Here is a 41584-nt window from a genome sequence, read left to right as displayed (position 1 = left end):
AAAAGATTGCTCATTGATTGGTCTCCTTGCGGAGCGTGAATCACGCCGCAAGGCTGAAATCAATAGGTCCTGAGCCTAGACAGAAAAGTGCGACGATCCATGAGTTCCTCCGTGCAGTGTGTGCATTACAGGGTTGGTCTTGGCCGACCTCCAGAAACAGCCGACAGAGGTTCGGTAAGGCGATCGCGCCTGAATGCCACTGTTTGAGGCAAATGCTTGCGTCAGGGCGCAACTTTCAGAAGCTCCGCCCAATTCGTGTGCAATATTGTTGCGAGCTGCACATCATTTGGGCATCCCGAGATCGCCGGGCCTGGCCATCCATCAGATACCGTTCCACCCGGGCCAAAGGGCGCTGCATGATGCGCCCAGGACCGGCTGCGCCGAGACGCAGCCAGGCCCAAACCGAAGCGCCCAAGGCCCCTGCGCGCAGACCACGCCAGCACGACCGGACCAAAGGCATGAGGGAGGACCCCCTATCAGCGCGCGTGCCGGGGCCTTGGGGGGCTCATGACGGGGTGTGCCTTTTCGCAGCCACGCCTTGCGCATGTGCCAGACGCTCCAGAACCGCAGCGCGGCCAAAGCTGCGGCGGGTGCGGTCGCGGGCCTCAAGCCAGGCGGCCTGTTGCCGCGCCAGGGCCATGTTCAGTTCCGCGCGCTGGGCTTCGGCCCATAGCCGGTGCCGCTGCTGCACGCTCATCAACACCGGGTCCGCCGCCACCGGCGCATTGACCGAATTGCGCAACGCCTCAAGCCGTGTGCGGGTTTCGGTCCGGGCCGCAGCCAGCCGGGCCAGTTCGGCCAGGTCCATGTCCCGCTTTATCGCCGACAGCGCCATCAGCCGGTTCAATCGCTTCAGGCTCATGGCTGCCACCGCCCGCGCGCCTTGCTGCGCATGGCTTCGGCAAAGCGGATCGCTGCCGCGACGGGCTGGTAATGCTCGGGGGCGATCTCGGCCTCCAGGTCCACGGTGGCATGAAGCGCGCGGGCGGTGGGCGGGTCGGCATGGATCGGCACGCCGGCTTCCTCGGCGCGTTCGCGGATACGGGCTGCGATCTCATCAACCCCCTTGGCCACGCAGACCGGCGCCCCCGGCCCGCTGCGGTCCCATTTCAGCGCCACCGCGTAATGGGTGGGGTTGGTAATGACGACATCGGCCTCGGCCACGCGGGCCAGCATCTGGTTGCTGGCGATCTCGGCCCCGCGCTGGCGGCGCTGCTGCTTGGCGTGGGGATCGCCTTCGACCTGCTTGTGCTCATCGCGCATTTCCTTGTGGCTCATGCGGTTCTTGCGAAAATGTTCCGCCCGCTGCCAGAAGAAATCGATCCCGCCGATAACCAGCATGATGACAAAGACCAGGCCCAGAAACTCAATCACCAGCCACAGCAATTCCGTCACCGCCAGCCCCGGCGCCAGAAAGACCGTCGCCACGATCCGCTCCAGCCGCGACAGGACAAAGACCCATAGCAGCCCCGAGATGACCAGCAGCTTCACAAAGCTCTTTGCGAATTCGAACAGGCCGTTGCGGCCGTATTTGTTCTTGGCATTGCTGATCGGCGAAATCCGCGAGCCCTTCGGCTTGAGCTTCTCCGGCGCAAAGATCACCGCCCGCTGCGCGAAAAGCGAGGCCAGCACCAGCAGAAACGGCACCACGAACAGGGGCAGCAAGGGCACCGCCACCGCCACCAGCAACCCGCCCGAAAGGGTCTGGCCGCTTTGTGCAAAGAGCGGCGCCAGCGTTGGTGCCTGGTCGAACAGCACCATCATGCTGTCCCCAAGCGCCGTGAGGCTGATCCCCCCCAGGGCCAGGGCGCTCAGCGCCAGGCCGGCAAAGGCCGCCGCGGTGTTCAGGTCGGTCGAGCGCGGCACCTCGCCCTTGCGGCGCTGCTCGTCCAGCTTGCGCTGGGTCGGCTCGAACTCCTTTTCGCCGGACTGGTCCTCTTCGCTCATCGTGGCGCCACCGAGGGGTCTGCGATGAACGCATGAAAGGCGTTGAGCCATACCGGCAGCAGGATCGGCGCCGTGATCAGCAGCATGGCCAGCCCGGCAAAAGTGATCGCCGGGGCGCCGACAAAGGCCACCATCAGTTGCGGCATGGCCTTGTTGATCGCCCCCAGTGCCACGTTATAGACCAGCGAGATGACGACAAACGGCATGGCCAGTTGAAAGGCCAGCGCAAAGGCATGCGACACGCGCCCCACCCCCCATTCGGCCAGCATCCCCGGCTGGGCAAATTCCCCCGGCGGCATCATCGCATAGGACAGGATCATCAGCTCGGCCAGACGCACATGCAACCCGAAGATCATGGCCAGCGCCAGCCCGCCCATGACCAGAACCTGCGCGATGGCGGGCTGCGGATCCACATTCGCCCCGCCAAAGAACTGCGCCAGCGAGGTAGCCTGCGCCGCGATGGTCCCCGCCGTCTGCAGCGCCATCACGAACAACCGCAACCCGATCCCCAGCGCCAGCCCGGCCACGGCCTCGGTCGCCACCAGCCAGGCCAGCGCCATGGGAGTTTCCGGCGCAGGCGGCAGAACCCCTTGGGCGGCGGGGGTCACAACCATGGTGAAGGCGAACGCCACCGCCAGGCGCACCCGCGCCGGGACAATCTGTTCGCCAAAGCCCGGCAACAGCGCGACCATGGCACCGATGCGCAAAAACACCAGCGCCCCGTCCAGGGCCCAGGGGCGCAGCTCCGCGGCCAGGGCCTCCAGCGCAACCAGAAACTCAGGCGTCATGCGGGCACTGTGCCCAGCAGCGCCGGGCGGGCCTCGATGCCGATCTCCTCAAAGCTCAGCACCGGCGCGCTCAGCCCCCGGGCGGCCATAACGGTGCGCAGGAACCGCCGCCGCATGGCCGAGGTCACCACCGCCGGGGCTTCGCCACTGGCCCCTGCCTCGGACAGGCGTTCCGCCAGATTGTTGGCCAGGCGCGCAAACAGATCCGGCGGCAGGGCGACATCGCTCTGCCCCTTGTCGCCCTGGACCTGATAGGTGGCGAAACTGTCCTCCCACTCCGGGGCGAGTTGTATCAGCGGCAGCGTTCCGTCGGCGCGGCGCAGATTGGCGACCAGCTGGAAGCCCAACCGCTGGCGCACATAGTCGCAGACGGCCTCGGGGCCCTGGCGGGTGCTGCGGGTCTCGGCAATCGATTCCAGGATCAACGGCAGGTTGCGGATGGAGACCCGCTCCTCCAGCAGCAGACGCAATACGGCAAGCAGCAGGTCCATGGGCACCTTGTCGGGCACCAGATCATCCAGCAGCCGCTTGTTGGCCTGCGCCCGGTCCGCATCGCTCAGAGAGGTCAGTTCACGGAACATCCGGTCCAGGCCCTTGAGCGTCAGCAGCCGGGCCATGTTGGCTTTCAGCACTTCCAGCAGATGGGTGGCCAGAACCTCGGCCGGGGTGACAACAGTGGCCCCGGCGATGGCCGCATCCTCACGTGCGGTCGAGGCAACCCAGCGGGCCGGCGCGCCATAGACGGGCTCGGACACATCCACACCGGCCGGGGCATCGCCCGATTCCTCGGGCAACAGCGCCAGCACCCGGTCCGGATAGAGCCGGTCCGAAGCCTGTTCCACGCCATGGATCAGGACGCGATAGCTGCCTTCGGGCAGGGTCGGATCATCGGTCAGCCGGATTTCGGGCAGGATCAGCCCGAACTGGCGCACCATGTGGCTGCGCATGCTGGAAATCCGCGCATCCAGGCCGGTGGCCGGATCCAGCACCATGGGCACCAGGTCCGGGGCGAACTGGACATGAATCTCATCCAGCTCCAGCATGTCGCCCAGGCTGGGCTCGGATGGCGCGGGCGGCAGCTCGGGCGGGGTTTCCTCGGCCCGTGCGGCAGCCCGCTGCGCCAGGAATGCCAATGTCCCCAGCAACCCCGCGCCAATCACAAAGGGCACGAACGGCAACCCCGGCACCATGGCAAAGACCAGCATCAGCATCGCCACCGTGGCCAAAGCCGACGGGTAGCGGCCCAGTTGGGTAAACATGGTCAGATCGGTCGCGCCCGTCGCCCCACCCCGCGCCAGCAACAGTGCGGCGGCGATGGAGATGATCACGGCCGGGATCTGGTTGACCAGTCCGTCCCCGACCGTCAGGATCGCATAGGTTTCAAAGGCCATGCCGATTTCCATGCCATGGATCATGGTGCCGTTGATCAGCCCCACCACGATGTTGAGCAGCGTGATCAGAAGCCCCGCCACCGCATCGCCCTTGACGAATTTCGACGCACCATCCAGCGAGCCGAAGAAGGTGGTTTCCGCCTGCTCGGTCTCGCGCCGGGTCTTGGCCTCCTCATGGGTGATGGCCCCGGCGGACATGTCGGCATCGATGGCCAGCTGCTTGCCGGGCATTCCGTCCAGGGCAAAGCGGGCGCCAACCTCGGCCATGCGGCCCGCGCCCTTGGTGATGACGATGAAATTGACGATCAGCAGCACCAGAAAGATCACCACGCCCAGAAAGACGCTGCCGGACATGACGAAATTGGCAAACCCCTGGATCACCCCTCCGGCGGCATGGGTGCCGGTGTGCCCCTCGCCGATGATCAGCTTGGTGGAGGAGACGTTGAGCGACAGACGCAACATCAAGGACGCCAGCAAGACGGTTGGAAAGATGGAGAAATCCAGCGGGCGCTGAATGAACAGCGTGACCGTGAACATCAGGATCGCCAAGGCGAAGGACGCCGCCAAGCCAAGGTCCAGCACAAAGGCCGGCACCGGCAGGATCATCATGACGATCACCGCCATCAGCGCCAGCGCCAGAAGCACCGTGGGGCGAAACAGGGCCGAAACGGACAGCATCATCGCAGCATTCCCATCGAGATTGCGCCCGCGGACGCGGTTTCAGACGGCCGGGATCTGCCGGACTCGCCCCTTGGCAACACCGACCCCGGCCCCCAGCTGCCCGCGGCGACAAGCTGCGGCGCGGCCATGCGCATCGGTGCAGCAGGGTCACCCGCAGGCGCATCCTGCGGCGCGGCACCGATCCGCGACAGCGCCTGCTCAAAGCGGGCACGATAGACGGCCGCATGCACTTCCGTTTGCGAATGATAGGCGCCCGCGGCCAGCTGCCAGGACCCCAGGCGTTCATACTGCTGGCGAAGGAAGCGCGCCGCATAGGCCGCGTTGCGCGCCGGATCGATCATCGCCTCAAGCGAAGCGAACGCCTGCCCGTGCCAGCGATAATTGACCTGGAAGCAACCAAGATCGACACTTGTCTGCCCGCGCGCAATCGCTTCGCGGGCCCGCGCAACTGCGGCCTGGGCGGTCGGCAGCCAGACCCCCTGGCCCGCGATGTTGAGCGCCCAGGGCCAGGGCCGCAGCTGGCCTGCGGCATCTGCACGACCGGTTTCCACATGGGTCAGGGCCAGCATCACCGCCGGGGGAATGGCATGATCCTGCGCCGCCCTGTGCGCGGCGGCTTCACACAGTGCCGAAGGATCGCCCCGCTGATTGTCGGCATGCGCTGCAAAGGCAATCACACAGCCAGATGCCGCAAGTAGACAACGGCGCCCGATCCGCCGGAGCCCGCGCAAGAAGAAACGCGATTTCAGCCAGGTGCGTTGGGCACCTTCCTTCACGTCGCGGCCAGGCCCGGGGCCGGGCCTGGCGGAGGTGGCGCCACCCCTGTCGATACCGACGGGGCGCGCGGCTGGAATCGCATCGTCCATTCTGGGCATGCCGATCACACCTGATTCATGTGTCTGCGTGAACCTTAACCGCCAAGGTGTTTACAAAGCGTGACCTTTTGGGTTCTGCCAGTCGGCCCTGTCCCGGATATCGAAGGGCCCACACTCACCCAGGGGTGGGCGCAGGCGCGGTCAGGGTTGCTGCTCATTCAACAAAGCTGCGATTCCTGCACGCAGGTCCGAGGCACTGCTCAACGCGTCCTGCCCACGCTGTAAGAGGCCGGCAGAGTCGCCCTCGGCAGGTTGAGTGGCCGCAACCGAAGGCGCCGGGGCTGCCGAAAGGTCTGCCGCTTCGGCCAGAGGGGCAGTCGGGGCAGAGGGTTCCAGCATGGGGGCTACGGGCATCGCGGCAACCGGCATGTCGCCCATCATTGACAGCGCCTCTTGGCGAAGCCCCTGAGCCTCCTCATCGGACATGGCGCCAAGCGCATCCAGCGCGGCTTGCGGGGCGGCTTCGACAAGATGGCTGCGCGCGCGCAGCAAGGCGCTGGACGCGGCATCGAACGCAGGATCAACCCGGTCAAGCATGCGCCGCGCGTGGCTTGGAAAGCCCAGATCGACAAGCCGTTCCGCAAGCGACAGCGCGGTCGCAGGCGGCAGCGCCGCCTCTTCCCACGGGCGTTCGGCAAACGCATTGGCCACAAAGACTTCATCCGCATCTGCGCGCACGAGTTGCGCAAGCAGTTCGCGCCGCAGCTGCGCACCGGCAGGCGCATCCGTACGGCCAAGGGTGCGCGCCACTTCAAAGGCTTCGGAGAAGCGTCCATGCGCGGCAAGCGCCTCGGCCCTCAGGGCCTGAATCTGGTCGCCCATTTCAGTGCCACGGGTCTCGGCCGCGACGATTTCGGCCAGATCGACCAGGTCCTGCGCAGGGGCGCGCCCCTGTGAAAGTTGCTGCGACAGAAGCAGCGCCAGCGCACGGGGCGAGGCGCCGGGCTCAAGCGCGGCGGTGATTTCCGGATCATCGGCCCCGGGCGCTTCGTGCAGCAGAATGCTTGCATCCGTTTCCGCCAGTCCCGGCTTGACCCCCGCCCCGGTCCCGGTCGCACGGGCCATCGAGTCGCGGATGATGCGGGCGGTTTCGGTATCATCAAGCGCCAGCAGGCGATCCACCAGGACCGGCCCCAGATACTGGCGCAGATGCGCAGGCAGGCTGGCAAACCCGCGGCGCAGCGCTTCAGCATCCAGACCCGGGACCTCGACACCAGAAGGCTGGGCCAGCACCGCCCAGAGCGCGCCGATGGTCGGGCAGCCCTGCTGGCGGGCAAGCCGACCGGGGTATGGGGGCGTCTCACCATCGACAATATGGCTGAGCGCGCGCAACAGATCCGCATTGGAAAGTACCTCGGGGAAGGCGCGCATCAGGGCCCGGGCCTCGGCCCCGAAGCCAAAATAGAGGTAGCCGCGCACCTTCGCCGCAATGGCTTCCGGGTTGGGACGGTCGAATTCACTCAGCAGCGCGCTGCGATGCGCCGCCATCCGGGTGACGAAATCGGTATCATCCCCCCAGTCAGGCAGGGCGAAACCCTCTTCAGGCAGGCAACTGGAACTGGGCAGTGCCTCATCCTCGGGGCCGATGCGGATATGATCGCGCAGGGCAGCCACGGAAGCGACTGGCGCTGTACTGACGGTCTGGGAGGGCTCATCTTCGGGCAGGTCCGGTTGCGTCGGCGGAGCGGGAGCCAGCAGGCCGCTTTCGACAGCGCCGGAGAAGGCGGCGCTCAGGTCGGCACGCAGATCCTCCCGCAGTGTGTCGTCAGGCGGGGGATCGGTGTCCAGGCTCTGGCGCAGGCGGTCGAGGGCCATCGCGCCGGTTTCGGCAGGGCGCCGTGCCGCCGCGTCGGCATTGTCGCGCAGCGCTTCGGCCAGGCCGCGGCCCGCGTTCGCCGCCGGGTCGAGCGCCGTGTCGGGCGCCTCGGTCACGGTTTGAATGCTGTCCGGCGGGTTCAGGACATCGATCACCACCTGCCCCGGCAGATCCTCGAACACCCGCACAGGGCAATCACAGGCCAGCGAAATGCTGACCCCGGGCCCATCCACCCGCTGGACCGAGGCAATCCGCAGACGCGGGATGCGGGCGAAGGTCTCGGCCAGGTCAAAGCTGATCTGCGGCGCCTCTACCTGCAGCAGGACTGTGCGCGCATCCTGATCCACCCGCCAGGGCGTTCCCTCGGGCAGTTGCATGACAAGCCGGGTGAATGCCCCATGCTCACCACCGCGTACAGGGACCACGGTCTGCGCCTGGCCCGTCTGCGAAGCGCACAGGACCAGCAACACGGCGATGGCAAGCACAAGCACGCTGCGAGGGGATTGCATATCCGTGGGGCACATCGTCATGCCTCAGGCCGCAGTCTTCTTGACTTCGCGCATGGATTCCTCAAGCTCGGCGAAGCTGGGGCGGAAGTGATGCGGGGCGTTCTGGCGCCCGACCTCGATGCAGATATTGGCCGGGTGCGCATGCAGATTGGCCACCAGCACCTCACGGATCAGGGTCAGGAAATGGGCGTCTTCCTCGACGATGGTGCGCATGCGTTCGGCAATGGGGCCGACAAAACAGTAGGACAGGAACACGCCCAGGAAGGTCCCGGTCAACGCACCCCCGATATACACGCCCAGAACCGCAGGCGGCTGGTCGATCGAACCCATGGTCTTGATGATCCCCAGAACCGCAGCCACGATACCAATCGCAGGCAGCGCATCAGCCACGATCCGCACCGCATGGCTTGTGTGCAGGGCGTGTTGCAGATTGGCGTCCAGCCGCTTGTCCAGCACCTCTTCGACCTGCATGGGGTCATCATAGTTCATCGAGGCCGATCGCATGGTGTCGCTGATCAGTTCAACCGCCTCCTGATCCGCGCGGATCCGCGGAAACTTGGCAAAGACCGAGGAGTTTTCCGGATCTTCGATATGTTCCTCGATGGCGACCGGGTTCTGGCGGGCGATCCAGATCAGTTCGAACAGCAGGCACAGAAGATCATGGTAATCCGAAGCCTTCCAGCGCGGCCCCTTGAACACGCTGACCATATCGCGCCCGGTGCGCTTGATGGTGGCAAGATCATTGCCCAGCAGGAACCCGCCGATGGCCGCGCCGCCGATCATGATCATTTCATAGGGCAACGCCTTGAGGATGATTTCCATCGTCCCGCCCGCCGCAAGATAGCCGCCGAAGACCATCACCAGCACCACGACGATCCCGATGATTCCAATCATGTTCAAACCTCTTGCTGTTGGGGCGGGACTGCGCCGGGTTGCGCTGCCCGTTGCAGGGTGTCAGACGCGGGTTAAGAAACCGCTTCGAAAACGTCACTCACGGGGTACATTGGCATTGCGTCCCGCCAGGACGGCGGCCACCGCATAGGCTTTGCGCGGCGACAGGCCAGCCATCAGTTCCGCCGCGATTTCAGGGCGCAGACGCGCAATGAACCCGGCAGCGAAATCGATGTCCATCTCTTCGAACAAGGCGGCAGATTCGCGTGGCTTCATGTTTTCGAACACCGCCGTCAGCCGGGCCAGATCGCGCTCTGCCGCCTCGTCGGACAGGGCGAGGGTCTGCGAGAGGCGCGCTTCGATCTCGGTCAGTTCATCCAGTTTCCGCGCGATGTCAGCCTCGGCCTTTGCCAGTGCGGCGCGACGGGCCTCCAGCGCGGCCTCGGCCTCGGCCAGGCGCGCCTCGCGCGCGCGCAGGGCAGGAAACAACTCCAGCGGATCCTCGGCGCCGGTGGTGGCAGCCGGCTCCGCTTCGGTTGCATCCGTTGTGCCGATTTCCGCACTGGTGGCGGCATCCAGGGCCGCCGCCGCACCCGTACCCAGACGCGCCAAGCCGGCGCACAGGAACAACATCGCCAGCAACCCCATGACGCCGGGGCGCTGCAACCTGACGGGGCCCGTGACCGCCGGGCCATGACGCGCGCCGCGCCGGGGCGCCGGGGCCGCTGGCAGTTGCGCTGATCGGACCATCATGCGGCCCCCCTGGTCCTGCGATGACGCAGGATGCGCGGACGGCTGCGCGGCTTTGGCGCCGGGTCTGCCTGCTCGGGGGTATCGGTTGCCGGGGTCGGGTGGGTTGCGGTATCCCGCCAGAAGGCTCCGTTACCCTGGCGCGGCGCCACGGCCGAAGGGCCAAAGATGGACCCGCCGAGCGGTGCCGGGGAGGTCAGCGCCGCCTGCACCTGCGCGGTGTCGGCGGGGGTCACGGATGACGGGCCGGAGCGGGACTCGGGCGCGGCCTGCAGGCTGACCATCAGCAGTTCCAGCCGCCGCACGGCGGCTTCGGCACGCTCGGTCTGTTCGCTCAGGCCTTTCTGGGACTCGGAACTTGCACGGCGGGCGTGATCCAGAGCACGCGTCATGCTGTCCACCTGCGATGACAGGACCGCCACGGCGCCCCCCACAGTGCCGTCGATCCGGGTCAGCGCGCGCAACCTGCGCGACAGCACCAGACAATAGGCCGCTGCCGCCAAAGCGGAAAAACCGACAAGAATATCAACAAGGTAAAACATTACAGCCTCCTATCGCAGGACGAATTCGATGATCAGAAGATCGCGGACCATCCCCTCTCCGGCCACGATCTGCATGCGCCGCAGCATCTGCGCACGCAGGCGCACCAGCGCCGCGGGGTGTTCGATCTCTTCCGGTTCCAGCGCCCGCAGATAGCTGTTGAGCACATCGATAAAGCGTGGCGTCAGTGCCGCGACCGCACGTTCATTGGCGACATCAACTTCCAGATCGGCCGAGAACAGAAGCTGGCTGGTATTGCCACGCGCGCCGACGGTCACCACAAGCTCGCGCAGGGGCACATAGGCGACCGACACCTCCGGGGCAGGCTCCCCTCGCGACGCCCCGATTTCAGGCACGGCCAGCAGCCCCGACCAGGTGGCATAGAATCCCCCGCCCCCCAGCAGCAAAGCCAGCGGGAACGCGATCAGAATCCATCTGCGCGATGATTTCGGCGGTGGCTCGGCGGTGGCGGCAGCGTCGGTCATGGCGAACCCGTTTCTGGTCTTCGGACAAATCGGGAATCGCACAATCTCACTAACCGAATGTTAAGTCCGAAGCGCGAAAACAAATCGTGCACAGGGCAGGACGTCCAGCAGCAGGAGAATCAGCGTGCAACAGGTCAGCGAATTCTGGTCCGGGCTCGATACACGGCGGCAAGTCCTTGTCGTTGCAGCAACTGTGGGGATGTTCCTGGCGGTTCTGGGGCTGGCGCGATTCGCCTCGACCCCCGGGATGGCACTGCTTTACGCAGGGCTTGATCCCCTGGCCGCGGGCGAGGTGGTCCAGGCCCTTGAACAGCGCAACATCCGCTACAGCGTGCAGGGGGATGCGATCTATGTTCCGGCCCATCAGCGCGATGAGACGCGGATGCTGCTTGCCGCGCGCAGCCTGCCGGCCAATGGTGCGGCGGGGTATGAACTGCTGGACAACCTTTCGGGGTTCAGCACCACCTCGCAGATGTTCGATGCCGCCTACTGGCGCGCCAAGGAGGGTGAGCTGGCCCGCACCATCGCCGCCGGGCCCGGCATCCGCTCCGCCCGGGTGCATATTGCGCAGGGCAGTTCGTCGGCATTCCGGCGCGAGGCGGCGCCGCGGGCCTCGGTCACGGTCAGCTCTGCCGTGGGGCCCATTTCCGCCGAACAGGCGCGGGCGCTGCGATTCCTCGTATCCGCGGCCGTGGCCGGGATGGATCCCGGCAACGTTTCCATCATAGACGCCGATTCCGGCCTGGTCGCAGGCAGCGAGGACGAAAGCAGCACCCCCGGCCGCGACCGCAGCGACGAGCTGCGCAAGAATGTCGAACGCCTGCTTGAAGCCCATGTCGGCCCCGGCCGCGCCGTGGTCGAGATGAGCATCGACACCGTCACCGACCGCGAAACCATCATGGAGCGACGCTTTGACCCCGAGTCCCGCGTGGCCATCAGCACCGAATCCGAAGAACGCAATCGCACCGCCACCGACAGCCGCAACCCCGGCGTAACCGTGGCCAGCAACCTGCCCGATGGCGATGCCGCGGAAACCGATGGCTCCAGCGAAAGCCGTGAGGTCGAAACCCGGGAACGGGCGAATTTCGAGGTTTCGGAAACCCAGCGGGAGTTGCATCGCGCCCCCGGTGCGGTCCGCCGGTTGACCGTGGCCGTGCTGGTGGACGGCCACCACGGTCCCGAGGCCGGGGACTGGACCCCGCGCAGCGCCGAGGAGCTGGAAGCGCTGCATGATCTGGTCGCCTCGGCCGTGGGGTATGACGAAGCGCGCGGCGATGTGATCACCCTGCGGTCGCTGCGGTTTGAACCTGTGCCGCCTGAAGGGACGCTGGCCACGACGCCCCGCCTGGGCCTGCCCATGCCGGACCCGCTGGCGTTGGCCGGAATTGTCGCACTGCTGTTGCTGGGTCTGGTGCTGGCGCTGTTCGTCCTGCGTCCGATCCTGCGCGCCGCCCGGTCCGAGCAACCCGCCCTGCCCGCTGTCATGGCCCCGGCTGCGCTGCAGGTCACCGGCCCGCAGCAGGCCGAGCAAGTCGCCAGCGGGGTCGATGACACCGGTCTGGACGGCGATATCGGGGACCTGTTCGGCGAGGATTCGGTGGTGCCGATGGGGCTTGATTTTGACGGTGATGGCGGCGGTGGTGGTGGCGGTGGTGGTGGCGTCGGCAGAAGCAGCAGCATGGCGCGCGACGAGTCCGATCCGGTCGCCCGCCTGCGCGCCCTGATCGCCGAGCGCCAGGAAGAAAGCATCGAAATCCTGCGCCACTGGATGGAAGAAAACGGGACCCAAAGCAGATGAGTCATGCCCTGAAACTTGAAGTCTTTGACACCGGCCCGGGCCCGGATACGCAGACGGTCCTAGCGCCCGAGGAGCTCGATGCCCTGCGCAAGGCGGCCTATGAGGAAGGCTACAGCGCCGGCTGGGATGACGCTGTTGCAGATACGCAGGACGCAACCGCCCTGCGCCAGACCGCCGCCGAAGAGGCGCTGCAAGCGCTCAGCTTCACCCAGAACGAGGCGCGCGACCATGTCCTGACGGCATTGGCGCCCCTGCTGGAGGCCATGGTTGACACCATCCTGCCGGAGCTTTCCCGTGCAACGCTGGGCGCGCTGGTTGCCGAACAGGTCCAGGCCCTGACCCGCGACAGCCTGGGCGCACCGGTGGTGGTGCGCGGCAACGCCACCCTGGGTGAGGTTGTCGCCCGGTTATCGGAAAGCCACCCCGGGCTGGAGCTGGTATTCCGCGAAGAACCCAGCCTGGCCGATGGGCAGGCCCGGATCCAGCTGGATGCGGCCGAATGCCGGATCGATACCGATGCCGCCATCGTTGCGGTGCGCGCGGCGCTGGAGACCTTCCACAGCACTGTCACCGAAAGGAAAGCCCATGGATGACACATCCGCCCCGGCCAATGGTGCCCTGCAAAGGGTGCCGATCGAAATCACCATCTCCGTCGGTCGCGCCCGCCCGCAGGTGCGCGATCTGATGCGGTTGCGGCGCGATACCGTGCTGCCGCTGGACCGCCGCGTCAGCGACCCGGTTGAGTTGTTCGTGGGCGAACGCCTGATTGCCCGGGGTGAGCTGCAGGAGCTTGACGGCGACAAGGCCGGGTACCTGGGCGTCCGCCTCACCGAGGTCATCGACATGTCCGAAGGGATCTGAGCCCATGCGCCGCCATCGCGCAGTGTCGACCATCGGCCCGGACTGCATCGGCACCGCCGCGGCCACCCGGGCCCCGACATGCCCGCCCCTGCCCGCCCGGCCGGTTCTGTGGCTGCTCTGCGCTTTGGCTGCATTCTGCCTGGGCGCCCTGCCCGCCCAGGCGCAGGAGATCAGCCTCAACTTCGGCGAGGATGGCGCACTGGCGGTGCGTTCCATCCAGCTGATCGTGCTGATCACACTTCTGAGCATCGCGCCCGGGGTGTTGATCATGCTGACCTGCTTTCCCTTCATCGTCACTGTGCTGGCACTGCTGCGCCAGGCCATCGGCCTGCAGCAATCGCCCCCCAACATGCTGATCGTCAGCCTTTCCCTGTTCCTGACCTGGTTTGTCATGGAACCTGTCTTCCTTGCCGCCTGGGAGGCCGGTGTCGTCCCGCTGAACGATGGCACCCTTGCACTGGAGGAGGCGATCCCCCGCGCGCTGGAGCCGTTCCGCCTGTTCATGGTCGCGCGCATCGACCCGGCCACGTATGACGCCCTGGCCGCCCTGCGCCCGGACCCCGTGGGCGCGCTGGATGCCGAGGCACCGCTGTCGGTCCTGATCCCCGGTTTCATGCTGAGCGAGATCGCCCGCGCCTTTGAAATCGGCTTTCTGATCTTCCTGCCCTTCCTGATCATCGATCTGGTGGTGGCGGCGGTGCTGATGTCCATGGGGATGATGATGGTGCCGCCTGCCGTCGTGGCCCTGCCGTTCAAGCTGTCGTTCTTTGTCATCGCCGATGGCTGGACCCTGATCTCCGAGGCGCTGGTGCGCAGTTACTTCTGACGCCGCCACCCGCGCCATAGGCCGGAGGGAGCGGCGCGCATCCCGCGCAACTCGGCACTTGCCCAAAGCGGCGCGGGCTTCTAGGCAAGGGGGTTGAGGGGTAAGCCGCGCCGTTCACGCGCAACGGTCCGGCCGCCAGGCCCGCAACAGAGGAAAGGCGAGGATGAGCAAGAGCCTCAGACGGGTGCGCGCCGCGCTGGAGGGCGCCGGGGTGGCGATCCAGATCCAGGAACCCGGCGAAACCCGCACCGCCGAACAGGCGGCAGCAGCGGCAGGCTGCGCGCTGGACCAGATCGTGAAGTCGATCATCTTTCGTGGCGAAGCCTCGGGGCATGTGCGGCTGTTCCTGACGGCGGGTGGCAACCGTGTGTGCCCCGATCGCGCCTCGGCCCTGGCGGGTGAGGCGCTGGGCCGGGCCGATGCCGCACTGGTCCGCGCGGAGACCGGGTTTGCGATCGGCGGCGTCGCCCCCTTGGGTCTGCTGAGCCCCTGCCCCACCTGGGCGGACCCGCGGCTGCTGGCCTTCGATCAGGTCTGGGCGGCAGCGGGCACGCCGCGCCATATCTTCGCCATCGACCCGCAAACCCTGGTGTCGCTCTCCGGCGCCACCGTGGCGGAGTTCATCCAATGACCCTTCCTGATCCGCAGCTGCAGCCCGAATTCTATGCCAATGTGCCGCTGAAACGCGCGCTGGCCTGGCTGGTGGATACGGTGCTGATCCTGCTGCTGGCGCTCATCGCGGTGATCTTCACGCTGTTCGTGGGCGCCTTCATCTTTCCGGTCCTGTTCGCCGCGGTCTCGATCGGATATCGCACGGTGATGCTGGCACGCTTTGGCGCGACCTTCGGCATGATGCTGGGCGGTATCCGCCTCTTTCATCTGGATGGGCGCAACCCGGATCCGGCCACGGCGGCAATCTACAGTGTCCTGCATGCGGGGGTGATGTTCTTTGTCATTACGCAGATCGCCTCGATCGTGACGATCCTGGTCACACCCTATCGTCAGGGGCTGCATGATCTGGCGCTAGGCACGACCATGCTCAATCGCCCCGCCGACATCTGATTCCCGTCTTGGCGAAGCCGAAATTGCTTGCTACTTTGATCGGGTCTCCAAACGGAAGCGATCCGCGCCCATGCGCCACACTCTGCCCATTGCACCGCAGTTCTACGTGACGGCCCCGCAACCCTGCCCCTATCTGGAAGGGCAGATGGAGCGAAAGCTGTTCACCGCGCTGCAGGGCGATCACGCAGGCGCCATGAATGACAGCCTGTCCAAGCAGGGGTTCCGGCGCTCCCAGAATGTGCTGTACAGGCCGTCCTGTGCAGAGTGTTCGGCCTGCCTGTCGGCGCGCATACGGGTCGCGGATTTCAGCCCGCGCCGGTCCATGCGCCGGATCCTGAAGCGCAATGCCGCACTGCGCCGTGAAGCCACCAGCCCCTGGGCCACCGAAGCCCAGTTTGACCTGTTCCGCCGCTATCTGGACAGCCGCCACGCCGATGGCGGCATGGCCGATATGGATGTGTTCGAATTCGCCGCCATGGTCGAGGAAACGCCCGTCCGCTCGCGCGTGGTCGAATACACCGCGCCATCGGAGAGCGACCCTGGCCGGCGTGAGCTGGCGGCAGTCTGCCTGACCGATGTGCTGGATGACGGGTTGAGCCTGGTCTATTCCTTTTTCGAACCGACACGTGCCAGCGACAGCCTGGGCACCTATATGATCCTGGACCATATCGAACTGGCCCGCAGCGTGAACCTGCCATACGTCTATCTGGGCTACTGGGTGCCCGGAAGCCCGAAGATGGATTACAAGGCGCGCTTCAACGCGCTTGAGGTGTATTTCAAGGGCGAATGGCGCGATATGCGCAACCCCGACGATTTCACCGGCGCCACGCATCCGCTGGCGGTGCAGCCCATCGCCGAACAGGTCGCCCGCATCCGCTTTCCCGAAACGATGCCGAGCACTGTGCGCGTGCCCCCCGGGCGCAATCGCCCGTAGCACCCGCGCGAAACCACGCGCAGGGCACGACGCGACCGGCAGGCCTGCCCATCCGGAGGTCATTACCCCTAACCCTACCGTCTGACCCCGGGAAGCGCCCACGAGCCGCGCCCCACCCACCCACCCGCGCGCCTCGTGGGCGCTGCCCTCTGCCAGGGCAGAGGGCCTCGGGAATGCGGTCCCCGGACAATTCGGAAAGCGGATCGCGGTGGAGTGCCGCGCTCCCCGGCGCGCCGGGGTGGGCGGGTGGGCGGCGCGCCGGGGAGCGCGTTACAGCGACGGACCTCAGACCTCGTCCGAAGTGGCGCGCTGTCGGCTCCACATCGCCGCGTATTTTCCGCCCCGGGCCAGCAGGGCGGCATGGGTGCCTTCCTCGATGATGCGCCCGGCCTCCAGCACGACAATCCGGTCGGCATCTACAACGGTGGACAGCCGGTGCGCGATGGTCAGCACCGTGCGCCCCTCGCCGGCGGCCCGCAATTCATCCTGGATGCTCTGTTCGGTCTGGGTGTCCAGCGCGCTGGTGGCTTCGTCCAGCAGTAGGATCGGCGGGTTCTTCAACAGCGTCCGCGCGATCCCCACGCGCTGTTTCTCGCCCCCTGAAAGCTTCAGCCCGCGCTCGCCCACGGCGGTGTCATAGCCCTCGGGCAGGCTGAGGATGAAGTCATGGATGCGCGCCGCCCGCGCTGCCGCCTCCACCTCGGCGCGCGAGGCACCTTCGCGGCCATAGGCGATGTTATAGGCGATGGTGTCGTTGAACAGCACGGTATCCTGCGGCACCACGCCGATAGCGCCATGCAGGCTGGACAGCGTCACATCGCGCACGTCCTGGCCATCTATGCGCAAGGCGCCCCCGGTCACGTCATAGAAGCGGAACAGCAGCCGCCCGATGGTTGATTTCCCGGATCCCGAAGGTCCCACGATCGCCACGGTTTCCCCCGCGCCGATCCGCAGGCTGACATCGCGCAGGATCGGGCGCGCCGGGTCATAGCCGAAGCTCACGCGGTCCAGGTCCACCGTGCCGCCCTTGACCTGCAGCGCCGGCGCGCCGGGCGTGTCGCGCACATCGGGGGGCTGGTCCAGCAGGTCGAACATCTCGCCCATGTCCACCAGGGCCTGGCGGATTTCACGATACACGGTGCCCAGGAAGTTCAGCGGCATGGTGATCTGGATCATGTAGGCGTTCACCATGACGAAATCGCCCACGGTCAGATCGCCGTTCTGCACGCCGATGGCCGCCAGCACCATCACCACCACCAGCCCGGCGGTGATCAGGAACGCCTGGCCGAAGTTCAGGAAGGCCAGCGAGATATTGGTCTTGACGGCTGCGGTCTCATATTTCTCCATGGCGCTGTCATAGCGCCGCGCCTCCATGCCTTCGGCGTTGAAATACTTGACGGTTTCAAAGTTCAGCAGGCTGTCGATGGCCTTCTGGTTGGCGTCGGTGTCCTGGGCGTTCATCTCGCGCCGCTGGCGCACCCGCCATTCGGTGACGCGAAAGGTGAACCAGACATAGAGTGCGATGGTTACAACCACCGTGGCCAGATACCAGACATCGAACAGCACGAAGAAGATGATGGCGATCAGCCCCAGCTCCAGGATCAGCGGAAAGATCGAAAACAGCAGGAAGCGCAGCAGGAAATCGACGCCCTTCACCCCGCGTTCGATGATCCGGCTCAGCCCCCCGGTCTTGCGGGTGATGTGGTAGCGCATGCTCAGGCGGTGGATATGCTCGAAGGTTTCAAGCGCGATCATGCGCAGCGCGCGCTGGCCGACGCGGGTGAAGATCGCGTTGCGCAATTCCTGAAACCCCACGGACATCAGCCGCGCCATGCCATAGGCCACGGTCACCCCCACGGCGCCGACGGCCAGCATCCAGCCCGTGCCCTCGCCCGCCAGGGCATCGACGGCGCCCTTGTAAAGCATGGGCGTGCCGACCGAGACCAGCTTGGCCAGCACCAGAAACACCAGCGCCAGCACCACGCGGCGCTTGACCCAGGGCTGGTCCTCGGGCCAGAGCCAGGGCGCCACGCGGCGCACGGTGCGCCAGCCGCTGGCACGTTCGCGGGCATCGGTCCGGGCGGTCTGGGTCGCGTTGGGGTCGGCTGCGGGCGCGTCGGGCGCGGCGCTGGAATCGGCTGGCGGCATGGCGGGCTTTCGTTATTCGCCCCAGAACCTAGGCGCTGATGCCGGCAAAGACCAGTGCCCGTGCAGCGATTGCCCTTGCCCGCGCATCTGCGATACTGCGGGTCCGACCCCCTGCCCCGGAACACGGATCCCAATGCCCAAACAGGGATATCATCACGGCAATCTGCGCGCCGCCCTGGTGGAGGCCACGCTGGCGCTCATCGCCGAGAAGGGCCCGCAGGGTTTCACCATGGCCGAGGCCGCAAAACTGGCCGGCGTGTCGGCCGCGGCACCCTATCGCCATTTCGAAGGGCGCGAGGAACTCATCGCCGAGGTCGCGCGCCAGGGCTATACGCTTTTCGGCGATCTGCTGGAATACGCCTATGACGACGGGCAGCCCACGCCGCTGGCGGCTTTCCTTGCCGTGGGGCATGCCTATCTGGCCTTTGCACGCAAGCATCCGGGCCATTACATCGCCATGTTCGAAGCCGGCGTGGACCCGGGCGCGAACCGCGCGCTTGCGCAGGCCGCCGACCGTGCCCAGCAGGTGCTTTACCGCGCGGCCGAGGCGCTTTCGGCGCGCATTCCCGCCGATCGTCGCCCCCCGCCTGCGATGTTCGCGGCCCATATCTGGGCCATCAGCCACGGGATCGTCGAGCTTTATGCCCGGGGCAAGCCCGGTGCCCGCAGCCCTTTCACTGCCGAAGAACTGCTGGAAAGCGGGGTCGGCATCTATCTGCGCGGTCTGGGCGTGCTGGACATGGATTGCTGATGGCGCCCGGGCGCGACCCGGCAGGCCATTCGCGGCGGGGGACACCAATCGGACAGGTAAGCCGGACCTTGCGGGTCTTGCGCAGCCGGGTCTGCCGCAAGCGCCTTAACCGGATAGAGACACTCCGCCGTCATGATGTCCCTGCTCGAAGAGTCTAGGAGGTAACATGCACGTCGCTGAACCGCGCGGCGCGGAGCTGGATGGCCGCCCGGCGGGGGGCATGATCCAGCCGCCCTGACGGGCTGCCCTGCCTGCACAATCCACAGACCACCCCATGCAGATGGCCTGCCCGCGCAGCCAGGATGCATCGACTCCTGCCCGGGCTTCAGCACTCGGGTGATCCCGCGCGCATGGGCCGTTGCGCGGCAACAGCGCTGCCCGTCCCACCCCCAGCACAAACCGCCAAGAGCCACGGATGAGCACCGACCATACCCGCCCCCAGCTTGTCAGCCTCTCGATGCCCGAGGTGATCGACCTGGGCAATGGCATCGCCCCGGCGACATTCGCGGTCACGGCCACGGGCAGCGCCGGGATCGACCGGGCGGTGTTCTGGTTCGACAGCCCGCTGGGCTATGGCTTTTCCGGCGCGACCGCTGCCGGGAGCTGGCCGCTGATGGTCGTCAACGGCATATGGCAGGATGGCCAGTCCAGCGTCACCCGCCATTTCGCCCCGGATCATAGCGCCAATGCGGCGCGGACAGTCTCGCTCAGCCGGGTCGCGCTGGAGGATATCAACGGCAACTCAACCATCTACAACGCCCATACCCTGGCCGAGATGGGCCTGCCCACCAGCTTCCAGATTACTGGCGGTGCAACCGACACCACCCGTCCCCGGCTGATCAGCATCTCCCTGCCCGAGGTCATTGACCTGGACGCGGGCCCTGCCAGCGCAACCTTTGGGCTGACCGCCGAGGACGCCGCCGGAATCGACCGGGCTGTGTTCCACTTTGACAGCCCCCTGGGCTTTGCTTTCAGTGAAAGCGCCACGCCGGGCACACAATCGCTGATGGTCGTCAATGGCATCTGGCAGGACGGCCAGTCCACCGTCACCCGCCATTTTGCCGCCGGGCACAGTGCGAATGCGCCGCGCACGGTGTCCGTGGACCGGGTCATGCTGCAGGATATCAACGGCAACCAGACCGTTTACCTGCGTCAGCAACTCGAAGAGATGGGCCTGCGCACCGATTTCCAGATTTCGGGCGCGGCACCCGATACCACCGGCCCCCAACTGGTCGGCCTGTCGCTGCCGCAGATCATCGACCTCGGCGATGGCTCTGCCCCTGCCACATTCACGCTCTCCGCAACCGACACGGCCGGGATCGACCGTGCGGTGCTCTGGTTCGACAGTCCGCTGGGTTATGGCTTTTCCGAGACCGCCACCCCGAACAGCCTGCAAATGCTGGTTGTCAACGGCATATGGGAGAACGGCCAGTCCAGCCTCACCCGCCACTTCGCCGCCGGGCACAGCGCCAACACGCCGCGCACCGTCTCGCTTGACCGGATTGTGCTGGACGATATCAACGGAAATTCCAGCGTCTATCACGCGCCGGACCTGGCCGAGATGGGCCTGCCCACCAGCTTCAAGCTGTGGGAGGGCACCCCGCCCACGCCCGAACTGAGCTATACCACCGTGCTCAGCGCGGACACGCTGCTTGTCCGGATCATCGACCCGTCGAATGCCCGCGATGGCGCCCGGCTTTCGGGGCATATCACCCTTGAACTGGATGGTGCCAGCTATGTCGGAACCACCGCCCCGGGTGGCGGGTCCGTGACCCATGCCGAAATCGGACCTTCGGGCGGCCGGTTCCAGCTGGACCTGGAGGCCACGCTGGCCGCTTACAGGCCACGCGGCAGCCACCTGCTGGAGATCACATTTGACCTCGAACACAGCGGATCGATGCGGATCATCCGCGAGACGCTGTCAATCAACGACCGCGCCGCCGATGTCGAATGGATCGGCCGGGTGCAGTTCTCCGTTTTTCCACCGCTTGTTGCCCGTGATGATACCGCCGAAGCCATTCAGGACGGCGCCGAGATCAGCGGCAACGTGCTGGCCAATGACACGGGCGAGGGCCTGCGGGTGATCAGCGCCGCCGGGTCATCGGGCAGGGTCGGAGTGCCCGTTTCAGGCGATCTTGGGACCTTGACCCTCGAGGAAGACGGAAGTTTCACCTACCTCCCCAACCTGGCAGCGCATCTGCCAGCAGGGGTGACAGCAGTGGATGTCTTTCAATACCGTGTCCGGGATGGGGGAGGCCAACGAGAGTACGCGGAACTGGAGATCACCGTGACCGGGGTGAATGACCCCGCCAGCATCGACGGCGATACCGCGGGGCTGGTCACCGCGGGCGACCCGGATCGCCAGAGGATCGCGGGGCAGTTGACCGTCATCGACCCGGATCAGGGCGAGGACCGGCTGCAAATGCCCGAAGCCGCGGCACTGGCCGGCGAGTTCGGCACCTTTAGCCTGAACCCCGAAACCGGCGCCTGGGACTATACCCTTGGACCGCAAGCCGACGCCCTGCCCCACGGGTCCGCCGCAGTAACCGATACGCTGCAAGTCGTCAGCCTGGACGGAACGGCCACTGAAACCATCACCATTACCATCGAACCGCCCCCCCTGCCCGAACCGGACCCGCGCGCGCAGCTGTCCGTAGCGGTGCTTGATCGCGCGGGCAATCCGCTGGACGGGACCACGGTCAGCTTTGCCGCCGATGATGACGCCAGCTACAGCGGCGCGCCCGGTCCAGGTGGGGTCCTGGACTTCGAACTGGCCGCCGGGTCCGCCGGATGGGTCCAGGTCACGCGCGCCCACAGCCCGCAGACGGATGCGCGCCCCACTGCAGCGGATGCGCTGGATGTGCTGCGCCTTGCCATCGGCCTGTCCCCAAGCTGGGGTGCGGCGCGTCCGCTGGATTTCATTGCCGCCGACATCAATCAGGATGGCCAGGTCACCGCCACCGATGCGCTGGAGGTCCTGCGCGCGGCCATCGGGCTGGACACCGCAGATGGTCAGCGATGGGTCTTTCTCGATCCAGATGCCGATCTGACAGCGATAAGCCGCTCCAACAGCCTTGTTGAGCCCGGCCTTCGGGTTGACCCCTTGCCCCCCGGCCTGACCGAGGTTTCCCTGACCGGCGTGCTGCTGGGCAGTGTTCAGGACTGGGCATAGTGTTCGCCCCCTGACGAAAGGTTCCCGCGCGGCCCATGCAATACTGTCGCAAGGGGCGGTTATGCGGGACCTTTCTGCCGTTGGTCATTGGGCGCGAAGCCGCGCTGCGTCGGGCCGCGGTGCGGCGATCCGTGCCGTGAGCTATCGTGCTTTATGGCAGCCAGATCCGTAAAACTTCCAGGCTATGCAGTTGTGGCAGCCAAGTCGCCGTGCCGGGGGGCGGCCCGGCGAGGCGCGGCGGGCTGACGCCCTTGATTCCGCGCCGGGGAGCGACCGCTCAGGGCTCCAATCCGTCACAGGGCACCTTGTGTCAGGTGGCGAACAATAGCTGCAAGCCCTGCGCCGATTGCGGCGCATATGCCCTGTGGTGATGCCGCCCCCTGCGCGCCGGGCCTTGGACGTCATGCCTCAGCCACCGGCTATAAGGCCCCAGAGGCTGACCCCCCAGGCAGATGCCGCCGCCAGCGCGCATAGCGCCACCCCCGCCGAGGCGCAGTCCTTTGCCTTGCGCGCCGCCGCGCGCGGGCGCCCTGAAATGTCATCGACCGCGGTTTCGATTGCAGTGTTGAAAAGCTCGGCCGCCAGGACCAGGAACCCCAGCGCAATGATCAGCGCCCGCGCCCCCGGCTCCAGCGGCAGCAACAGGGCCGCACCGCTCGAAATCGCGTGCAGCACGGTCCACTGGCGCAGGGATTTCTCGCTCGCCCAGGCCGCGCGCCATCCCTCCAGCGACCAGCGTATGGTGTTGCCGATGCGGCGCAGTTCGGCCTTCAACGATAAGAACATGCGACCTGCCGCCCTGCGCTGCTTCTGCTGGGCTGCGATCCTTCGTCGCGCAATGCGCGCTGTCAACTCCGGCCTTGGCGATTGACCGGCGCCATCGCCGGGCACTAGTATGCCTGACAAAGTTGACAGATACAGGATGCGACTGATGGACGGCGGCACGCCCGACGATTCGCAACGCGGCTTCTTTGGCCGTCCACTGTTCAATGATCCATCAGCGCGGGCGCTCCGGCATGTGGGCGTTATCGACGTGGGGTCGAACTCGGTCCGGATGGTGATATTCGACGGCGCTGCCCGCAGCCCGGCCTATTTCTTCAACGAAAAGGTGCTGTGCGGGTTGGGCCGGGGCCTGACCGCAACCGGCAGGCTGAACCCCGAAGGTCGCGCGCGGGCGCTGGCCACGATGAAACGCTTTGCCCTGCTGGCACGCGGCATGAACCTGAGCAACTTGACGATCGTTGCCACAGCCGCCATCCGCGAGGCCGAGGACGGCCCCGAATTTGCCGCCGAGGTCGCGCAGGCCACCGGTCTGGAGATGCTGGTCATCAATGGCGCCGAGGAGGCACGGCTGTCGGCACAGGGCGTGTTGACAGGTTGGCCCGGTGCCGCCGGGCTGGTCTGCGACATCGGCGGGTCTTCGATGGAGCTGGCGGAAATCGGCGACGGCGAGGTGCATCGGTGCGTGACCTCGCCATTGGGCCCGTTCCGCCTGCAACAGGTAGAGGGCGGCAAGAAGGGGCTGCGCAGGCATATCAACCAGGTGCTGCGTGATCTGTGCGGCGAAATCGGCGACCACCATGACGCGCTTTACCTGGTGGGCGGCTCCTGGCGGGCGCTGGCGCGGCTGGACATGCATCGGCGCAACTATCCGCTGCTGGTGCTGCACGAATACGAAATGACGCCCAAATCGGTGCGCCGCACGATGGACTGGCTGAAGGAGCATGACCCCGAACGCCTGCGCGCCCAGACCGGCATGTCGGTGGAGCGTATGGCGCTGGTGCCCCTGGCGGTTCAGGTGCTGCGCCAGCTGCTGCATGTGTTCCGGCCCAAACGCATCCATATTTCAGGCTACGGTATTCGCGAGGGGATCCTGTACGACCAGATGCCCGAGGAGTTGCGCCGCCGTGATCCGCTGATCGAGGCCTGCCGCTTTGCCGAGCATCAGAACGCCCGTTTGCCCGGCTTCGGGCGCAAGCTCTATGATTTCCTGCTGCCCCTGTGGCGTTCAGCGCCCGAGCGGCGGCTGCGGATCATCAAGGCCGCCTGCCTGCTGCATGACGTGAACTGGCGCACGCACCCCGATTACCGCGCGGACGCCTGTTTCGATACCGCCACCCGCGCCAACCTGGGTGGCCTGAACCATGATGAACGCGTGTTCCTGAGCCTGGCGCTCATGTATCGCTACAAGACAAACGGGATGACCCCCCGGATGCAGCGGGTATCCGAGCTGCTGGAAGAGGATGAGCGGCGCGCGGCGCAGATTCTGGGCCGGGCGCTGCGGTTTGGTGCCATGTTCTCCATGGACGGGCCGGAAAACGGCGGCGAGTTGCGGCTGTTTCCGAAGAAGAAGGTGCTGGAGCTGGTCCTGAACCCGGACACAAGCGACCTGTTCACCGAAGTCGCCGAAGCCCGCTTCGCGGCCCTGGCAAGATTGCTGAAAGCCGAAACCAAGGTGCGCGTGGCCCGCCGCAGAGCGATGGTGCAGCCTGACGCACAGGCTTGAGCACGCCGCCCCCCCGCGCGCCGGGCGCTGACGGATGCACAAGGTCACGCGTCCCGGGGCATCTTCCGGCGTTTCGCATAAAGCGGCGCGGCTGGCTGCGGTCTGCAAAAGCAGGCTCAAAGCTCCAGCGGATCGGTCAGCGGGTCATGCTCGGCATCGGGGCTGTCATCATCGGGCGCCGGGCCCTCGGGCAACGGATCTTCGAGCGGCTGGCGACGGCGCAGGATGATGTCTCCGTTGGGAAGCACCTCGGGCGGGTGATAGGCGGCCATGCCGCCCAGCTTCTCGGCCAGTTCCCGCAGGCGCGGGCCAAGGGCGTCCAGCTGCGGCTCGATCCCTTCGAAGAATTCACGCAGCAGGGATCCGGCCTCATCGCGCAGCTCTTCAAGGCGTTGCTCCAGCCCGGGCGCATCGGCGCGCGCCGGAACAGGCTGGGACAGCAGCACGGCAAGCAGGATGGGGGCCAAAGGTTTCATGGCGCCAGTCTACCGGCCCGGGCCTCATCCCGCTACAGGTCCAGATCAAGGGTCACCGGAAAATGATCCGACGCGGTCAGCAGCGCCTGACAGAGCGCCGGATCGCCATAGCACCCGGGATCGTCGAACGGGTTCCAGATACGCCACAGGGGCTCACGGGCGCGCAGGTCGGGCGAGACCATGATGTAATCGAGCAGGGCCGAGACATAATGCCCGTCCGGCAGCCGGAACCGCGCCGAAACCGGCGCCGCGGCCAGGTGTTTGCTCAGCCCCATGCGGGCGTGGCGGTCATAAAGCTGCAGATCGGCGGGCAGGTCCCAGCCAAGCACGATCTCCACCCCGGAACGGGGGAAGAATTCTTCGAATTCATCGACTTCGGGGCCGTCATTGAAGTCACCAAGAACGATCAGCGGCTCGGCCTTGGTCAGAAAATCGGTGATGCGGGCGCGCAGCCACAGGCATTGGCCATATTGCTTGCGCCGGTTTTCCAGTCCAAGGCGGCGAATATCGGAAGGGCTGCGCGCACCCGAAGGCGCCTTCGACTTGGTATGCACGCCCATCATGTGGAACGCAGCCCCGCTGGCAGTCTGGCACAGAAGCTCCAGCGGCGGGCGGGCAAAGCGGACCTTCTCGCGCAGGCCGGTCACGGGGTCGGCATAGCTGTGGGTGGCGTCAAACCGCGGCGCGTCAGGGGTGCCCGGGGCCGGATCATGGATCAGCTGCAGCTGGTCGGGGTCGAACATCACGGCGATTTCCTGCTGGCTTTCGCTGGCAAATCCCACCAGGGTACGGCGCGCGCGCAGACCGAAACCGGCGGCAAAACCTTCGAGCGCGGCGGTGCAGGAGCGGCCCGGCCCTTCGTCCGGGGCTTCGATCACCATGATGGCATCGGCGTCCAGACGGGCGAAGACCGCGCCAAGCGCGTCAAGCTGCTGCATCCGGGTGATGCCATGGCGCCCGCCGGGGCCGTCATCGCGGTGCATGCGATCCTGGTCATCGAACAGGGCATTGAACCATGCCACGTTATAGGTGGCCAGCCGCAGCGGACGCGCAGCATCGGACACGGTCATGCAGCGCGGCCTTCGCGGATTTCCTCCCAGGCGCGGTTGACATCCTGCAGGCGGCGCTCGGCCAGGCGGATGGCTTCGGCGGGCACGCCCCGCGCGGCCATGCGATCCGGATGCGTGTCGCGCACCTGCTGGCGGTAGACGCGGCGGATCTCATCGAGGGGCGCATCGGGAGCGACGTCAAGCACCGCATAGGGGTCATGGGGGACATCGCCGACGAATCGCGCGCGCAGACAGCGCAGGCAGCGCGGGCTCAGGCCGAAGATGGCGGCAACCTCGGCCAGGAAGGCATCTTCGTCCGGGTGAAGCTGACCATCGGCCATGGCGATATGGAACAGGCCTTCGACCAGATCGACCAGCACCGGGTCCCCGGGCGGGAACATCCGGGCGATCCGGCGGGCATAGGCGTCAAAACCGGCAACGTCCTGACGGGCCAGATTGAAGACCCGCGCGGCGGCGCGCTCTTCCTCGGGGGGGATGGTGAAGACCTCGCGAAACGCGGCGACCTCGGTGCGACTGACCTGGCCGTCCGCCTTGGCCATCTTGGCGCCAAGGGCGATCACGGCGATGGCAAAGGCAACCGTGCGTTCGGGCGGGGTGCGCAACCGGTCGAAGACGGCGCTGAGGCTTTCGCCCTGCCGCAGCGCCGAAAGCGCGCGCGATATGCGGGTCCAGAGTGACATGCGATTTCCATAGCATGCCCGGTGACCGAGCGCAGCGGGAAAGCGTGCGCGAAGGACGCGCGACGCGGGGTCGCGGGGCAGCGCGCAGGCGGGCACATGGACCCTTACGCCTGGCGCTACGGATACGGGGATCCTCCCGCCCGTCGGGGATGCATCAGGATGCACCCCTCCCGTTGGGCCGGGCCGCGTGCGCATGGCGCACGCGGCCCGGCCCAACGCCTGAGGCGTTGCGGGGAACCCGCAGTGCCGAAGGGGGCGGGAGCGCACGGGATTGGGAAAACCATGCGGGCGCGTGAGCCTTCAGGCAGAAAGGGCGCGCCGGGACCGGCATACACCGCGGCTCAGCCATGTGGCGCTTCCATGGCCCGGGCGATCCGGGCGATGCCTTCGGGGATACGGTCGGCCGGAATCGAGCTGTAGGCGATCCGGTAGAACCCCGTCGGCGCCTGCGGCCCGTGAAAGAAGGGCGCCCCCGGTTCGATCAGCACGCCCTGCCCGCGCAGGCGCGCCGCCAGCGCCGCCGTGTCCAGGCCATCGGGCGCGCGCATCCACAAGCTGGAGCCACCGGGCGCTCTTGTGCTGCCTGCAAGGTGGAGCCCCTCACGCGCGACGGCGTCAAGGGTGATCTGGCGGCGCTGGTGAAACGCGGCGCCCAGACGGCGCAGCATGGCGTCATGGTGGCCCAGTGACAGAAAATAGGCCGCCGCCCGCTGGATCAGCCCCGGCGGGTGGCGCAGCACCGAGGCGCGCAGCGCGCGGGCCTCGCGGATGAAGGGCGCGGCCCCCACCAGATAGCCCAGCCGCAACCCCGGAAACAGCGACTTGGAAAAGCTGCCGACATGGATCACCCGGTCGCTGCGGTCCAGCGCCTTGAGCGCGGGCAGCGCGGCCCCACCCGTCGCCAGTTCGAATTCGTAATCGTCCTCAACCACCAGAAGGCCCTCGGCTTCGGCCCGGCGCAGCAAGGCGCGGCGGGTGTTCAGCGGCATGGTGGCTCCGGTGGGGCAATGGTGGCTGGGGGTGCAGAACAGCACATCCAGCCCGCGCGGCAACCGGTCCGGTTCCAGCCCCTGCGGCCCCACGGCCAGCGGCTGCACCCGGCAGCGCGTCTGTCCCAGGATCGCGCGCAGGCCGGGATAGCCCGGGTCCTCGATCCCCGCCACGCGCCGCTGGTTCAGCAGCAATTGCGCGGCCAGCCACAGGGCGTTCTGCGCGCCGAGCGTGACCAGAACCTCCTCCGGGCGGGCCAGGATGCCGCGCCGGGGCAGGCTGTGGCGCGCGATATATTCCACCAGCCGAGGGTCATCGGCTTCGAAACTGTCATCGCTCATGGCCGGGAAATCGCGCTGGCCCAGGGCGCGCAGGGTGCAGGCGCGCCAGCTTTGATGATCGAAGAGCGCCGGGTCCGCCTGGCCATAGATGAAGGGGAAGCGATAGCTGCGCCAGTCGGCGGGCTTGGCGCTGCCCAGCGGGGCCTCGGCCCGTGGCCCCAGGGCGCGCGCCCAGTCCACCCCCGCACCATCCTGAACCCGGGGGGCGGCGCGCACCGGCGGCGGAACTGCCTGAGCAGATACGAAATACCCCGACCGCCCCCGCGCCTGCAGGAAGTCATCGGCCACCAGGTCACCATAGGCCAGGGTGACAGTGATCCGGCTGACCCCCAGATAACTGGCCAACCCGCGGCTGGAGGGCATCCGCTCCCCCGGCTGCAGCCGCCCTGCAAGGATCGCCTCGGCCACCATCTGGCGGATGCGCTGCTGAAGGGTTCCCGGGGTGTCAGGGTCCAGCGCGAAACAGCTGGGTGCAATGGCCATCAGGCGATCCCCCATGACAGGCAGCGGGCATGATCTGGCCACATGGATAGCGCCGGACTGGCCCTATCTGCAAGCCCGCGATGCAGGCAGGCTTTGCTCTGACCCGCTGACAGGAGCCCGCCATGGATGACGCGCCGCGCCACAACGACCTGAGCCATGTGATCGCCGCTGACCGCGCCCATGTCTGGCATCACCTCAGCCAGCACAAAACCTATGAGACAACCGACCCCCGCGTGATCGTCGAAGGCCGCGGGTTGCGCGTCTGGGACGCCACCGGGCGCGAGACGCTGGACGCTGTGTCCGGCGGGGTCTGGACCGTGAATGTCGGCTACGGGCGCGAAACCATCGCCGATGCGGTGCGCGACCAGCTGGTGCGGATGAATTTCTTTGCCGGTGCCGCAGGGTCCATCCCCGGCGCGCAATTCGCCGAACGGCTGATCGAAAAGATGCCCGGCATGTCCCGCGTCTATTATTCCAACTCCGGGTCCGAGGCGAATGAGAAAGCCTACAAGATCGTCCGCCAGATCGCCCATCGCCAGCACGGCGGGCGCAAATGGAAGATCCTGTATCGAGAGCGTGATTACCACGGCACCACCATCGCCACCCTTGCCTCGGGCGGGCAAGAGGAACGCCGCGCCATGTATGGCCCCTTCCCCCCGGGCTTCATCCCCGTGCCCCATTGCCTGGAATATCGCAGCCAATGGGGCGAGGTCGCGGATTACGGCCTGCGCGCGGCCGATGCCATCGAAGAGGTGATCCTGCGTGAAGGCCCGGATACGGTCGGCGCCATCATCCTGGAACCCGTGACCGCTGGCGGCGGCGTCATCACTCCGCCCGAAGGCTACTGGCCCCGCGTGCAGGAGATCTGCCGGAAATACGGACTTCTGCTGATCATCGACGAGGTTGTCTGCGGCGTCGGGCGCACCGGCACCTGGTTCGGCTATCAGCACTTCGGCATCCAGCCCGATATCGTGACCATGGCCAAGGGGGTCGCCTCGGGCTATGCGGCGATTTCCTGCACCGTGACAACCGAAGCCGTGTTCGACATGTTCAAGGATGACCCCGGCGATCCGCTCTCCTATTTCCGTGACATCTCCACCTTTGGCGGCTGCACCGCCGGCCCCGCGGCCGCGCTGGAAAACATGCGCATCATCGAGGATGAAGGGTTGCTGGACAATTGCACCGCCATGGGCGCGCGGTTGATGGACAATCTGCGCGCGCTGCAGGCGCGGCACCCGGTCATCGGCGATGTGCGCGGCAAGGGGCTGTTTTGCGGCGCCGAACTGGTGGCCGACCGCGCCACGCGCGCGCCGCTACCCGAGGCGCAGGTCGCCGCCGTCCTAGGCGCGGTGATGAAGCGCGGCGTTCAGATCGGCATGACCAACCGCTCCATTCCGGGGCTGAACAATACGCTCTGCCTCAGCCCCGCGCTGATGGTTAGCGCCGATCAGATCGACCAGATCACCAGCGCGATCGACGAAGCGCTGGGAGAGATCTGCGAAAGCCCCGGCGCCGGCTGATACCACCCGCGCGGCGTGGTCAAGTCGCAGAGGCGCAAAGCCCTGACACACCGATGACCGCCCCGCCATCCAACTGGCAAGGCTGCAGGCTCCGGAACACGCCCGTTCCCGCGTCGGTCAGGTCGCGCTTGCAAGCCGCTTTTCGGCACCGCTGGTCCGGCTGGCCGTCGGGCGCACCTTCGGCTTGCGCTTCTTCGCCTCCTCCGAACACATCGCTTCGGCCTCGGCGGCCAGTTCGGCACTGCTCTGATGCGGAATTCCCTGCGCCGCAACGCCCATCATCCGCAACCAGAACTCCTGCTGCGCCTGAATGTAGCGCACCCAGACCACCGTATTGCGTGTCCAGATCGAAAGCGGGTCAAAACCGGGGGCCATGGCAAATCCTCTCCAGGTTAGGGTCGCGTTTGTCACCATATGGGAACCTTGGGTCCTGAACTGAACCCCAGGTTGATGACAAGGGCGCAAAACTGGCAAGGTTTTGCCATCTCTGCCTTGATCCTGCGCAAGTTTGCGGCTTTTCTGACCACCCATCAACACAAACCCGCCGGAGTTTCCATGCCCAAAGCCTATTGGGTCGCCCATGTCGATATCACCGACCCCACCGCCTATGAGGCCTATCGCAGCGCCAACGCTGCCGCATTCGCGCGTTTCGGCGGGCGCTTCCTGGTCCGGGGCGGCACACAGGACAGCCGCGAAGGCGCCACCCGGGCCCGCAACGTGGTGATCGAATTCGCCGATCTGGCCACCGCCCGCGCCTGCTACGACAGCCCAGAATACCAGGCGGCCAAGGCGCTGCGCGATCCGGTGTCCACCGCCGACCTGGTCATCGTCGAAGGCTACGGCGAGGGCTGAGGACTGGCCAGGACGCGCACCGGGCCGGTGCGGCGCGCCAGCGCTGGCCGAGCCTGGCCCCGTGGGGCGGCAGGCAACCGAAGCGTCAGCCCTCCAGATGCAGTGCCACGCGGCGGTTCTGGCGGCCCTTCTTTTCGATCTTGCCGATCCGCAGGCCGCCGATCTCGCCCGTGCGTGCCACATGCGTCCCGCCACACGGCTGCAGATCAACCTGATCCGCCCCCGCCCCGATCCGCACCAGCCGCACCCGCCCCTGCCCCATGGGCGGCGCCACCGACATGGTCTTGACCAGCGCGGGATTCGCCGCCAGTTCCGCATCGGTGATCCAGTCCTCGGACACCGGCAGATCGCGCGCCACCAGCGCCTGCAACGCCTCTTCCAGCGCCGCACGCTCCGGCGGGGCCTCGGGCATGTCGAAGTCCAGCCGTCCCTTCTCGGGGCCGATCTGCCCGCCGGTCACCGGCAGCGGGATCACCACCGACAGCAGATGCAGCGCCGTATGCACCCGCATCATGGCGTAGCGCCGCGCCCAGTCCAGATGCTGCGTGCCCTCAGTGCCCACCGGTGGCAGGGCCTGCCCCGCGCCCGGCACCAGCAGCACGGCCCCCTCAGGCCCCTTGCGCGTATCGGTGATGGTCAACGCGCCGCCGGGCCAGACCAGCCGCCCGGTATCGCCCGGCTGCCCGCCCCCCGCCGGATAGAACAGGCTCGCCTCAAGCACCAACGCCCCATCAAGATGCGCCAGAACGCGCGCGGGCGCCTGCTGCGCATAGGCGTCTTCGCGGAACAACAGCCGGGTTGCGGGCAGGTCGGTCATCGATCTGTATCTCCTCCATCTGCGGGGCCAGCGGACAAGTCATCCAGATCCGGGCGCGCGGCATCGGACAGCGGGTCGTCCGGCTGCACCGGTCGGCGCGGGGCGGTGCTGGCCACAGGCGCGGGGTTGGCGGGCGCGGGGGTGGCGGGCGCCTCGCCGCGCAGGGCTTCAGGGTTGCGCAGCCAGATATCGCGCTGCGCAAAGGGAATTTCAATCCCCGCCTCGCGGAAGCGGCGGGCGATCTCGTGGTTCATGTCCGAACGCACCTTCATGATGAAATTCACATCGCGCAGGATGCAACGCACCTCGAACTCCAGCGCATCCGCGCCAAAATCCAGAAACACCACCGACGGCGGCGGGTTGAGCGCGACAATCGGCTGCGCCTCGGCCACCTCGCGCAGGATGCGCTCCACCTCGCGTGTGTCCGAGGTATAGGCCACCCCCACCTTGACGATCAGCCGCCCCGTGTTGTTGTGATGCGTCCAGTTGGTCACCGTCCCCGAGATCAGGTCCGCATTGGGCACGATCACATCGGTCCGGTCGAAGGTCTCGATCACGGTCGAGCGCACCGAGATCGACCGCACGATCCCCATGGTACCGCCCACCTCGATCCAGTCGCCTTCGGCAATAGGGCGTTCGACCAGCAGAATGATGCCGGAAATGAAGTTCGACACCACATTCTGCAGGCCAAAGCCGATCCCAACCGACAGCGCCCCCGCCACCAGCGCCAGCGCCGACAGGTCGATCCCGGCGGTGGAAAAGGCGATCACGGCCGCCAGGAATATCCCCACATAGCCCGTGCCGGACACCACCGCCTTCTGCCCGCCCCGGTCCAGCGAGGTCTTTGGCAGCACCGTGGACCCAAGCGCCCCCTGGATAATCCGCGTGACCGTATAGCCGATGGCAAAGATGATCAGGAAACTCAGCAGGTTGGTGGGTGAAATCCGCGTCTCGCCGATCACGAAGCCCTCGCGCACCACCTGCCATATCTCCAGCAGTTCGGACGTGCGCACCCCCCAGATCAGCAGGAACACCGGCAGCGACAGCAGCGCCAGGCCAAAGCCGATCAGCGCCGGGATCAATGCCTCGGTCGCTTCTTCGCCGCCGCCTGTGATGGCGGCATAGATATCGCCCACCAGGCGCTGCAACAGCACCAGAAGCCCCATCAGGCCCAGCGATTCGATTGCCGGAAACAGCAGCGCCTCGGCCGCCTGGACATAGCCGATCCCGGCCAGCACCGGCGCGCCGATGCCCAGCACCATGGCGATGCGCCCCAGCACGCCCACCAGCCGGTCAAAGAAGCTCGCCTGTGCGGGCTCCTCGGCCTCGGCGGCCTGCTGCACGCTCTGGCGCGCATGCAGCAACAACAGTTGACCGATGCGGAACAGCACCACCCCGGCCAGCACCAGCAACGGAAAGGAGATCACGGCGTTTGCCGCGTCGGTCTGCACATCGGGTTCGATAAAGGCATTGGCCAGCGCATACAGCCCCAGGAACAGCCCGGTCAGCGAGGCCATGAACCGCCCCTCGCGGCGGCGTTCGCGCGGCAGGCGCAGGGGCGAATAGGCCAGTTCGGCGCGGGTGAAGATCTGCCCACCCAGCCAGCGCGCCGTCAGATAGTACATCCCCGCCACGACAAAGGCCGATACCGTGGCGGATCCCGTCTCGCCCAGAAGCCCCGTGACCTCCAGCGCCAGCACCAGCAGGAACACCCCTGCCAGTGGCACGATGATCTGCGAAAGGGATGTCAACAGCGCCATCGCCTGCTGGCCGCGCCGGCTTTGCGCCCCCTCCTGCAGCCGTTGCGTCACCTGTTCGGCAAAGCGCCTGCCCCGCATCAGCAGCAAGAGCGCCAGCATGATCGCACCGATCATCACCGGCAGGTTCGAGCGGAACTCGACCCGCACCGCAGGGTCGCGCCAGTTGCCCAGTGCCTCCCCATAGACCGTGAAGCCCGAGGAAAACACCGCATCCACCCCCGCCAGCCAGTTCGCCGGGTTCACCGGGCTGGGCCAGAGCGTCATCAGCGCATCGGCATCGCGTTCGCGCAGCACCCGGTCGATGGTGCGGATCAGCCCGTCGGCGCGGCGAAAGGCCTCATCCGCGGTGATCCCCGGCGCGGCAACGCGGGACAGCTGTTCGTTCAGCGCCGTGCGGCGCTCGGCGATCTCGGGGGGGTCGGTCTCGCCTTCCTCGGGCGGGGGGCCAAGGGCCTCGATCTGGCGGCGTAGTGCTGCGACCCGTTCGCGGCTGGCATCCTGAACCGCCAGAAAGGCGGCACGTTTTTCCACAAGCTGCGCGCGCAGGTCCAGGAGGATGGCCGAGTCGGTGGCTGAATCCGCCAGCGCAGCTTCGGCCAGCGTGGCCAGCGACTCCCAAAGCACCATATCGGGACCGGTGGCAGCTTCACTGGCCTGCTGGGCCTCGCGCGCGTCGATGTCCTGGGCCTGCGCATGGCCGGGCAGCGCCAGCACGGCCACAAGCCCCAGCAGGGCAAGGCCTGCGCGAAAATAGCTTGGCACGGGTCGCATATGGTCGCTCAGCCTCCGGGCTCAGGCTTCCATTACATCCGGCAGATCGGGCGCGGGGCGGTCCATCCACTCCGGGACCGGCAGCCCCTTTTCGCGCAGAAAGGCCGGGTTGAACAGCTTGGACTGATAGCGCGTGCCATAGTCGCACAGGATGGTGACGATCGTATGCCCCGGCCCCATGTCCTGCGCCATGCGGATCGCACCCGCCACATTGATCCCCGACGAGCCCCCCAGGCACAGCCCTTCACGCGCCAGCAGGTCAAAGCACACCGGCAATGCCTCGGCATCCGGGATGCGGGCGCAGAAATCGGGGGTGAACCCTTCAAGGTTCGCGGTCACCCGCCCCTGCCCGATCCCTTCGGTGATGCTGGAGCCCTTGGCCTTGAATTCACCGGTGGTATAGAAACTGTAGAGCGCGGCCCCGTCCGGGTCCGCGAGCCCGATCCTGACCCCCTTCGGCTGCAGCGCCTGCGCTACACCCGCCAGCGTTCCGCCCGACCCCACGGCACAGATGAACCCGTCCACCTTGCCGCCGGTCTGCGCCCATATCTCGGGGCCGGTGCTTTCGACATGGGCCTGGCGGTTGGCCACATTGTCGAACTGGTTGGCCCAGATGGCGCCGTTGGGCTCGGAGGCGGCCAGCGCCTCGGCCAGGCGGCCGGAATAACGGATGTAGTTGTTGATGTCGCGGTAGGGCTTCGCCGGCACCTCGACCAGTTCGGCCCCCGCCAGCCGCAACATGTCCTTCTTTTCCTGGCTCTGCGTCTCAGGGATCACGATCACCGTGCGAAACCCCATTGACGCGCCGACCAGCGCCAGCCCGATCCCGGTGTTCCCGGCGGTGCCCTCGACAATCGTGCCGCCGGGCTTCAGCGCCCCGCGCGCCACCGCATCGCGGATGATCCACAGCGCGGCACGGTCCTTGACCGATTGGCCCGGGTTCAGAAACTCGGCCTTGCCCAGAATTTCGCAGCCCGTGGCCGCGCTGGGGCCTGTCAGGCGGATCAGCGGCGTGTTTCCAATGGCATCGGCAAGATCGGCGCGAATGGTCATGCGGGGCTCCCTGGAACCTGAAGAACGGTCAAGACGCGCCCGCCACGATCGCGGACGCGCCGGGCCTGTGTCCGCCGCCAGGGTCAGGAACGCAACCCGTCCCCGGCGCGATACTGGTCACGGTTTGGCGAAAGCGGCGCGTCAGCCGAAAACGCCGCGCTGCTTCAGACTGCGCGCATAGACCCACAACACAAAAGGCACCAGAACCTGCGCCCCAACCATCTGCATCGGCGTCATACCCAGCCATTCACGCGGCCCTTCGGCAGAAAACTGCACCACCCAGACCACCGCCACGATGGCCGCGATGAAGGTGAAGGCAAAGCTCAGCACGGCCATGCGGTCCCGCAGCAGTAGCAGGATTGCCGCGAACAGCCCCAGCCAGACCGCCGCACCGGTCGCCACTGCCGCCCAGAGCGGCATGACCTCATAGCCAAGACCCATCCCTTCGGGCATGGCAGGCAGTTCAGCCACCCGGTCATAGCGCGCCGCCAGGTAATCCAGCGCAAGCGCCACATACCACAGAAGGGCGGCCAGCGACATCAGGGTCATGTGGAACGGTCTGCTTTCGGTCGGCGTCATGGGCGGCTCCTGAAATTTTGCGCACAGACTGCCCCGCAAGCGCCCGGCTGTCCAGCCCGCACCGGCCACCTGTGCGAAGTTTTGGCGCCGCGCCGCAGGCCCGCGCATCTGGCACATGGGCATTTTTCCGCCAACGCGTTTGCGCGGACCCCGGATGCGCCATAGGTGAAGGTCTGTGGCGGGATGATCCGCTCCACCAAACCGATGAACAGGAGATATCATGGCCTTCAAAAGCACCCTCGCACCGGCAGCTGTCGCCCTCGGCATGGCAATGGGAAGCCTCGGCGCCCTGCCCGCCGCCGCGCAGGCCGAAGCCTCGGGCGCCGAGATGATCGAGCAGGAACAGAAACTCGATGCCTTCATCGACGCGGCCATGGCCGTGGCCGAGGTCCGCGACGCCTATCTTGCAACGCTGCAAGACGCCGAGAGCGAGGACGAGCAGAACCAGATCATCGAAGCGGCCAATACCGCCATCCTCGAAGCCGTGGAAGAAACACCCGGGATCACCGTGGACGAATACATCGCCATCGGCGATGCCGCCGCCGCGGACCCCGAACTCAACGCCCTCCTGAACGAGCGTTTTGCCGAACTGCACGGCGAAGACTGAGCCTGCAAGCGCGACCGCGCCCAGGAAAGGGCGCGGAACCGCCCCGGCGCCAGGTTCGCGCCTCGCGTTAGCGCTGCCATCACAGGTTTGCGCTAACGTCTTCACAAAAAACACATTTCGATCTTTTTTCTGCACGTCTCCGCCAGTATACCGACTCTCAGGTGGAATGAGACGAAAGAGGGCTTGGACATGACCGTAACCATCGGCATCAACGGATTCGGGCGTATCGGGCGGTGTACCCTGGCCCATATCGCCGAAAGTGCGCGCAACGATGTCGAGGTGGTGCGCATCAACGCCACCGGCCCCATCGAAACCAATGCCCATCTGCTGAAATATGACTCCGTCCATGGCCGCTTCCCCGGCACCGTCCGCGTCCAGGGCGACAGCATCGACCTCGGCCGCGGCCCGATCAAGGTCATGTCCACCTATGATCCGACCGAGCTGGACTGGGACGGCATCGATGTGGTGCTTGAATGCACCGGCCAGTTCAACAGCCGGGACAAGGCCGCCGTCCACCTCACCCGCGGCGCCCAGCGGGTGCTGGTCTCTGCGCCTGCCACCAATGCCGACAAGACCATCGTCTATGGCGTGAACCACCGCGCGCTGCTGCCCGAACACCGCGTTGTCTCCAACGGCTCCTGCACCACCAACTGCCTGGCGCCGCTGGCAAAGGTGCTCAATGACGCCATCGGCATCGAATCGGGCATCATGACCACCATCCACAGCTACACCGGTGACCAGCCCACCCTGGACCGCCGGCACAAGGATCTCTACCGCGCCCGCGCCGCCGCCATGGCGATGATCCCCACCTCCACCGGCGCCGCCAAGGCCCTGGGCGAGGTGCTGCCCGAACTCACCGGCAAGCTGGACGGAACCGCATTGCGCGTGCCCACCCCCAATGTCAGCGCTGTGGACCTGACCTTCCAGGCCGCGAAATCGGTCACGGTGGCAGAGGTGAACGCCATCGTGCAGGAAGCCGCCGCCGGACGCATGGGCGCGGTGCTGGCCTATGACCCGGAACCCAAGGTCTCGATCGACTTCAATCACACCACGCATTCCTCCATCTTCGCCCCGGATCAGACCCGGGTCGTGGGCGGGCGTACGGTGCGCGTGCTGGCGTGGTATGATAATGAATGGGGCTTCTCCTGCCGCATGGCCGATGTGGCCGCGGCCATGGGGCGGCTGATTCACTGACCGCCCGGCGGCGCCCGGGAGTGTCCGGGGGGAAGCAATGACCAACGCCGTCGCCATCGGGTTTGCGCTGACGCTGGCCAGCCTGCTGGCGGTTGACGCCCTCATGGGCTGGGGCGGCGCACTGTTCCTGGCGCGCCGCTTTGTCGAATTGCTGGAATCGCTCGCCGTCTGGCGCTGATCACACCCGCAGACCACAGGCACTCAGATCGGAACGCGGCGCCCACCGCAGGCTCTGCCGCAACGCGGCAGGGCCTGCTCATGTCTTGCGCGCGGAACGCGCGCACCGCTTGGAAACAGATCACATGCGGGCCGCCGGATCCCGGTTCACAGCTTCAGCGCCGCCAGACGCTCCACCAGCACATCGATCCCCGCCGCATCGGCATTGGCAAAGGCAATCCGCAGATGCGCCGCCCCGTCAGCCGGGCTCGGCATGAACATGGTCCCCGGCAACAGCAACAGCGCGGCCTCGCGCACCAGGCGCCGCGCCAGCGCATCCGAAGCCAGATCGAACGGATGACGCACCCAGGCAAAATACGCCCCGCAGGACTCCACCGCCCAGCCCGGCAACCGCTGGAACCCCGCCTGCAGCGCGGCCCGCCGTGCAAGGATCTCGTCCCGCTCACCGGCCAGCCAACCGTCCAGATGATGGATCCCCCAAAGCGCCGCCCGCTGGCCCAGCCCGGTCGGACAGATGGCCACCGAATCCAGAAATTTCTCGGCCTGTTCCAGCCGCGCCGGGCTGGCCAGCATCGCGCCCACCCTGTGCCCGGTCAGCCGATACGCCTTGGAAAAGGAATACAGATGGATCAGCACATCGTCCCAGTCAGGATCCGCAAAAAGCCCATGCGGCGCCCCCTCCAGGGCGTGAAAATCGCGGTATGTCTCATCCAGGATCAGCGCAATCCCCCGCGCCCGCGCCAGATCGCGAAACGCCTCCAGCAGCGCGGGCGGGTATTCCACCCCGGCCGGGTTGTTGGGGCTGACCAGCACGATCGCCCGGGTGCGCGGCGTGATCCGCGACGCGGCCGTCGCAGGGTCCGGCAACAGGTCCGCGCCACAGGGCAGCGGCACCGTTTCGATCCCGTTCATGTCCAGCCACATCTTGTGATTGAAATACCAGGGCACCGGCACCATGACCGCATCGCCCGCCCCCGCCAGAGTGGCAATCGCGGCACAAAACGCCTGGTTACAGCCCGAGGTGATCGCCACCTGCCCCACCGAAACCGCCCCTCCATAGATTGCGGCAGTCCGCGCCGCCAGCGCCTCGCGCAATTCCGGCATCCCCAGCACCGGCCCGTAAAGATGCGTCTGCGCATCCTCCATGGCTTCCGCCATGGCCGCGCGCAGCGGTGCCGGCGGCGGGTCCACCGGCGCGGCCTGGCTCAGGTTCAGAAGCGGACGATCAGGCGCGAAGGCCACCCCCTCCAGCCATCCCCGCGCCTCCATGACCGGAGGGGCAAAACTGGCGACAAGCGCAGGGTTCATCGGGGCAGATAGGGACATGCAAAGGCCTCTCGGATCGGTTGTGCCCCGGTATTGGCACCCCGTCCGCGCCGAAGCAATCCCCCTTCCCGCCCGAATAATGACCCGGCGCTTGCCACCGGGGAGCCCTCAGCGCCCGGGGCGCGCGGGTGGGTGGGTGGGGCGCGGCCCGGGCGCTGAGTTTCCCCGGGCTGATCCCTGGCGCTGCTTCAGCGCAATTCGCCCCCCGGTGCCGCCGCGTTGCGCAACAGGCCAAACACATATTCCGCCACGGACCGGAAACAGACCAGCGTCACTTCGCCCTCCCCCGAACGCCACAGCGCAACCGCCACCTGCGCCGCCCGAGTGCGCCGGATCTCGCCCGCGCCCAGTTGCGCAAAATCCACTGGACAGAGCTTGCACAAAGCATCATCCGCCGCCGCCCCGCTGAGCGTGAACACCGCGCGCGCGTCCGAGACATTGGCCACCGTGGCAAATGCCCCCGCCAGCGCCTGCGCCAGCTTTCCCGCCACTTCACTGGCATCGGCATAGGGCACCATTACCAGCAACTCATCCGGCGACATCCAGGCCACGGCGCGGTCGCCATGGGCGTGCACCCGGCGCTGCCCCGGCACCCCCAGCCCGACCGCGTCCTTCACCGCCCCCGCCACCGCATCCGAGGCCAGATCCCCCCGCAGGGTGATCATGCCGCGCAGCCCTGCATCCGCCACGGTGACAAACCCCGTGTACCGCGCCCCGTCCAGCACGCTTGCCGCCTCAGCCATGAAGCTTCTCCCCGTCCTTGTCATGCAGCACCGGGTCCACGATCCGGGCCTCGATCCGCGCGTCATGGGCGCCTGCGAAGCGCAGCACCTCACCCATCCGGTCCGGCCCGCGCCGCACCAGCGCCATGGCGATCCCGCGCCCCAGCGTGGCCGAGTAATAGCTGGAGGTGACCCGCCCTTCGGTCTGCGCCTGCCCGTTCGCGTTCACACCTTCAACCACCGCCAGCGCCCCGTGCGGCAGGACCGAGCCATCCAGCGTTTCCAGCCCCACCAGCTTCCAGCGGTCAGGGTCGGTCATGGCCACGCGCTCCATCCCGCGCTTGCCCAGGAAGTCATCCTTCTTCTTGCTGATCGCCCAGTTCAGGTTCAGGTCCTGCGGGATCACCGTACCGTCGGTTTCATCGCCGATCATGATGAAACCCTTTTCAGCGCGCAGGATATGCAGCGCCTCGGTGCCATAGGGCATGACGCCCAGATCGCGACCCTGATGCAGCAACATGTCCCAGAAGGCGCGGCCCTGCGCAGCAGGCACCGCCACCTCGAACGACAACTCGCCCGAGAAGCTGATGCGAAACACCCGCGCCCGGACCCCGCCCAACGTGCCCTCGGCCCAGCCCATGAAGGGCAGCGCCTCGCGGCTGAGGTCCATGCCGCCCAATCGTTCCAGCAGCGCGCGCGCCTTCGGTCCCACCACGGCGATCTGCGCGAATTGTTCGGTCAGGTTGACGGTGTGGACCTTCCAGTCCCACCATTCGCATTGCAGCCAGTCCTCCATCCAGCCGTGGATGTGATCCGCGCCGCCACTGGTGGTGTGGACCAGGAAGGACTGTTCGTCCAGCCGCGCCACCACCCCGTCATCCATCAGGAAGCCGTTTTCGTTGCACATCAGCCCGTAACGGCATTTGCCGGGGCGCAGCGTGCTCATCATGTTGGTATAGAGCATGTCCAGGAAGCGCCCCGCATCCGGCCCGGAGACGAGGATCTTGCCAAGCGTCGAAGCATCCAGCAACCCGATATTGCTGCGCGCGTTCAGCACCTCGCGGTTGACCGACTGATGCACATCCTCCCCGGCGCGGAGATAGGCGAAGGGCCGCCGCCACTGGCCCACGGGCTCCCAGTGCACACCATTGGCCGCGTGCCAGTCATGCATCGGCGTGCGGCGCAGGGGCTGGAACAGATCGCCCTTTGCCTCGCCGCTGATCGCGCCGAGGGTGATGGGGGTGTAGGGCGGGCGGAAGGTGGTGGTTCCGGTGGCCGGGATCGGTTGATCAAGTGCATCAGAAAGAACCGCCAGGCCGTTGATATTGCTTAGCTTACCCTGATCGGTTGCCATGCCAAGCGTGGTGTAGCGCTTGGTATGCTCGACCGAGTGATACCCCTCGCGCGCGGCCAGTTGCACGTCCGAGACCTTCAC

At 66.8% G+C, this 41584-nt stretch carries 39 protein-coding genes (1 of these 39 only partly in view); 15 read left to right on the top strand and 24 right to left on the bottom strand.

What is annotated here, in order from left to right; genetic code table 11:
• Window positions 1-505 precede the first annotated feature (505 nt).
• From HUK65_RS03895 to HUK65_RS03850, 10 genes are all read right to left on the bottom strand, one after another.
• Entirely contained in the window at window positions 506-862 is a 357-nt protein-coding gene (locus tag HUK65_RS03895) for a hypothetical protein (RefSeq protein WP_179904820.1), read from the bottom strand.
• Entirely contained in the window at window positions 859-1947 is a 1089-nt protein-coding gene (locus tag HUK65_RS03890; RefSeq protein ID WP_179904819.1) for an EscU/YscU/HrcU family type III secretion system export apparatus switch protein, read from the bottom strand. The genes HUK65_RS03895 and HUK65_RS03890 overlap by 4 nt, the downstream gene beginning before the upstream one ends.
• A complete protein-coding gene (locus tag HUK65_RS03885; protein WP_179904818.1) occupies window positions 1944-2735 on the bottom strand; it encodes a flagellar biosynthetic protein FliR in 792 nt (263 codons plus the stop codon). The genes HUK65_RS03890 and HUK65_RS03885 overlap by 4 nt, the downstream gene beginning before the upstream one ends.
• Window positions 2732-4807: a flagellar biosynthesis protein FlhA gene (gene flhA / locus HUK65_RS03880; RefSeq protein ID WP_179904817.1), complete on the bottom strand. Its 2076-nt coding sequence runs from the start codon at window positions 4805-4807 to the stop codon at window positions 2732-2734. The genes HUK65_RS03885 and flhA overlap by 4 nt, the downstream gene beginning before the upstream one ends.
• Entirely contained in the window at window positions 4804-5484 is a 681-nt protein-coding gene (locus HUK65_RS03875) for a transglycosylase SLT domain-containing protein (protein ID WP_179904816.1), read from the bottom strand. Before HUK65_RS03875 ends, flhA begins: the two co-directional genes overlap by 4 nt.
• 339 nt (window positions 5485-5823) lie before the next feature.
• A complete protein-coding gene (locus tag HUK65_RS03870) occupies window positions 5824-7989 on the bottom strand; it encodes a hypothetical protein (RefSeq protein ID WP_179904815.1) in 2166 nt (721 codons plus the stop codon).
• Window positions 7990-8031: 42 nt separating this feature from the next.
• On the bottom strand, window positions 8032-8901 hold the full coding sequence (motA, locus tag HUK65_RS03865; protein ID WP_179904814.1) for a flagellar motor stator protein MotA: 870 nt from the start codon (window positions 8899-8901) through the stop codon (window positions 8032-8034).
• A 93-nt stretch (window positions 8902-8994) separates the two neighbouring features.
• Entirely contained in the window at window positions 8995-9651 is a 657-nt protein-coding gene (locus HUK65_RS03860) for a MotE family protein (RefSeq protein WP_235441744.1), read from the bottom strand.
• Window positions 9648-10190: a hypothetical protein gene (locus HUK65_RS03855; protein WP_179904813.1), complete on the bottom strand. Its 543-nt coding sequence runs from the start codon at window positions 10188-10190 to the stop codon at window positions 9648-9650. Before HUK65_RS03855 ends, HUK65_RS03860 begins: the two co-directional genes overlap by 4 nt.
• Before the next feature lie 9 nt (window positions 10191-10199).
• Window positions 10200-10673 carry a flagellar basal body-associated FliL family protein gene (locus tag HUK65_RS03850; RefSeq protein ID WP_179904812.1) on the bottom strand — a complete coding sequence of 158 codons (474 nt, stop codon included), beginning with the start codon at window positions 10671-10673 and terminating at the stop codon, window positions 10200-10202.
• A gap of 124 nt (window positions 10674-10797) precedes the next feature.
• On the opposite strand from HUK65_RS03850, the gene fliF reads away from it, so the two are divergent.
• From fliF to HUK65_RS03815, 7 genes are all read left to right on the top strand, one after another.
• Entirely contained in the window at window positions 10798-12471 is a 1674-nt protein-coding gene (fliF, locus tag HUK65_RS03845; RefSeq protein WP_179904811.1) for a flagellar basal-body MS-ring/collar protein FliF, read from the top strand.
• The gene (locus tag HUK65_RS03840) at window positions 12468-13064 is read left to right on the top strand and encodes a FliH/SctL family protein (RefSeq protein ID WP_179904810.1); all 597 of its coding nucleotides are present in this window, start codon (window positions 12468-12470) and stop codon (window positions 13062-13064) included. The genes fliF and HUK65_RS03840 overlap by 4 nt, the downstream gene beginning before the upstream one ends.
• Complete coding sequence (locus HUK65_RS03835; protein WP_179904809.1) at window positions 13057-13332, top strand: FliM/FliN family flagellar motor switch protein; 276 nt, start codon at window positions 13057-13059, stop codon at window positions 13330-13332. Before HUK65_RS03840 ends, HUK65_RS03835 begins: the two co-directional genes overlap by 8 nt.
• A gap of 4 nt (window positions 13333-13336) precedes the next feature.
• Window positions 13337-14158 carry a flagellar type III secretion system pore protein FliP gene (gene fliP, locus HUK65_RS03830; RefSeq protein ID WP_179904808.1) on the top strand — a complete coding sequence of 274 codons (822 nt, stop codon included), beginning with the start codon at window positions 13337-13339 and terminating at the stop codon, window positions 14156-14158.
• Between the two features lie 163 nt (window positions 14159-14321).
• Window positions 14322-14789 carry a YbaK/EbsC family protein gene (locus HUK65_RS03825; protein WP_179904807.1) on the top strand — a complete coding sequence of 156 codons (468 nt, stop codon included), beginning with the start codon at window positions 14322-14324 and terminating at the stop codon, window positions 14787-14789.
• The gene (locus HUK65_RS03820) at window positions 14786-15220 is read left to right on the top strand and encodes an RDD family protein (protein WP_179904806.1); all 435 of its coding nucleotides are present in this window, start codon (window positions 14786-14788) and stop codon (window positions 15218-15220) included. Before HUK65_RS03825 ends, HUK65_RS03820 begins: the two co-directional genes overlap by 4 nt.
• Before the next feature lie 70 nt (window positions 15221-15290).
• Entirely contained in the window at window positions 15291-16154 is an 864-nt protein-coding gene (locus HUK65_RS03815) for an arginyltransferase (RefSeq protein ID WP_179904805.1), read from the top strand.
• 285 nt (window positions 16155-16439) lie between these two features.
• Here the strand turns inward: HUK65_RS03815 and HUK65_RS03810 are convergent, their stop codons facing one another.
• Window positions 16440-18302, bottom strand: a complete 1863-nt coding sequence (locus HUK65_RS03810; RefSeq protein WP_179904804.1) for an ABCB family ABC transporter ATP-binding protein/permease — start codon at window positions 18300-18302, stop codon at window positions 16440-16442.
• A 133-nt stretch (window positions 18303-18435) separates the two neighbouring features.
• On the opposite strand from HUK65_RS03810, the gene HUK65_RS03805 reads away from it, so the two are divergent.
• Both HUK65_RS03805 and HUK65_RS03800 read left to right on the top strand, forming a co-directional pair.
• Window positions 18436-19053 carry a TetR/AcrR family transcriptional regulator gene (locus tag HUK65_RS03805; protein ID WP_179904803.1) on the top strand — a complete coding sequence of 206 codons (618 nt, stop codon included), beginning with the start codon at window positions 18436-18438 and terminating at the stop codon, window positions 19051-19053.
• Between the two features lie 415 nt (window positions 19054-19468).
• Complete coding sequence (locus HUK65_RS03800; RefSeq protein WP_179904802.1) at window positions 19469-22225, top strand: VCBS domain-containing protein; 2757 nt, start codon at window positions 19469-19471, stop codon at window positions 22223-22225.
• A gap of 408 nt (window positions 22226-22633) precedes the next feature.
• Here HUK65_RS03800 and HUK65_RS03795 read toward each other — a convergent pair whose 3' ends face one another.
• A complete protein-coding gene (locus tag HUK65_RS03795; protein WP_179904801.1) occupies window positions 22634-23011 on the bottom strand; it encodes a diacylglycerol kinase in 378 nt (125 codons plus the stop codon).
• A gap of 136 nt (window positions 23012-23147) precedes the next feature.
• Here HUK65_RS03795 and HUK65_RS03790 point away from each other — a divergent pair, with 136 nt between their 5' ends.
• Window positions 23148-24731 (top strand): Ppx/GppA family phosphatase, encoded by a 1584-nt coding sequence (locus HUK65_RS03790; protein WP_407692410.1) that lies wholly within the window; start codon window positions 23148-23150, stop codon window positions 24729-24731.
• A 116-nt stretch (window positions 24732-24847) separates the two neighbouring features.
• Here the strand turns inward: HUK65_RS03790 and HUK65_RS03785 are convergent, their stop codons facing one another.
• From HUK65_RS03785 to HUK65_RS03770, 4 genes are all read right to left on the bottom strand, one after another.
• The gene (locus tag HUK65_RS03785) at window positions 24848-25207 is read right to left on the bottom strand and encodes a hypothetical protein (protein ID WP_179904800.1); all 360 of its coding nucleotides are present in this window, start codon (window positions 25205-25207) and stop codon (window positions 24848-24850) included.
• 32 nt (window positions 25208-25239) lie between these two features.
• Window positions 25240-26277, bottom strand: coding sequence for an endonuclease/exonuclease/phosphatase family protein (locus HUK65_RS03780; protein ID WP_179904799.1), 1038 nt, complete (start codon window positions 26275-26277; stop codon window positions 25240-25242).
• Entirely contained in the window at window positions 26274-26957 is a 684-nt protein-coding gene (locus HUK65_RS03775; RefSeq protein ID WP_179904798.1) for a molecular chaperone DjiA, read from the bottom strand. The genes HUK65_RS03780 and HUK65_RS03775 overlap by 4 nt, the downstream gene beginning before the upstream one ends.
• Before the next feature lie 341 nt (window positions 26958-27298).
• Entirely contained in the window at window positions 27299-28771 is a 1473-nt protein-coding gene (locus HUK65_RS03770) for an aminotransferase-like domain-containing protein (protein WP_179904797.1), read from the bottom strand.
• A 122-nt stretch (window positions 28772-28893) separates the two neighbouring features.
• Between HUK65_RS03770 and HUK65_RS03765 the strand changes: the two genes are divergently transcribed.
• Window positions 28894-30291 carry an aminotransferase family protein gene (locus tag HUK65_RS03765; RefSeq protein ID WP_179904796.1) on the top strand — a complete coding sequence of 466 codons (1398 nt, stop codon included), beginning with the start codon at window positions 28894-28896 and terminating at the stop codon, window positions 30289-30291.
• A 117-nt stretch (window positions 30292-30408) separates the two neighbouring features.
• Here the strand turns inward: HUK65_RS03765 and HUK65_RS03760 are convergent, their stop codons facing one another.
• Entirely contained in the window at window positions 30409-30666 is a 258-nt protein-coding gene (locus tag HUK65_RS03760; protein ID WP_179904795.1) for a hypothetical protein, read from the bottom strand.
• Between the two features lie 180 nt (window positions 30667-30846).
• On the opposite strand from HUK65_RS03760, the gene HUK65_RS03755 reads away from it, so the two are divergent.
• On the top strand, window positions 30847-31143 hold the full coding sequence (locus HUK65_RS03755; protein WP_179904794.1) for a DUF1330 domain-containing protein: 297 nt from the start codon (window positions 30847-30849) through the stop codon (window positions 31141-31143).
• Between the two features lie 85 nt (window positions 31144-31228).
• Here HUK65_RS03755 and HUK65_RS03750 read toward each other — a convergent pair whose 3' ends face one another.
• The 4 genes from HUK65_RS03750 to HUK65_RS03735 all read right to left on the bottom strand — a co-directional run bounded on the left by HUK65_RS03750 (window position 31229) and on the right by HUK65_RS03735 (window position 36123).
• Window positions 31229-31960, bottom strand: coding sequence for an alanyl-tRNA editing protein (locus HUK65_RS03750; protein ID WP_179904793.1), 732 nt, complete (start codon window positions 31958-31960; stop codon window positions 31229-31231).
• A complete protein-coding gene (locus HUK65_RS03745; RefSeq protein WP_179904792.1) occupies window positions 31957-34482 on the bottom strand; it encodes a DUF3772 domain-containing protein in 2526 nt (841 codons plus the stop codon). The genes HUK65_RS03750 and HUK65_RS03745 overlap by 4 nt, the downstream gene beginning before the upstream one ends.
• Before the next feature lie 30 nt (window positions 34483-34512).
• Window positions 34513-35544: a cysteine synthase A gene (locus HUK65_RS03740; protein ID WP_179904791.1), complete on the bottom strand. Its 1032-nt coding sequence runs from the start codon at window positions 35542-35544 to the stop codon at window positions 34513-34515.
• 141 nt (window positions 35545-35685) lie between these two features.
• Complete coding sequence (locus HUK65_RS03735) at window positions 35686-36123, bottom strand: hypothetical protein (protein WP_179904790.1); 438 nt, start codon at window positions 36121-36123, stop codon at window positions 35686-35688.
• A gap of 220 nt (window positions 36124-36343) precedes the next feature.
• Between HUK65_RS03735 and HUK65_RS03730 the strand changes: the two genes are divergently transcribed.
• The 3 genes from HUK65_RS03730 (at window position 36344) to HUK65_RS03720 (ending at window position 38102) form a co-directional block, all read left to right on the top strand.
• Complete coding sequence (locus tag HUK65_RS03730; RefSeq protein WP_179904789.1) at window positions 36344-36730, top strand: DUF4168 domain-containing protein; 387 nt, start codon at window positions 36344-36346, stop codon at window positions 36728-36730.
• 189 nt (window positions 36731-36919) lie between these two features.
• Entirely contained in the window at window positions 36920-37924 is a 1005-nt protein-coding gene (gene gap, locus HUK65_RS03725) for a type I glyceraldehyde-3-phosphate dehydrogenase (protein ID WP_179904788.1), read from the top strand.
• 37 nt (window positions 37925-37961) lie between these two features.
• Window positions 37962-38102: a hypothetical protein gene (locus HUK65_RS03720; RefSeq protein WP_179904787.1), complete on the top strand. Its 141-nt coding sequence runs from the start codon at window positions 37962-37964 to the stop codon at window positions 38100-38102.
• A gap of 146 nt (window positions 38103-38248) precedes the next feature.
• On the opposite strand, the gene HUK65_RS03715 is transcribed toward HUK65_RS03720, so the two are convergent.
• The 3 genes from HUK65_RS03715 to HUK65_RS03705 all read right to left on the bottom strand — a co-directional run.
• Window positions 38249-39409: an aminotransferase gene (locus HUK65_RS03715; protein ID WP_235441743.1), complete on the bottom strand. Its 1161-nt coding sequence runs from the start codon at window positions 39407-39409 to the stop codon at window positions 38249-38251.
• 206 nt (window positions 39410-39615) lie between these two features.
• Window positions 39616-40170, bottom strand: a complete 555-nt coding sequence (locus tag HUK65_RS03710) for a sarcosine oxidase subunit gamma (RefSeq protein ID WP_179904785.1) — start codon at window positions 40168-40170, stop codon at window positions 39616-39618.
• Window positions 40163-41584, bottom strand: the final stretch of a protein-coding gene (locus HUK65_RS03705; protein WP_179904784.1) for a sarcosine oxidase subunit alpha family protein. 1596 nt of this gene lie beyond the right edge of the window; 1422 of the gene's 3018 nt are visible here — the last part of the coding sequence; the start codon falls outside the window, past its right edge; the stop codon is at window positions 40163-40165. The genes HUK65_RS03710 and HUK65_RS03705 overlap by 8 nt, the downstream gene beginning before the upstream one ends.

The organism is Rhabdonatronobacter sediminivivens (assembly GCF_013415485.1).
Lineage (GTDB): Bacteria > Pseudomonadota > Alphaproteobacteria > Rhodobacterales > Rhodobacteraceae > Rhabdonatronobacter > Rhabdonatronobacter sediminivivens.
The sequence above is the reverse complement of the archived record's forward strand: the minus strand, read 5'-3'. Positions and strand labels throughout refer to the sequence as shown.

Excerpts from the sequence above, each read along its gene's own strand:
- HUK65_RS03790 (WP_407692410.1), top strand. The coding sequence starts at position 23,148 with ATGCGACTGATGGACGGCGGCACGCCCGACGATTCGCAACGCGGCTTC.
- HUK65_RS03815 (WP_179904805.1), top strand. The coding sequence starts at position 15,291 with ATGCGCCACACTCTGCCCATTGCACCGCAGTTCTACGTGACGGCCCCG.
- HUK65_RS03750 (WP_179904793.1), bottom strand. The coding sequence starts at position 31,960 with ATGACCGACCTGCCCGCAACCCGGCTGTTGTTCCGCGAAGACGCCTAT.
- HUK65_RS03885 (WP_179904818.1), bottom strand. The coding sequence starts at position 2,735 with ATGACGCCTGAGTTTCTGGTTGCGCTGGAGGCCCTGGCCGCGGAGCTG.
- HUK65_RS03765 (WP_179904796.1), top strand. The coding sequence starts at position 28,894 with ATGGATGACGCGCCGCGCCACAACGACCTGAGCCATGTGATCGCCGCT.
- HUK65_RS03850 (WP_179904812.1), bottom strand. The coding sequence starts at position 10,673 with ATGACCGACGCTGCCGCCACCGCCGAGCCACCGCCGAAATCATCGCGC.
- HUK65_RS03720 (WP_179904787.1), top strand. The coding sequence starts at position 37,962 with ATGACCAACGCCGTCGCCATCGGGTTTGCGCTGACGCTGGCCAGCCTG.
- HUK65_RS03895 (WP_179904820.1), bottom strand. The coding sequence starts at position 862 with ATGAGCCTGAAGCGATTGAACCGGCTGATGGCGCTGTCGGCGATAAAG.
- HUK65_RS03820 (WP_179904806.1), top strand. The coding sequence starts at position 14,786 with ATGACCCTTCCTGATCCGCAGCTGCAGCCCGAATTCTATGCCAATGTG.
- HUK65_RS03770 (WP_179904797.1), bottom strand. The coding sequence starts at position 28,771 with ATGGCCATTGCACCCAGCTGTTTCGCGCTGGACCCTGACACCCCGGGA.
- HUK65_RS03800 (WP_179904802.1), top strand. The coding sequence starts at position 19,469 with ATGAGCACCGACCATACCCGCCCCCAGCTTGTCAGCCTCTCGATGCCC.
- HUK65_RS03775 (WP_179904798.1), bottom strand. The coding sequence starts at position 26,957 with ATGTCACTCTGGACCCGCATATCGCGCGCGCTTTCGGCGCTGCGGCAG.
- HUK65_RS03785 (WP_179904800.1), bottom strand. The coding sequence starts at position 25,207 with ATGAAACCTTTGGCCCCCATCCTGCTTGCCGTGCTGCTGTCCCAGCCT.
- fliP (WP_179904808.1), top strand. The coding sequence starts at position 13,337 with ATGCGCCGCCATCGCGCAGTGTCGACCATCGGCCCGGACTGCATCGGC.
- motA (WP_179904814.1), bottom strand. The coding sequence starts at position 8,901 with ATGATTGGAATCATCGGGATCGTCGTGGTGCTGGTGATGGTCTTCGGC.
- HUK65_RS03805 (WP_179904803.1), top strand. The coding sequence starts at position 18,436 with ATGCCCAAACAGGGATATCATCACGGCAATCTGCGCGCCGCCCTGGTG.
- HUK65_RS03760 (WP_179904795.1), bottom strand. The coding sequence starts at position 30,666 with ATGGCCCCCGGTTTTGACCCGCTTTCGATCTGGACACGCAATACGGTG.
- HUK65_RS03835 (WP_179904809.1), top strand. The coding sequence starts at position 13,057 with ATGGATGACACATCCGCCCCGGCCAATGGTGCCCTGCAAAGGGTGCCG.
- flhA (WP_179904817.1), bottom strand. The coding sequence starts at position 4,807 with ATGATGCTGTCCGTTTCGGCCCTGTTTCGCCCCACGGTGCTTCTGGCG.
- HUK65_RS03810 (WP_179904804.1), bottom strand. The coding sequence starts at position 18,302 with ATGCCGCCAGCCGATTCCAGCGCCGCGCCCGACGCGCCCGCAGCCGAC.
- HUK65_RS03710 (WP_179904785.1), bottom strand. The coding sequence starts at position 40,170 with ATGGCTGAGGCGGCAAGCGTGCTGGACGGGGCGCGGTACACGGGGTTT.
- HUK65_RS03890 (WP_179904819.1), bottom strand. The coding sequence starts at position 1,947 with ATGAGCGAAGAGGACCAGTCCGGCGAAAAGGAGTTCGAGCCGACCCAG.
- HUK65_RS03715 (WP_235441743.1), bottom strand. The coding sequence starts at position 39,409 with ATGAACCCTGCGCTTGTCGCCAGTTTTGCCCCTCCGGTCATGGAGGCG.
- HUK65_RS03755 (WP_179904794.1), top strand. The coding sequence starts at position 30,847 with ATGCCCAAAGCCTATTGGGTCGCCCATGTCGATATCACCGACCCCACC.
- HUK65_RS03735 (WP_179904790.1), bottom strand. The coding sequence starts at position 36,123 with ATGACGCCGACCGAAAGCAGACCGTTCCACATGACCCTGATGTCGCTG.
- HUK65_RS03740 (WP_179904791.1), bottom strand. The coding sequence starts at position 35,544 with ATGACCATTCGCGCCGATCTTGCCGATGCCATTGGAAACACGCCGCTG.
- HUK65_RS03855 (WP_179904813.1), bottom strand. The coding sequence starts at position 10,190 with ATGTTTTACCTTGTTGATATTCTTGTCGGTTTTTCCGCTTTGGCGGCA.
- gap (WP_179904788.1), top strand. The coding sequence starts at position 36,920 with ATGACCGTAACCATCGGCATCAACGGATTCGGGCGTATCGGGCGGTGT.
- HUK65_RS03795 (WP_179904801.1), bottom strand. The coding sequence starts at position 23,011 with ATGTTCTTATCGTTGAAGGCCGAACTGCGCCGCATCGGCAACACCATA.
- HUK65_RS03825 (WP_179904807.1), top strand. The coding sequence starts at position 14,322 with ATGAGCAAGAGCCTCAGACGGGTGCGCGCCGCGCTGGAGGGCGCCGGG.
- HUK65_RS03860 (WP_235441744.1), bottom strand. The coding sequence starts at position 9,651 with ATGATGGTCCGATCAGCGCAACTGCCAGCGGCCCCGGCGCCCCGGCGC.
- HUK65_RS03840 (WP_179904810.1), top strand. The coding sequence starts at position 12,468 with ATGAGTCATGCCCTGAAACTTGAAGTCTTTGACACCGGCCCGGGCCCG.
- HUK65_RS03780 (WP_179904799.1), bottom strand. The coding sequence starts at position 26,277 with ATGACCGTGTCCGATGCTGCGCGTCCGCTGCGGCTGGCCACCTATAAC.
- HUK65_RS03730 (WP_179904789.1), top strand. The coding sequence starts at position 36,344 with ATGGCCTTCAAAAGCACCCTCGCACCGGCAGCTGTCGCCCTCGGCATG.